The 57,671-nt window shown below is 72.9% G+C and carries 45 protein-coding genes and 1 tRNA gene (1 of these 46 running past the window's edge); 31 read left to right on the top strand and 15 right to left on the bottom strand.

Going from position 1 to position 57,671, the window contains the following annotated elements:
* From AC3A5R_RS21785 to AC3A5R_RS21720, 14 genes are all read left to right on the top strand, one after another.
* On the top strand, positions 1–78 hold the final stretch of the coding sequence (locus tag AC3A5R_RS21785) for a glycosyltransferase (protein WP_487622871.1). 1,131 nt of this gene lie to the left of the window's left edge; the window shows 78 of its 1,209 coding nt (coding positions 1,132–1,209); the start codon falls outside the window, past its left edge; the stop codon is at positions 76–78.
* A 235-nt stretch (positions 79–313) separates the two neighbouring features.
* A complete protein-coding gene (locus AC3A5R_RS21780) occupies positions 314–1,636 on the top strand; it encodes a nucleotide sugar dehydrogenase (protein WP_487622870.1) in 1,323 nt (440 codons plus the stop codon).
* Complete coding sequence (locus AC3A5R_RS21775; protein WP_487622869.1) at positions 1,633–2,922, top strand: glycosyltransferase family 4 protein; 1,290 nt, start codon at positions 1,633–1,635, stop codon at positions 2,920–2,922. The genes AC3A5R_RS21780 and AC3A5R_RS21775 overlap by 4 nt, the downstream gene beginning before the upstream one ends.
* A gap of 1 nt (position 2,923) precedes the next feature.
* On the top strand, positions 2,924–4,837 hold the full coding sequence (gene asnB / locus AC3A5R_RS21770; protein ID WP_487622868.1) for an asparagine synthase (glutamine-hydrolyzing): 1,914 nt from the start codon (positions 2,924–2,926) through the stop codon (positions 4,835–4,837).
* A 33-nt stretch (positions 4,838–4,870) separates the two neighbouring features.
* The gene (locus AC3A5R_RS21765; RefSeq protein WP_487622867.1) at positions 4,871–7,078 is read left to right on the top strand and encodes a bi-domain-containing oxidoreductase; all 2,208 of its coding nucleotides are present in this window, start codon (positions 4,871–4,873) and stop codon (positions 7,076–7,078) included.
* Positions 7,075–9,213 carry an alginate lyase family protein gene (locus AC3A5R_RS21760; protein ID WP_487622866.1) on the top strand — a complete coding sequence of 713 codons (2,139 nt, stop codon included), beginning with the start codon at positions 7,075–7,077 and terminating at the stop codon, positions 9,211–9,213. The genes AC3A5R_RS21765 and AC3A5R_RS21760 overlap by 4 nt, the downstream gene beginning before the upstream one ends.
* Positions 9,210–10,832: a Wzz/FepE/Etk N-terminal domain-containing protein gene (locus AC3A5R_RS21755; RefSeq protein WP_487622865.1), complete on the top strand. Its 1,623-nt coding sequence runs from the start codon at positions 9,210–9,212 to the stop codon at positions 10,830–10,832. The genes AC3A5R_RS21760 and AC3A5R_RS21755 overlap by 4 nt, the downstream gene beginning before the upstream one ends.
* The gene (locus tag AC3A5R_RS21750) at positions 10,829–12,598 is read left to right on the top strand and encodes a hypothetical protein (RefSeq protein WP_487622864.1); all 1,770 of its coding nucleotides are present in this window, start codon (positions 10,829–10,831) and stop codon (positions 12,596–12,598) included. The genes AC3A5R_RS21755 and AC3A5R_RS21750 overlap by 4 nt, the downstream gene beginning before the upstream one ends.
* A complete protein-coding gene (locus tag AC3A5R_RS21745; protein WP_487622863.1) occupies positions 12,595–13,962 on the top strand; it encodes a hypothetical protein in 1,368 nt (455 codons plus the stop codon). Before AC3A5R_RS21750 ends, AC3A5R_RS21745 begins: the two co-directional genes overlap by 4 nt.
* Positions 13,963–14,141: 179 nt before the next feature.
* Positions 14,142–15,344 (top strand): HAD-IIIA family hydrolase, encoded by a 1,203-nt coding sequence (locus AC3A5R_RS21740; protein ID WP_487622862.1) that lies wholly within the window; start codon positions 14,142–14,144, stop codon positions 15,342–15,344.
* A gap of 4 nt (positions 15,345–15,348) precedes the next feature.
* Positions 15,349–16,494 carry a glycosyltransferase family 4 protein gene (locus tag AC3A5R_RS21735; protein WP_487622861.1) on the top strand — a complete coding sequence of 382 codons (1,146 nt, stop codon included), beginning with the start codon at positions 15,349–15,351 and terminating at the stop codon, positions 16,492–16,494.
* On the top strand, positions 16,491–17,615 hold the full coding sequence (locus AC3A5R_RS21730; protein ID WP_487622860.1) for an NAD-dependent epimerase/dehydratase family protein: 1,125 nt from the start codon (positions 16,491–16,493) through the stop codon (positions 17,613–17,615). Before AC3A5R_RS21735 ends, AC3A5R_RS21730 begins: the two co-directional genes overlap by 4 nt.
* A complete protein-coding gene (locus tag AC3A5R_RS21725; protein ID WP_487622859.1) occupies positions 17,612–18,349 on the top strand; it encodes a nucleotidyltransferase family protein in 738 nt (245 codons plus the stop codon). The genes AC3A5R_RS21730 and AC3A5R_RS21725 overlap by 4 nt, the downstream gene beginning before the upstream one ends.
* Positions 18,350–18,356: 7 nt before the next feature.
* The gene (locus AC3A5R_RS21720; protein ID WP_487622858.1) at positions 18,357–19,649 is read left to right on the top strand and encodes a glycosyltransferase; all 1,293 of its coding nucleotides are present in this window, start codon (positions 18,357–18,359) and stop codon (positions 19,647–19,649) included.
* Here the strand turns inward: AC3A5R_RS21720 and AC3A5R_RS21715 are convergent.
* Entirely contained in the window at positions 19,600–20,313 is a 714-nt protein-coding gene (locus AC3A5R_RS21715; protein ID WP_487622857.1) for a phosphatase PAP2 family protein, read from the bottom strand. The genes AC3A5R_RS21720 and AC3A5R_RS21715 overlap by 50 nt on opposite strands.
* A 131-nt stretch (positions 20,314–20,444) precedes the next feature.
* Here AC3A5R_RS21715 and mfd point away from each other — a divergent pair, with 131 nt between their 5' ends.
* From mfd to AC3A5R_RS21700, 3 genes are all read left to right on the top strand, one after another.
* Positions 20,445–24,092 (top strand): transcription-repair coupling factor, encoded by a 3,648-nt coding sequence (gene mfd, locus AC3A5R_RS21710; RefSeq protein ID WP_487622856.1) that lies wholly within the window; start codon positions 20,445–20,447, stop codon positions 24,090–24,092.
* Positions 24,093–24,126: 34 nt separating this feature from the next.
* Entirely contained in the window at positions 24,127–24,714 is a 588-nt protein-coding gene (locus tag AC3A5R_RS21705; RefSeq protein ID WP_487622855.1) for a hypothetical protein, read from the top strand.
* 92 nt (positions 24,715–24,806) lie between these two features.
* Positions 24,807–25,718 (top strand): nucleoside triphosphate pyrophosphohydrolase, encoded by a 912-nt coding sequence (locus AC3A5R_RS21700; RefSeq protein ID WP_487622854.1) that lies wholly within the window; start codon positions 24,807–24,809, stop codon positions 25,716–25,718.
* A gap of 171 nt (positions 25,719–25,889) precedes the next feature.
* Here AC3A5R_RS21700 and AC3A5R_RS21695 read toward each other — a convergent pair whose 3' ends face one another.
* Positions 25,890–27,293: a sugar transferase gene (locus AC3A5R_RS21695; protein WP_487622853.1), complete on the bottom strand. Its 1,404-nt coding sequence runs from the start codon at positions 27,291–27,293 to the stop codon at positions 25,890–25,892.
* A 413-nt stretch (positions 27,294–27,706) separates the two neighbouring features.
* Here AC3A5R_RS21695 and eno point away from each other — a divergent pair, with 413 nt between their 5' ends.
* The 4 genes from eno (at position 27,707) to AC3A5R_RS21675 (ending at position 31,358) form a co-directional block, all read left to right on the top strand.
* Positions 27,707–29,008 carry a phosphopyruvate hydratase gene (gene eno, locus AC3A5R_RS21690; RefSeq protein WP_487622852.1) on the top strand — a complete coding sequence of 434 codons (1,302 nt, stop codon included), beginning with the start codon at positions 27,707–27,709 and terminating at the stop codon, positions 29,006–29,008.
* 302 nt (positions 29,009–29,310) lie between these two features.
* Positions 29,311–29,736: an FtsB family cell division protein gene (locus AC3A5R_RS21685; protein ID WP_487622851.1), complete on the top strand. Its 426-nt coding sequence runs from the start codon at positions 29,311–29,313 to the stop codon at positions 29,734–29,736.
* Positions 29,737–29,791: 55 nt separating this feature from the next.
* The gene (locus AC3A5R_RS21680) at positions 29,792–30,391 is read left to right on the top strand and encodes a DUF501 domain-containing protein (RefSeq protein WP_487622850.1); all 600 of its coding nucleotides are present in this window, start codon (positions 29,792–29,794) and stop codon (positions 30,389–30,391) included.
* Positions 30,384–31,358 (top strand): Ppx/GppA phosphatase family protein, encoded by a 975-nt coding sequence (locus tag AC3A5R_RS21675; protein ID WP_487622849.1) that lies wholly within the window; start codon positions 30,384–30,386, stop codon positions 31,356–31,358. The genes AC3A5R_RS21680 and AC3A5R_RS21675 overlap by 8 nt, the downstream gene beginning before the upstream one ends.
* 16 nt (positions 31,359–31,374) lie before the next feature.
* Here AC3A5R_RS21675 and mptB read toward each other — a convergent pair whose 3' ends face one another.
* Together mptB and AC3A5R_RS21665 are read right to left on the bottom strand one after the other, a co-directional pair.
* Positions 31,375–32,970, bottom strand: a complete 1,596-nt coding sequence (mptB, locus tag AC3A5R_RS21670) for a polyprenol phosphomannose-dependent alpha 1,6 mannosyltransferase MptB (RefSeq protein ID WP_487622848.1) — start codon at positions 32,968–32,970, stop codon at positions 31,375–31,377.
* A 197-nt stretch (positions 32,971–33,167) separates the two neighbouring features.
* Positions 33,168–33,242, bottom strand: a tRNA-Leu gene (locus AC3A5R_RS21665).
* A 158-nt stretch (positions 33,243–33,400) separates the two neighbouring features.
* Between AC3A5R_RS21665 and AC3A5R_RS21660 the strand changes: the two genes are divergently transcribed.
* Together AC3A5R_RS21660 and AC3A5R_RS21655 are read left to right on the top strand one after the other, a co-directional pair.
* On the top strand, positions 33,401–34,294 hold the full coding sequence (locus AC3A5R_RS21660) for a Bax inhibitor-1/YccA family protein (RefSeq protein ID WP_487622847.1): 894 nt from the start codon (positions 33,401–33,403) through the stop codon (positions 34,292–34,294).
* Between the two features lie 20 nt (positions 34,295–34,314).
* On the top strand, positions 34,315–34,605 hold the full coding sequence (locus tag AC3A5R_RS21655) for a hypothetical protein (protein WP_487622846.1): 291 nt from the start codon (positions 34,315–34,317) through the stop codon (positions 34,603–34,605).
* Positions 34,606–34,715: 110 nt separating this feature from the next.
* Here AC3A5R_RS21655 and AC3A5R_RS21650 read toward each other — a convergent pair whose 3' ends face one another.
* Complete coding sequence (locus AC3A5R_RS21650) at positions 34,716–35,939, bottom strand: acetyl-CoA C-acetyltransferase (RefSeq protein WP_487622845.1); 1,224 nt, start codon at positions 35,937–35,939, stop codon at positions 34,716–34,718.
* 274 nt (positions 35,940–36,213) lie between these two features.
* On the opposite strand from AC3A5R_RS21650, the gene AC3A5R_RS21645 reads away from it, so the two are divergent.
* Positions 36,214–36,972 (top strand): hypothetical protein, encoded by a 759-nt coding sequence (locus tag AC3A5R_RS21645; RefSeq protein WP_487622844.1) that lies wholly within the window; start codon positions 36,214–36,216, stop codon positions 36,970–36,972.
* A gap of 48 nt (positions 36,973–37,020) precedes the next feature.
* On the opposite strand, the gene AC3A5R_RS21640 is transcribed toward AC3A5R_RS21645, so the two are convergent.
* Entirely contained in the window at positions 37,021–38,238 is a 1,218-nt protein-coding gene (locus AC3A5R_RS21640; protein WP_487622843.1) for an SGNH/GDSL hydrolase family protein, read from the bottom strand.
* A 238-nt stretch (positions 38,239–38,476) separates the two neighbouring features.
* Here AC3A5R_RS21640 and AC3A5R_RS21635 point away from each other — a divergent pair, with 238 nt between their 5' ends.
* Entirely contained in the window at positions 38,477–39,850 is a 1,374-nt protein-coding gene (locus tag AC3A5R_RS21635; RefSeq protein WP_487622842.1) for a cystathionine beta-synthase, read from the top strand.
* Between the two features lie 94 nt (positions 39,851–39,944).
* Here the strand turns inward: AC3A5R_RS21635 and AC3A5R_RS21630 are convergent, their stop codons facing one another.
* The gene (locus AC3A5R_RS21630; protein ID WP_487622841.1) at positions 39,945–40,535 is read right to left on the bottom strand and encodes an HhH-GPD-type base excision DNA repair protein; all 591 of its coding nucleotides are present in this window, start codon (positions 40,533–40,535) and stop codon (positions 39,945–39,947) included.
* 57 nt (positions 40,536–40,592) lie between these two features.
* Between AC3A5R_RS21630 and AC3A5R_RS21625 the strand changes: the two genes are divergently transcribed.
* Positions 40,593–41,630 (top strand): DUF695 domain-containing protein, encoded by a 1,038-nt coding sequence (locus AC3A5R_RS21625; protein WP_487622840.1) that lies wholly within the window; start codon positions 40,593–40,595, stop codon positions 41,628–41,630.
* Between the two features lie 15 nt (positions 41,631–41,645).
* Here the strand turns inward: AC3A5R_RS21625 and AC3A5R_RS21620 are convergent, their stop codons facing one another.
* Entirely contained in the window at positions 41,646–42,365 is a 720-nt protein-coding gene (locus AC3A5R_RS21620; RefSeq protein WP_487622839.1) for an IMPACT family protein, read from the bottom strand.
* A gap of 186 nt (positions 42,366–42,551) precedes the next feature.
* Between AC3A5R_RS21620 and AC3A5R_RS21615 the strand changes: the two genes are divergently transcribed.
* Positions 42,552–43,223 carry a WXG100 family type VII secretion target gene (locus tag AC3A5R_RS21615; RefSeq protein WP_487622838.1) on the top strand — a complete coding sequence of 224 codons (672 nt, stop codon included), beginning with the start codon at positions 42,552–42,554 and terminating at the stop codon, positions 43,221–43,223.
* Between the two features lie 28 nt (positions 43,224–43,251).
* On the opposite strand, the gene AC3A5R_RS21610 is transcribed toward AC3A5R_RS21615, so the two are convergent.
* A complete protein-coding gene (locus AC3A5R_RS21610; protein ID WP_487622837.1) occupies positions 43,252–43,983 on the bottom strand; it encodes a sirohydrochlorin chelatase in 732 nt (243 codons plus the stop codon).
* Positions 43,984–44,142: 159 nt separating this feature from the next.
* On the opposite strand from AC3A5R_RS21610, the gene cobA reads away from it, so the two are divergent.
* Both cobA and AC3A5R_RS21600 read left to right on the top strand, forming a co-directional pair.
* A complete protein-coding gene (cobA, locus tag AC3A5R_RS21605; protein WP_487622836.1) occupies positions 44,143–45,180 on the top strand; it encodes a uroporphyrinogen-III C-methyltransferase in 1,038 nt (345 codons plus the stop codon).
* The gene (locus tag AC3A5R_RS21600; protein WP_487622835.1) at positions 45,177–46,358 is read left to right on the top strand and encodes a uroporphyrinogen-III synthase; all 1,182 of its coding nucleotides are present in this window, start codon (positions 45,177–45,179) and stop codon (positions 46,356–46,358) included. Before cobA ends, AC3A5R_RS21600 begins: the two co-directional genes overlap by 4 nt.
* Positions 46,359–46,471: 113 nt before the next feature.
* Here AC3A5R_RS21600 and AC3A5R_RS21595 read toward each other — a convergent pair whose 3' ends face one another.
* Complete coding sequence (locus AC3A5R_RS21595; protein ID WP_487622834.1) at positions 46,472–46,861, bottom strand: winged helix-turn-helix transcriptional regulator; 390 nt, start codon at positions 46,859–46,861, stop codon at positions 46,472–46,474.
* A 117-nt stretch (positions 46,862–46,978) separates the two neighbouring features.
* On the opposite strand from AC3A5R_RS21595, the gene AC3A5R_RS21590 reads away from it, so the two are divergent.
* Positions 46,979–47,845, top strand: a complete 867-nt coding sequence (locus tag AC3A5R_RS21590; protein WP_487622833.1) for an SDR family oxidoreductase — start codon at positions 46,979–46,981, stop codon at positions 47,843–47,845.
* Between the two features lie 264 nt (positions 47,846–48,109).
* On the opposite strand, the gene nirD is transcribed toward AC3A5R_RS21590, so the two are convergent.
* From nirD to AC3A5R_RS21565, 5 genes are read right to left on the bottom strand one after another with little or no spacing between them, the layout of a single operon-like run.
* On the bottom strand, positions 48,110–48,586 hold the full coding sequence (nirD, locus tag AC3A5R_RS21585; protein WP_487622832.1) for a nitrite reductase small subunit NirD: 477 nt from the start codon (positions 48,584–48,586) through the stop codon (positions 48,110–48,112).
* 42 nt (positions 48,587–48,628) lie between these two features.
* Positions 48,629–51,178 carry a nitrite reductase large subunit NirB gene (nirB, locus tag AC3A5R_RS21580; RefSeq protein ID WP_487622831.1) on the bottom strand — a complete coding sequence of 850 codons (2,550 nt, stop codon included), beginning with the start codon at positions 51,176–51,178 and terminating at the stop codon, positions 48,629–48,631.
* Positions 51,178–52,779 carry an FAD-dependent oxidoreductase gene (locus tag AC3A5R_RS21575; protein ID WP_487622830.1) on the bottom strand — a complete coding sequence of 534 codons (1,602 nt, stop codon included), beginning with the start codon at positions 52,777–52,779 and terminating at the stop codon, positions 51,178–51,180. The genes nirB and AC3A5R_RS21575 overlap by 1 nt, the downstream gene beginning before the upstream one ends.
* A complete protein-coding gene (locus tag AC3A5R_RS21570; RefSeq protein WP_487622829.1) occupies positions 52,776–54,935 on the bottom strand; it encodes a molybdopterin oxidoreductase family protein in 2,160 nt (719 codons plus the stop codon). Before AC3A5R_RS21570 ends, AC3A5R_RS21575 begins: the two co-directional genes overlap by 4 nt.
* Entirely contained in the window at positions 54,932–56,437 is a 1,506-nt protein-coding gene (locus AC3A5R_RS21565; RefSeq protein WP_487622828.1) for an MFS transporter, read from the bottom strand. Before AC3A5R_RS21565 ends, AC3A5R_RS21570 begins: the two co-directional genes overlap by 4 nt.
* Before the next feature lie 257 nt (positions 56,438–56,694).
* Between AC3A5R_RS21565 and AC3A5R_RS21560 the strand changes: the two genes are divergently transcribed.
* On the top strand, positions 56,695–57,528 hold the full coding sequence (locus AC3A5R_RS21560; RefSeq protein WP_487622827.1) for an alpha/beta fold hydrolase: 834 nt from the start codon (positions 56,695–56,697) through the stop codon (positions 57,526–57,528).
* The last annotated feature ends 143 nt before the right edge of the window (positions 57,529–57,671 follow it).

Genomic DNA, 57,671 nt, shown 5'->3' with positions numbered 1-57,671 from the left:
GTGTGGCCGGCGAAGGCGGCAGAGGCAAGTCGCCTGTACGAGCACGTGGTGCGCACGGCCCCGCAGCTCGCCTCGTGATCCGGGCATTCTGCGCGACTCGCTCGAAATGCCGCGGAGCCGCTCCAGTCATGCATAAGGGATTCGTCTTCATATGAAATGACAATGACGACGAAGTATTCCGGTGCGTCGACGTCAGGGCGCTTTCCGCCACCAGTTACTCGGCCATTTCCGCACCTTCGGCGCCATTCCCGACTAACACTAGGACCACGACCTGGGGGGGTCGCTTTTCAAGCCGGATGGAGGGCTGGCGCCAATGCGAATCATTGTGCTCGGACTCGGCTACGTCGGGACCATCACTGCCGCTGGACTTGCCTCGAAGGGGCACGACGTCGTCGGGATCGACGTGGACGAGTCGAAGGTCGAGGGCATCCGCCACGGACTGAGTCCCGTGGTCGAGCCCGGCATCGGCGACCTCGTCGCCGACGGCGTCGCGAGCGGTCGGCTCCAGGCCGCCACCGACATCGCAGCGGTGCTGGACGGAGCCGACGTCACTCTCGTGTGCGTCGGAACCCCGTCCACCGCGCGGGGAGGTACCGACCTGGCCTTCCTGACGCGTGCCCTGGCCGACCTTCGCGACGCGATGGCGTCGGCCCGCCCACCCGCGTCGGGGCACCACAGCGTCGTGGTCCGCTCGACGGTGCCCCCCGGAACGGGACACTCGGTGGTGGCGCCCCTGTTCGAGCCGGAGCGGCTGCCCGCCGGCTGGGCCGTCGGGACGGCGATGTGCCCGGAGTTCCTCCGGGAGGGCTCGGGGGTCGCCGACTTCTACGACCCGCCCTTCGTCGTGGTGGGCACCGAGGACGACCGTACGCGAGGCGAGCTCACCGAGCTGTTCGCCTTCCTGGGCCGAGAGATCCACCACGTCGACGTGCCCACGGCGGAGGCCCTCAAGTACGCGTGCAACGCGTTCCACGCGGTGAAGATCACCTTCGCCAACGAGGTCGGTCGCCTCTTCCACGAGTTCGGGGTGGACTCGCGGCAGGTCATGCAGATCTTCTGCGAGGACGACAAGCTCAACCTGTCGGCCGCCTACCTGCGGCCCGGCTTCGCGTTCGGGGGGTCCTGCCTGCCCAAGGACCTGCGCGCCCTGCAGGACCTCGCCCGCCTTGCAGCGGTGGATATCCCGATGATCAGCGCGACCACCGTGAGCAACGAGCTCGTGATCCGGCACGTCGTCGACCGGGTGCTTGCGACGGGCCTCACCCACGTGTGTCTGCTCGGGCTCAGCTTCAAGTCGGACACCGACGACGTCCGCGAGAGCCCGAGCCTGGAGCTCGCGGAGCGTTTCGTCGGCAAGGGCCTCGAGGTGCGGATCTACGACCCGATCGTCAATCCCGACCTGCTCGTGGGAGCCAACCTGCGACACCTGCAGAGCCGGCTGACCCACGTCAACCGGTTGCTCGCGGCGTCGCCCGACGATGCGCTCAGCACGGCAGACATCGCCATCGTGACCTCGACCGACCCCGGCACGCTGACGGCTCTGCTGGAGCACGCGCCCCAGGTCGTCCTCGACATGAGCGGCCGGCTCGGCGACCGGGTCGAGCACCTGCCCGGGTACGAGGGAGTCAGCTGGTGACGACCCGTCCGCCGGAGGCGCTGCGCCGTCCTCGCGTCCTCGTCATCGTGCAGAACCTGCCCGTGCCGTTCGACCGGCGGGTGTGGCTCGAGTGCCAGACGCTGACCCGGGCCGGCTACGACGTCACGGTCGTCTGTCCCACGGGGGAGGGCACGGTGGCCGAGCAGGTGGTGGACGGCGTCCGCATCGTCGCCTACCCGGCCTACGCGCCCGGCGGGTCGTCCCTCAGCTACCTCCTCGAGTACGGCTACTCCTTCCAGGCGACGGCGCGTCTGGCGCTCCGGGAGCGGAGGACCGGCCGCTTCGACGTCGTGCAGGCCTGCAACCCGCCGGACATCTTCTGGCCCCTGACCCGGTGGCTCAGGCTGCGCGACGGCACCCGGTTCGTCTTCGACCATCACGACCTGTGCCCGGAGCTGTTCCGGTCGCGGTTCCCGGACGGGCCGGGCCTGCTCCACCGTGGTCTGCTCTTCCTCGAGCGGCAGACGTTCCGGGCCGCCGACCGTGTCACGTCGACGAACGCCTCCTACGCGGAGGTCGCGCGCACCCGCGGAGGCAAGTCCTCGGACGAGGTCACCGTCGTGCGCACCGGGCCCGACCCTGAGCGACTCAAGCGACGGGAGCCGCGCCCCGAGCTGCGTCGTGGACGTCGACACCTCGTCGCCTACCTCGGCGTCATGGGGCCGCAGGACGGCGTCGACATCGCCCTTCGTGCCGCCGACGTCGTCGTCAACGGCCTGGGTCGACGCGACGTCACCTTCTGCCTCATGGGCTCGGGCGACATGCGTCCGAGCCTGCTGGCCGAACGCGACCGGCTCGGTCTGACCGAGTACGTCGACATGCCCGGTCGCGTCTCCGACGAGGTCATGGCCGAGGTCCTGTCCACGGCCGACCTCGGCCTGTGTCCCGACCCGCTCAACCCGTTGAACGACGTCAGCACGATGAACAAGACGATGGAGTACATGGCCTTCGAGCTCCCGGTCGTGGCGTTCGACCTCCGGGAGACGAAGGTGTCGGCGGGAGGCGCCGCCCGCTACGCGACGCCGAACTCGGTGGAGGACTTCGCCCGCACGGTCGTCGAGCTGCTCGACGACCCGGGAGCGCGGGCACGGATGGGACAGATGGGCCGCCGCCGCGTCGAGGAGCACCTCGCGTGGTCGCACCAGCAGGTCGGCTATCGGGCCGTCTTCGACGCGCTGGTCGGGCGGACGCGCGTGGAGCCGGCCGTCGTGGGTGGCTCCGTGCGACCAGAGGCCGTCGCGCGTCCCTCGGCCACGGGAGGCTGACGTGTGTGGCATCGCCGGCGCCTTCCAGCAGCCCGACGGGAAGGCCGTCGTCACGACGATGATCGAGCGTCTGGGTCACCGGGGGCCGGATGCGGGTGGCGTGCTGGAGCTCGTCACCCCCGACACGGCCGTCGTGCTGGGACACCGGCGGCTCTCGATCATCGACCTCTCCGAGGCCGCGGACCAGCCGTTCACCAAGGATGGCCTGACGCTGGCCTACAACGGCGAGATCTACAACCACGAGGACCTGCGTCGCGAGCTGCAGGGCCGCGGTGTCCGTTTCGTCACGCGGTCCGACACCGAGGTGGTCCTCGAGGCGTGGCGGGCCTGGGGCCCGGCGTCCCTGCCGCGGCTTCGGGGCATGTTCGCGTTCGCGATCCACGACGAGCACCTGGGAACCCTTGCGCTGGCGCGTGATCCGCTCGGGATCAAACCGCTCTACGTCATGAGCAGGGGCGAAGGTGTGCTCTTCGCCTCGGAGCTCAAGGCGATCATGACGGCCGTCGGTGCCGAGCTGTCCGTCAACCCCGCGGCGATGGTCGCCTCCGCCCTCTACTACTGGCTGCCCCAGGAGTACGACGCGCTGCGGGAGGTGCGCAAGCTGCCTCCCGGCTCGTGGCTGAGCTACGACCGGAACGGCACGGTCGCTTCAGGTACCTACTGGAGTGCACGCGACGAGGCGGCCCGGGCGGCGAGCGGACCTCGGGCCGACCTGCGGCAGGTGCTCACCGAGTCGGTGGAGGCGCATCTGGTCTCCGACGTGCCCGTCGCGTGCTTCCTCAGCGGCGGTCTCGACTCCAGCCTGATCGCAGCCCTGGCCCACCGGCGGGACCCGTCGATCGAGGCCTACACCATCGCCGTCCGACCCGAGGACCAGCGGCTCGAGGCCATGCCGGACGACGCTCCCTACGCCCGCCTGCTGGCCCGGCGGCTCGGGATGCGGCTGCACGAGATCGAGCTGCACCCCGACGTGGCGCAGATGCTTCCGCGCATGGTCGACGTGCTCGACGAGCCGATCGGCGACCCGGCCGCGATCAACACCGTCCTCATGTGCGAGGCGGCACGCAGACAGGGGGTCAAGGTGCTCCTGTCGGGGATGGGCGCGGACGAGCTGTTCGGGGGCTACCGCAAGCACTACGCGATGCTCCTGGCGGCTCGCTACCGACGGCTGCCGGACCTGCTGCGCTCCCGTCTCGTGTCTCCCGCGGTGGAGGCGCTGCCGGTCTCCGTGGCAGGCCGCGGGCTGCGAACGGTGCGGTGGGCGCAGCGGTTCGTGACCTTCGCCGGGCTGCCCGAGCAGGAGGCGTTCCGGCGCAGCTACACCCTCTACGACGGGGACGAGCTCGCGGGCCTGCTCGACCCGGGTCTCGCGGGCGACGTGGCCGACGTCCTCGAGCAGCACCGCGCCGTCTACGACGACAACGAGCTGACCGACGTGGTGGGCCGGATGTGCCTGGCCGACTCCCGGCTCTTCATGGCCGGGCTCAACCTCACCTACACCGACCGGGCGAGCATGGCCGCCTCGACAGAGGTGCGCGTGCCCTTCGTGGATCCCGTCGTCTTCGCCGCGGCGTTCTCGCTGCCGGCCTCGGACCGGATCCGCGGGCGCGTGCAGAAGGCGGCCCTGCGAGACGTCGCCCGGGAGTGGCTTCCTCCGGAGATCGTCGACCGGCCGAAGGCCAGCTTCGGTGCGCCGCTCCGGGCCTGGGTGGCCAAGGACCTGCGTGAGCTCGTCGACGACGTTCTGGTCGGGGGAGAGCTGGTCGAGTCGGGGTTCCTCCGCCGTGACCCGCTGCGCCGGCTCGTCGAGGACCAGCGCGCGGGGCGTCGCGACGAGGCCAAGCAGGTGTGGCAGCTGCTGACGCTCGAGCTGTGGTACCGCAACGCCCGAGCTGCCGGGGTAGACGCCGAATGACCGCAGCACCAGACGACTTCGTGGGGGAATGAGATGAAGCAGGTTGCCCAGAACTACCGGTCCGGTGAGCTCGTCGTGCTCGACGCGCCGGTTCCTGCCTGCAAGCCGGGTGGGGTGCTCGTGCGCACCCTCTACTCCCTCATCTCGACGGGGACCGAGCTGATGAAGGTGACCGAGGCGCGCCTGTCGCTGGTCGGCAAGGCTCGAGCCCGTCCCGACCAGGTCAGGAAGGTGCTCGACTCCGTCGCCCAGCAGGGCCCGGTCGCCACGTACAAGAAGGTGACCTCGACCCTCGACAGCTACACGCCGCTCGGCTACTCGCTCTGCGGCGTCGTCGTCGAGGTGGGCGCCGGGGCAGAGGAGTTCGCCGTCGGCGACGTCGTCGCCGCGGCAGGCAACGAGTTCGCCCTCCACGCGGAGCTGAACTGGGTGCCGACCAACCTGTGCGTGCCGGTGCCGCAGGGCGTTCGCGGCGAGCACGCAGCCTTCGCGACGGTCGGCGCGATCGCGATGCAGGGCGTGCGTCGTGGCGAGCCGCAGCTGGGGGAGACCGCGTGCGTCATCGGCCTCGGCCTCGTCGGGCAGCTCGTGGTGCGGCTCCTGCTGGCCGCCGGCGTGCGCGTGGTGGGCATCGACACGGTGCCGGAGCGCTGTCGTCTCGCCGAGCAGGCCGGTGCCTTGGCCTGCGCGGGCCCGGACCCCGAGGGCGCGGACTACGTCGAGCAGGTGCTGCAGACCACCACGAACGGCCTCGGTGCCGACCAGGTCTATCTGGCCGCCGGAGGCGACACCAACGGACCGGTCGAGCTCGCAGTCCGTCTTGCGAGGGACCGGGGCCGCGTGGTCGACATCGGCAAGACGCGGCTCGACCTGCCCTGGAACGCCTTCTACGAGAAGGAGATCGATGTCCGCTTCTCGCGGTCCTACGGTCCCGGGCGCTACGACGACCGTTACGAGCTGGACGGCGTCGACTACCCGCCCGCCTACGTGAGGTGGACCGAACGGCGCAACCTCGGCTGCTTCCTCGACCTCGTAGCGCAGGGTGCGGTCGACGTCGGCCCGCTGGTGTCCGGCGTCCACCCGATCGGCGAGGCGACGCACGTCTACACCGGCCTGCGGGACGGCTCGCTCCGCGGCATCGGCTTCCTCTTCGAGTACCCGCGCCCCGAGGCGGGCAACGGCTCGTCGAACGGGCACTCCCACACGGCGACACCGGACCTGCCCGTCAGGGCCGTGTCCCGGGTCACGGTTCGCCCCCCGACCGACGGGACCGGCTCGCTCCCTCAGGTGCGGCTCGGCTTCATCGGTGCCGGCAGCTACGCCACCTCGATGCTGCTGCCGCACCTCGCCAAGGACCCCGGAGTCACCCTCGCGAGGGTCGCGACCACGCGCTCGCTGTCGGCCGTCAACGCCCAGCGCAAGTTCGGGTTCCGCGACGTGGCGACCGACGCCGACGCGGTCCTCGACGATCCCGCCGTCGACGCCGTGTTCGTCGTGACGCGTCACCACTCCCACGCCTCCTTCGTGTGCCGGGCCCTGGAGGCCGGGAAGGCGGTCTTCGTCGAGAAGCCCCTCGCGCTCACGGAGCCCGAGGTCGACCGCGTGCTCGACACGGTGGCCAGGACCGGCAACGACCGCGTGATGGTCGGCTTCAACCGCCGCTTCGCCCCGCTGTTCTGCGACCTGCGACGCCGGTTCGGCGCGCCCAGGGGGCCGATGAGTGTCCGCTACCTCGTCAACGCGGGTCGTCTCGACCCCTCGAGCTGGTACCTCGACGAACGGCTCGAAGGGTCGCGGTTCCTCGGCGAGGGCGGCCACTTCATCGACACCGTCAGCGCCTGGATCGGCCGTTCGCCCGTCGAGGTCGTGGCCCACCAGACCTCCAACGGCCTCAATCTCGAGGCCCTGCTGCGCTACGACGACGGGTCCCTCGCGACGATCGCCTACAACACCGACGGCGACAGCCGCTTCCCCAAGGAGACCCTGGACGTCACCGGGAGCGGACGCAACGCCCGGCTGGACAACTTCACCCGGGCCACCGTGTGGGGCCGTTCCGGCCGGAGCGTGAAGCGATCCGTGACGGGGCAGGACAAGGGGCAGCGCGCCGAGCTGGGCGCCTTCGTGGACGCCGTTCGCACCGGAGGCCCGATGCCCATCGACCTCGACTCCCTCGCCGCGACGACCCGGGTGACGATCGCCGTCGACAGGAGCCTGGCTCTGAAGGGGCCGGTCGTCCTGTGAGCCGACCTCTGGAGTGGTACGTCCACCGGCTGCGGGGCATGCCGCCGAGCGAGATCGCCTCCCGCGTGGGCGACCACGCCCGCCATCTGGTGTGGAGCCGCCGCCAGGTGGCGCCCCATGACCTCTCGGACCTGGACGGTCCGGTGCCGAAGCTCCTGCCGGAGCGCCGGTTCGTCTCCGTCCTCCCCGACAGCCTCGCCGAGGCGGTCCCCCGGGAGGCGAGGGAAGCCGTGGTCGCGGCCGCCGACCGGCTGCTCGCCGGCGACTGGACGGTCCTGGGTCGACGCCGCCCCGACATCGTCGACCCTGACTGGTTCCTCGACCCCGTCACCGGCCGCCGCGCCCCGCAGGCCCAGCTCGCCTTCGCGATCGACCACCGCGACGAGCGGTCCACCGGCAACGTCAAGGCGGTGTGGGAGCTCTCACGGCACCACCACCTCACCGTTCTCGCAACGGCCTGGTGGCTGACGGGCGACGAGCGTTACGCCGCAGTGGTGGCCGCGCAGCTGCGTTCCTGGTGGCGCGCCAACCCGTTCCTCTCGGGCGTGCACTGGACCAGCGGCATCGAGCTCGGCGTGAGGCTGGTCAGCTGGGTCTGGGTGCGTCGGCTCCTCGACGGGTGGGCAGGCGTCGCAGACCTGTTCGACGACAACGAGCTGGCCCTACGCCAGATCGCCTGGCACCAGGAGTACCTCGCAGCCTTTCGCAGCCGAGGGTCCTCCGCCAACAACCACGTCGTCGCCGAGGCCTGCGGCCGGTTCGCGGCCTCGTGCGCCTTTCCCTGGTACGCGCCGAGCGAGCGGTGGCGCGAGCAGTCCGCCCGCGAGCTGGTGACGGCGCTCAGGCGCAACACCTTCGCCAGCGGGGTCAACCGTGAGCTGGCGACCGACTACCACCGGTTCGTCACCGAGCTCGGCCTCGTCGCGCTCGCAGAGGGCGACCGCGCCGGCCACCCGTTGCCGGAGCCGACGCGTCGCCTGCTCGTCGCCTCGCTCGACGCCGCGGCGGCCCTCCTCGACGACGCCGGACGAGCCCCCCGACAGGGAGACGGTGACGAGGGACGCGGGCTGGTGCTCGAGGCGCCGGACGCCGACCCGTGGCGGACCCTGCTCGACTGCGGCGCCAGCGTATTCGGGTCGCTCGGGTGGTGGCCGGAGGTCGGCGCCGGGGTCACCGGCCACCTCGTCGCAGCGATGACCAGCCCGACCTCGCTGCCGGACCGGCCTCCGAAGGCGCCCTCCGCCTTCGCGGACGCCGGCATCCGGATCCTGCGGACGCAGCCGGTGCCGGGGGAGCCCGCGCTGTGGTGCCGGTGCGACGGCGGTCCGCACGGGTTCCTGTCGATCGCCGCCCACGCGCACGCCGACGCCCTCTCGCTGGAGGTGCGGCACGGCTCGGTCGACCTCTTCGCCGATCCCGGAACCTACTGCTACCACGGCGAACCCGAGTGGCGGAGCTACTTCCGGTCGACGCGGGCGCACAACACCATCGAGATCGACGGGACGAGCCAGTCCGTCGAGGGCGGCCCGTTCCTCTGGCGCACGCACACCGACGCCGTGGACGAGCCGGTCCACGGGCGTGCGGGCGTGTCCGGCCGGGACACGCAACGATCCGGTGGCCCGGCTCGACCGTCGTGGGCAGCGCACCACACCGGCTACGCGCGTCTGGATCCGGCATTCCGGCACACGCGACGGGTGACCCTCGACCCCGACACCGGCGAGCTGCAGGTCGTCGACACCCTCGTCGGATCGTCGCGGCACACCGCGCGGCTGTTCTGGCACCTCGGTCCGGTGGTGTCTGCGACGCTCGACGGGTGCTCGGCCCACCTGTCGTGGGCCGGGGACCACGGCCCGTGTGAGGCCACCGTCGCGCTCCCGTCCCAGCTGCGCTGGACCGCGCACCGCGGTGAGACCGACCCGGTGCGCGGCTGGTACTCGCCGCGGTTCGGAGAGCGCGAACCCAGCACGACGCTCGTCGGCGTCGCCGAGTGGACCGGCATCCTCACCCTCTGCACGACCCTGCGGCTGCAGCCGTCCTCCCTGCAGCCAGCCGCGAAACCGCAAACCGCGGTGGTGCCCGGGGTCCCGGAGATAACTTTGACGCAGGTTCTCGAGCTTCCGGGGGGAAGGCAGTGAGCGAGCAGATCGTCGACCTCCGGTCGGTGTGGGCCATCCTGCGACGGCACACCGGCCTGCTCGTCGCCGCGTCCGCCCTCGGGGGGCTGGCGGGCGGAGCAGCGTTCCAGACGCTTCCTCCGGTCTACAGCAGCACCACCCTGGTGCTGTTCCCGGCGACGTCGGCGAGCGCCGCGGCTCAGGCGACCGCCCACGCGATCGAGACCCAGGCCGAGATCGCCTCCAGCGACACGGTGCTCGCACGGGCGGGGCAGATGGTGCGCGGCCGCCCCTCCGCGTCGGACGTCGCGGACCTGGTCACGGTCGAGACGCCCACCGACGACGTCCTCACGGTCACGGCACGGGGGGCCACGGCGGCGGAGGCCGAGCAGCTCGCGACCGCGGTGGCCAAAGCCGACGTCGACTACCTCCAGGAGATCGCCACCCCTCCGGCCAAGGACGAGCGCGCCTCGATCGGCAAGCGCAGGTCCACGCTGGCCGAGAGCCTCGCCGCCGTGCAGGAGCAGCTGGCCCGGACGACGACCCGTCTGCGCGCCGAGGGTGCCTCCTCGCCCGGAGGAAAGACCGATGCCGTGGCGCTCGCCCAGCTCACCGCGCGCCAGGCCGACCTCGTGCTCCAGATCGACGCCATCGACCGGCAGCTGGCGACCCAGACCACGACCGACACCGCTCCGGCGGCGGGCCCCCGTCTGGTCGGAGCCGCGACCCCGGCCCGGACCCTGTCGCCCATCGCCCGGGGTGCCACGTTCGTCGGCGCCGGCGCCGCCGCGGCCTTCCTCGCGATGGCGGCGCTGATGATCCTGCGCGGACGCAGGGAGAAGGCGTTGCGCTCGCGGGACCAGATCGCGGACAGCATCGGGGTGCCTGTCGTCGCATCGCTCGCGAGCCGGCCGCCCCGCTCCGTGGCGGGATGGGTCAGCCTCCTGCGCGGCTACGACCCCGAGAGCACGGAGGCCTGGGCGCTTCGCCAGGTGCTGCGGCGCTTCGCCTCGGGCGCCACCGGTGTCACCGGCGCCTCGGGAGCGTCCGGACCTTCCGGGCCGCTGCCCGGTGCTGCCAAGGGCGCGCAGCGTCTCGTCGTCCTCACCCTCGCCGGCGATCAGGCCGCGCTGACGTTCGCAGCCCAGCTCGCCTCGTTCGCAGCGGCGACCGGCGTCCGCACCCAGCTGGTCGTCGGGTCGAAGACGCAGGAGTCCACGAGCTCGCTCCGGGCGGCGTGCTCGCGTGTCGGCAGCGAGGACGAGCTGAGGTCCGGCCTCTTCGTGGACAGTGGCTCTGACGCACCGGCGAGGGGGGACCTCGTGGTGCAGACCCTCACCGTGAGCCGCCAGCAGCCCGGGATCCAGCTCGGGCCGGGCGAGCACGCCGTCGCCCTGCTCGCGGTGTCCTCCGGCGGAGCGACCGGCGAGGACCTCGCCAGGGTCGCTCTGGCCGCCGATGACGCGGGTGTGCCTCTTCGGGGGATCGTCGTCGCGAACCCCGACCCGCTCGACCGCACCACCGGGCGCCTCCTGCCCACCCAGCGAGCGCTGCTGGCTCCGCTGCCCTCGCTCATGACCGGACCCGCCGACCACGACGACGACCCGCCGGGGTCGGCTCCCCGCCGGAGGCAGGGATGATCGACCTCTCCTGGACGATCGGTGAGGAGCGCGAGGTCGAGCTGACGGAGGCGCCGCGGCCCGTGCTCAGCACCTGGAACTACCTGCGCACCGCGTTGCGGCGCGGCTGGCGGATCTGGGTCGGGCTCACCGCCCTGGGTGCCGTGCTCGGCCTCGTCGCGATCGTGCTTGCGCCTCCTGGCAGCACGGCGAAGGTCACCCTCCTCATGGCGCACCCGGCGAGCATGGACGGGCCCCAGGGCATCGCGATGGACGTGAGCCTGCTGAACACCCGCGAAGTGTCGCAGCGGGCCGTCCGGGCGCTCGGTGTCGGACTGACGCCCGAGGCCTTCCGCGCTGCGGTCAGCGCCGAGGCGGTCACCAACGAGGTCCTCGCCATCGCCGTGGTGGGGCCGGACGACGCCTCCGCGTCGGCCCGGGCGGACGCGCTGGTGCGGGCGTACCTCGACTTCCGGACCACCCAGCTGAGGTCCCTGACCAGCGGCATGCGTGCGCAGTACGCCTCCCGCGTCGCGGCGGCGCAGCGTGAGGTCGCGGCGCTGACGAGGCAGTTCGAGCAGCTGACCGCCCAGGGGGCCGCCGCCCAGAACGGCGCGTTCGACGCGCTGTCCCGACGCACCGACCTCAACAAGCAGATCGCCGACTGGCAGGCGGCGAGCGACAGCGCGACGCTGGACACCGACGCGGCCATCGAGTCGACGCACGTCATCGACCCCGTGCACGCGGACGCGTCGTCGACGAAGCGTGCGCTGGTGCTGGCCGTCGGGTCCGGCATGACGGTGGGCGCGGCATTGGGGGTGGCGTTCGTCATCTTCCGGGCCCTCGTCACGGAGCGGCTCCGTAGGCGGCAGGACGTCGGGGTCGCCCTCGGGTCGCCCGTGCGCTTCAGCGTGCGATCAACGGGGCCGAGACGCCGCGGGCGCGGCCCGCTGGGTCGAGCGTTCCGGGCCCGCGGGACGTGGCGGGGCAACGACCTCGGCACCCTCGCCCACGGGCTGCAGTCGGCCCTCGGACCCGGGCTCGGTCTCCCGGCGCCGACCTCACCCGTCCCGGTCGCGGCATCGGACGCGTCCGGCCCCAACGGTCGACGGGCGGGGGCCGTGGCCGGCGAGCCCAACGGCTCGCGGCTGCTGGCCATGACGTCGACGCGGGCCGAGACGCTGGTCGGTGCCGCGCCGGCGTCAGGCCCTTGTACCGGTGTCGCCCTCGCGGCGATCGGCAACGTCCTGGCAGCCGCCGACGTCGTGGGTGCCGCTGCCGCCCGTCTGCGCGACCGGGGCAGCGCCGTCCTGGTCGTCGACCTCAGCAAGGACGGGGTGCTGTCCGGCCGACCGCGCGGACGGGCCGGCGGCAGGCGCGCGTCGGTGGAGGGAGGCGCTCCGCGGGAAGGCACGTCGGTCGTGCTGCGGCCCGACGACATCCCGGAGCTCGCGACCGGACCGCGTGAAGGCGCCTCGGCCGGCCTGGTCGACGTGCAGGGAGCCTCGTGGCAGGCCGCCTGGGACTCGGCGCACACCGTGCTCGTCCTGCTCGAGGTCGACCCGGGCATCGACGTGGACCACATCGGCACCTGGGTGGACCAGGTGGTCCCGCTCGTGTCGGCCGGAACCTCGACCGCCGAGCTGCTCAGCACAACGGGCGACCTGGTCCGCGAAGCCGGTCTCGCGCTGCCCTTCGCGATGATGGTCGGGTGTGACGCGACCGACGAGAGCCTCGGGAGGGTGCGCCCGGCCGAGGACGGCGTCGAGGCGGTGAGCCGACCGTGAGGATCGCGGCTCCGGGTCCGCACTGGCTCGCGGGTGGCACCGGTGCGCGGGGCGAGCTGCACACCAGCGCCGCTCGTCTGCCGAGGCTGGTGCTGCTGGCATGGGCGGCACTGTTCTTCAACGTCCTGACGCCCGGGGGCAGCGCCACCATCCTGCCGATTCCCTACTCCGTGGGGCAGGCGATGGCGCAGGGCTCGCTGGTCCTGGCACTCCTGTTCGCCCTGCTGGCCAATCCGCGGCTCGTGGTCCGCCCCACGCTGCTCCTGGTGCTGCTGTCGACCTTGGCGGTCGCGGCGCTCGCCGTGAGCCTGCACAGCGAGTTCTTCGTCGGCTCGACCTACCGGGCAGTCCGCCTCATCGGTTTCGTGACCTGCCTGTGGCTGCTGACGCCGTGGTGGGGACGTTCGGACCTCGTACTGCTCCGGTGCCACCGCGTGTGTCTCGGCGCCATCGTCGGTTCGGTCGTCGTGGGACTGGCGATGGCGCCCGGTACGGCGTTCAGCGCCAACGGCCGGCTCGGCGGGGCGCTCTGGCCCATGCCGCCGACACAGGTGGCGCACTACGGTGCCGTGCTGCTCGGCACGTCGGTGATCCTCTGGATGTGCCGCGTCATCACCGGCCGTCATGCCGCGGTGCTCATCCTCGTCGCAGCCGCAGTCATCCTGGGCACCCATACGCGGACAGCCTTGCTGGGACTGCTGATCGGTCTGGTCGTGGCCGCCGGCAGCCTCTTCCTCGGCCACGCCCGGGTGCGTCGGACCGCGGTGTGGACGCTCGTGGCCGGGCTCGCTGCGGGAGCCCTCTTCGCGGGCCCGGCCATCGGCTGGCTCTCCCGCGGCCAGTCCGCGGAGGACGCCGCCCAGCTGACGGGGCGCACGAAGGTGTGGGACGCGGTGAGCCAGACGGGCCGTCCCCTGGTGCGGGAGATCTTCGGCAACGGACTGTCCAACAAGTCGTTCGAGGGGCTGCCCGTCGACAGCGGCTGGGTGGCGACCTTCGTGGACCTGGGGTGGCTGGGCATTGTGATCCAGACCAGCATGCTTCTCCTGCTGCTGCTCATGGCGATCACGCGCGTCCGTGGTCCTCGTCGGGCGCTGGCACTCTTCCTCATCCTCTACTGCATCGTCGCCTCGATCACCGAGACGGGTCTCGGCGACGCCTCGCCGTACCTGCTCGACCTCGTCGTCGCGGCTTCGCTGCTCGTGAGCGAGCCCCGCCGGCCTGCGTGGCGGCCGATCACCGGGCAGGGCACGAAAACCGAAGCACACCAAAGTAGTTCATCGAACTCATCGATGCGTGGGGATGCCGTCTCCGCATCGGGCGACTTCACGGGAACACCGACGCGCAGGCCGCGCCGTATCTAGCATGTAGGTGTCGGTCCGAGGGAGACGTTCAGGTCTCCGCCACTGGGGAGTGGATGGGACCGACGATGGTGGGAGGGGACCAGAATGAGGTGTCGTCACATGGGGTGCGCAGACCTGCTCGAGCGAGCACGGCGCGCTCTCGGGCCCGGTCGGGTGTGGTCCGGGGCGGGTGGTCGGTGATGGGCCGCAGGGGGGTGCTGCTCGATCGTGACGGCACCATCAACGTCGACCACGGGTACGTCGGAGCCGTCGAGGACGTCCATTTCGTCGAGGGCGCCATCGAGGCGATCGCGCGCCTCAACGCAGCGGGGATCCCGGTCGCGGTGGTGTCGAACCAGGCGGGCGTGGCGCGCGGGATGTACGAGCTGGCCGACGTCGACCTCGTGCACAAGCACATGTCTGCGGAGATGGCCCACCTCGGGGCCCACGTGGATGCCTGGTTCTTCTGCCCGTACCACCCCGACGGGATCGTCGCGTCGTTCGCCCGGGTCAGCCAGGACCGCAAGCCCGCCCCCGGGATGGCGCTGGCCGCGGCCACGGCGCTCGACCTCGACCTGACGGCGTCGTGGGTCGTCGGCGACCGGGAGAGCGACGTCGGACTGGCGCGGGCCGTCGGGGCCAGATCCTTCCTCATCGACCCGGACGGCGACACCGCAGCATCGGGGGACGTGACCGTCGTGACCGACTTGGCGTCGGCGGTCGAGCACATCCTGGTCGACCACGCGCGCTCGGGCGCCTCGTCGGCGGCGTCCCCGGCGCGGCCGACGTTCCCGGAGAGCCGGTTCGCCGACGCCGGAGCCTTCGCGAGCGCCTACGTCGACGAGCTGTCCCACGCCATGGCGTCGGTCGACCCGGCGCAGGTGCGTGCGGCCGCGTGTCTGCTCGACGCCGCCTACGACCGGGGTGCCACGGTCTTCTCCTGCGGCAACGGGGGATCGGCGTCCATCGCCAACCACTTCCAGTGCGACCACGTCAAGGGCGTGCGCGTCGGCACCGACCTGCTGACGAGGGTCCACAGCCTCAGCGCCAACATGGAGATCCTCAGCGCCATCGCCAACGACAACGGCTACGAGAACGTCTTCGACTTCCAGCTGCAGTCGCAGGCCCGTCCCGGTGACGTGCTCGTCGCGGTGTCGTCGTCGGGTCGTTCGCCCAACATCGTGCGGGCGCTCGAGTGGTGCGCCGCCCACGGCGTGGAGACCGTCGCGTTGACGGGCTTCACGGGTGGTCCTGCGCGGGACCTGGCGACGGTCTCGATCCACGTCGACTCGCTCAACTACGGGGTCATCGAGGACTCGCACCAGGCCTGCATGCACCTGCTCGCCCAGTACGTCCGCCAGTCGAGGATGTCGGCGAACGACGTTGCGGCCACAGTGTTCTGAGCACATGCGCGTCGCCATCAACCTGCTGACCGACGACCCGGACAACCCGTCCGGGGCCCATTGGTTCTGGACCCGCGTCATCCGCGAGATGGGCGGGATGCTCGCCGAGGGCGAGGAGCTCGCTCTGGTCGTCGGGCGCCGGTCCAAGGGGCTGCACCAGGGGTACGGACGCGGCGTCCGCTACCTCACCTTCCCGTGGTCGAACGAGCGCCGGAACCTGCGCACGCTGAGCGAGCAGCTGTATGCGCCGGTGCGGTTGCCGCTCGGTGGCGTCGACGTGTTCAGCACGCTCATCGCCCCGCTGGTCCGACCGGCCCCCGGCGTCGTCGCACACATCAAGACGATGCACGCGTTCACGACGCCCGACGCCCTGAACCCCGCCGTCCGGCTCTACCGTTCGGTCGGCTACCCGCACACCGTCAAGGTGGCCGACGCGATCATCCTCAACTCTGAGAGCCTGAGGGCCGAGGTGCTGAGGTACCTGGACGTCGACCCGGGCAAGCTGCGGATGATCCCGGAGGCCGTCGACCACGAGGTGTTCCGGCCGGGCGACCCCGTCGAGGCCGCCGACCGCCTCAGGCAGCGGCACGGCATCGACCGGCCGTTCGTCCTCTTCGTCTCGTCCCTGTGGCCGTACAAGAACTGCGACGGCCTGATCCGCGCGTTCGCGGCAGCGCGTCCCCACCTCGAGGGGCGTGGCCTCGTCGTGGTCGGTCCGGGACGCGACACCACCTACGTCGCACGGCTGCGCTCGCTCGCCGCCTCGCTCGGTGTCGGCGACGACATCACCTGGGTCGGCGGCGTGACGCTCGAGGAGACGGTCGACTTCTACCGTGCGGCAGACGTCTTCGCCTACCCGTCGCACAACGAGACGTTCGGGCTGCCGCTCCTCGAGGCGATGGCGTGCGGCTGCCCAGTGGTGACGTCGAACCGCACCGCGATGCCCGAGACCGCCGGCGGGGCTGCCGTGCTCGCCGACCCCGACGACCCGGACTCCATCGCGTCGGCGATCCTGACGGCCCTGGCGGAGGGGGAGGCCCTGCGTCCTCGGGGCCTCCAGCGCGCCGGGGAGTTCACGTGGCGGCACACGGCGAAGCGGACGCTCGAGGTGTACCGCGAGGTGCACGCGAAACGGAGGGGGCAGCGATGAGGATCCTCGTCACGGGCGGAGCCGGTTTCATCGGCTCCCACACGTGCGACCGGCTGGTCGAGCTGGGGCACGAGGTGACCGTCCTCGACGCCCTGACTGCGCCGGTGCACCGCGACGGCGTGCCCAACCACGTCACGCCCGGCGTCCGCCTGTGGGTCGGCGACGTGCGCAACCGCGACCTTCTCGCCGGCCTGCTGCGCGATGCCGACGCCGTCTACCACTTCGCCGCCTACCAGGACTACCTCACCGACTTCGCCCGCTTCTCGTCGGTCAACGTCGTCTCCACCGCCCTCATCTACGAGATCGCGGTGGCCGAGGGGCTCGGCCTCCAGCGGATCGTCGTCGCCTCGTCGCAGTCGGCGATGGGCGAGGGGCTCTACCGGTGCGCCGAACACGGTGACCAGACCCCCGACATGCGCCCGGAGACGGCCCTCGAGCGGCAGGAGTGGGACCACACCTGCCCCGAGTGCGGACGACCGCTGGAGATGCAGCGCACGCCCGAGCGGGTCTCCAACCCGCAGAACGCGTACGGGATGTCGAAGTACGGCGAGGAGATGGTCGCGGTCAACCTCGGCCGTCGCTACGACATACCGACGGTGGCGCTGCGCTACAGCATCGTGCAGGGGCCCCGGCAGTCCATCTACAACGCGTACTCGGGGGCCTGTCGCATCTTCTGCCTCCACTACCTCCTCGGCAGCGCCCCGACGCTCTACGAAGACGGCCTGATGATCCGCGACTACGTGAACATCCACGACGTCGTCGCCGCCAACGTGCTCGTCCTCACCGACGAGCGGGCGGTGGGTCGGGTGTTCAACGTGGGCGGCGGCGTCGGCTACACGACGGAGCAGTTCGCCGAGGTCGTGCGGGCCTACTACGGATCCGACGAGCCGGCGCACGCCTCGGGGGAGTACCGCTTCGGCGACACCCGGCACATCCACTCGGACATCTCCGCGCTGCAAGGCCTGGGGTGGCGGCCGCGGCGCACCCCCGCCGACTCGGTGGCCGAGTACGCCGCCTGGCTCCAGGGCATGCCGGGCCTGGATGACGTCCTGGCCGACGCCGATGCGAAGATGCGCCGGCTCGGCGTCGTGCGTCGGGCCCGTGGGCGGGTGGAGGCATGAAGGCGTTCCTGCTCGCCGCCGGCCTGGGCACCCGACTGAGGCCGCTCACCGACACCGTGCCGAAGTGCCTGGTGAGCATCGACGGGACCCCGTTGCTCGACCTCTGGATGGAGGCGCTGGCCGCAGCCGGGGTCACGGAGGTGCTCGTCAACCTGCACCACCTCCCCGAGCAGGTGGACCGGCACCTGGCGCGGCGGCCCCAGCCGGTCGCCGTCCGGACCGTCTTCGAGCCCGCGCTCCTCGGCAGCGCCGGGACGTTGCTGCATAACCGGGAGTTCGTCGCCGGGGAGGACGTGTTCCTGGCCGTCAACGCGGACAACCTCACGGACTTCGACCTCCGCCTGCTCGTGGAGGCGCATCGCTCCAGGTCAGCGCTCGCGACACTGGCCCTGTTCCGCGCCCCCGACCCCACGCGGTGCGGTGTCGTCGAGGTGCGCGACGGCGTCGTCGCGTCCTTCGAGGAGAAACCGCAGCAGCCGAGGGGCGACCTCGCCAACGCCGGTCTCTACGCGTTCAGCCCTGACGTGCTCGACCTCGTGGCCGAGCCACTGCCACGCGACCTCGGGGGTGACCTCCTGCCGCTGCTCGTCGGGCGAGCGCACGCGCTGAGCATCGGGGACGCGTACTTCATCGACATCGGCACGCCCGAGGCGCTGGCCCGGGCCGAGCGGGAGTGGCCGCGGCTCCGGCACGGCTCCCTGACAGACGCCGGTGGCCGCCGGACCTCGGGGTGAGGGTCGGGTGAGCGCGGACGTCACCGACCCCACCGCCCCGGAGCAGCCCCGCCGGGCCGACCCGGAGCACGCACCGCTGCTCATCGCCACCATCGCCCGCGAGCAAGGGATCACCGGCGTCCACACCCACGTGCGCCAGCTGCGTCGCTACCTGGAACGCCGGGGTGAGCCGGCCGAGCTGCTGACGCCGCACAGCTGGGCCCAGGGGCCGGACGGCTCGCTCCTTCGCGGCGTGGCACTGGTGCCGCTCTTCGGCGCCCGCGTGGTCCTCGAGCGGGTCTGGGGCCCGGCCAACGTGTGGTGGTACCGCACGTCGCACGAGCTCGTGCTCCGTCGCGTCCTGCGCCGGCGCCTCGCCGCCGAGGGCCCCTGCACGGTGTACGCCCAGTGCCCGGTCTCGGCGCGGGCGGCGCTCGCGGCCCGGTCGGGACCGCACCAGCGCGTCGTACTGGCCGTGCACTTCCGGATCTCCCAGGCCGACGAGTGGGCCGACAAGGACCAGATCCGACGTGGCGGACGCGTCCACCGGTCGATCCGCGCCACCGAGCGCGACGTCCTCCAACGCGTCGACGGGCTGGTGTTCGTCTCCGCCTGGGGCAGGGACGCCGTCCGCGAGTGGCTTCCGGAGGTGGATCACGTGCCGACGGCCGTCCTGCACAACTTCGTCCAGGTGCCACCGGCCGACCCCGCCGGGGCGAGGGTTGGCGACCTGGTCACGGTCGGCAACCTGGAGTCGGTCAAGAACCACCGCTTCCTCCTGCACGTCCTGGCCGCGGCCCGGCAGGCCGGGCACGTCTACTCCCTCGACATCTTCGGCGAGGGGGTCGAGCGCGCCCGCCTGCACGACCTCGCTCGGGAGCTCGGGCTGGGCGACCGGGTGCGCCTGCATGGGTTCCAGAGCGACGTCCAGCTCCGGCTCTCCTGCTACGCGGTGTACGTCCACGCGTCCTACTCCGAGTCCCTCCCTCTCGCGATCATCGAGGCGATGGCCGCGGGCCTTCCCGTCGTCGCCGCCACGGCGGGTGGTGTCGCCGAGCTGTTCGACGATCCCGGGGAGGGGCGGTTCTGGCCGCTCGACGACCCGGCAGCAGCGGCCCGCATCCTCGTCGGCCTGCTTGAGGACCCGGCGGAGCGGGCTCGGGCGGGCGAGGCGGCTCGGGTGAGGTTCCTCCGGGACTACGACGCCGACGTCGTCGCTCCTCGACTGCTCGAGTTCCTTGCCGTGCCATCGGTCCCGGGTCGGCCCCGGGTCAGGGATCGTGGACGGCGCCCACGCCGCGCTGGGCGTCGCGATCCGTGACGGGCCGCTGACGGTGGGCCTTGCGGCGCAGGTCCGTTCGGCTGCCGACGGCAAGGAGGGCGACCCCGGCCAGCGCGCCACCGAGGACGTCGGTGGCCCAGTGCGCACCCGACACGAGGAGGCTGGTCGTGAGGAGTGCGCCTGCCGCCACCACGGGGGCCCACATCCACCAGCGCACGCGCGGCGAGAGGACGAGCAGGCACCCGCCCAGGCAGACGACGAGGGCCAGGGTGTGACCCGACGGAAACGCGCCACCGCTCTCGGTGACGAACCCGTGCGGGTCCGATCGGTGCACCGCTGCCTTCGCGCCCAGGGCGAGGACTCCCGACACCACGGCCAGCACGAGGGCCAGCACTGCAGGCCACCAGGACCGTCGCCACAGCGACGCCGCGAGCGCCGTGGCGCCCAGGACCAGGTACATACGCTCGGGGCGCAGGCGGCTCATCCACGGGCTCCAGCGGTCCTGGGGCTCGTTCCACGCGTCCCCCGGCCGCAGCCGGTGAAAGACCGACTCGTCGACGGCCTGCGTCGCACGGCTGAGGACCAGGACGGTCACAACGACGAACAGCAGGCAGGAGGCGATCGCCAGCCACCTCGCGAAGCCACCGCCCCGCCCCGGCCGGCCCGTGCCCGTACGCGGCCCCTCACCCGCCACCGGGCTCACGCAGCCGTCCTCCGTGTCACCGCCATCGACTCATGCTCCACCGGCACGACGCCCGGGGCGCGGCTTTCACCGAACTCCCCGGGTGACGCGTCGTCGGAGGACCGGGCCGGCGCCAATAGACTGTCGGCCTGATGCCGCACCCTCTTCTCTCCGCCTTCACGGCGCTGCCCGACGTCCGTCACGTGACCGAGCAGGTGGGCCGGGCCCGCCTCGTCGACGTGTCCGCGAGCGACGGCACCCGCCCGTTCCTCGTCTCCGCCCTCGCCGTGCGGGCCGACGCCGTGCACGGCGGTCCCGGCGCGGCCCCGGTCGTCGTCGTCACGGCGACGACGCGCGAGGCCGAGGACCTCGCGTCGGCGCTCGGCTCGTTCCTGCCGGCCGACCGCGTCGCCGTCTTCCCGTCGTGGGAGACCCTCCCGCACGAGCGGCTCTCGCCGCGTAGCGACACCGTCGGTCGGCGCCTGGCCGTGCTGCGTCGCATCTCCCACCCCGACCTCTCCGACGCGACGTACGGCCCGCTGTCGGTCGTCGTCGCCCCGGTCCGCGCGGTGCTGCAGCCGATCACGCGCGGCCTCGGCGAGCTCGAGCCGGTCGCCCTGAGGAGCGGCGACGAGCGCCCGCTCGAGGACGTCGTCGACGCCCTCGTCGCGGCGGCCTACACCCGCACCGACCTCGTGGAGCGACGGGGCGAGTTCGCTGTGCGCGGCGGCATCCTCGACGTCTTTCCGCCCACCGAGGAGCACCCGGTCCGCGTCGAGTTCTGGGGCGACATCGTCGAGGAGGTGCGCTGGTTCAAGGTCGCCGACCAGCGCTCGCTCGAGGTGGCCGAGCACGGCCTCTGGGCGCCGCCCTGCCGCGAGCTGCTCCTCACCGATGCTGTCCGCGAGCGCGCCCGGGTCCTGGCCGACCAGCTGCCCGGCGTCGCCGACATGCTCGCCAAGCTCGCCGAGGGCATCGCCGTCGAGGGCATGGAGTCCCTCGCCCCGGCGCTCGTCGACGGCATGGAGTCGGTGCTCGACGTCCTGCCGCAGGCCTCGACCGTCCTGCTCGCCGACCCCGAGCGCATCCGCCGCCGCGCCCACGACCTCGTCGCCACGAGCGAGGAGTTCCTCGAGGCGAGCTGGGCCAACGCCGCCGCCGGCAACGACGTGCCCGTCGACCTCCAGTCGCTGCTCGGCAGCGCGTCCTACTGGACCCTCGCCCAGGTGCGGGCGCACGCCACCGCCCACGAGCGTCCGTGGTGGACCCTCACCCCGTTCGCCGCCGACGACGAGCTCGTCATCGAGGACGACGACGTCGACGAGCGCCTCGCGGTGCGCACCACCGACGCCGAGGCCTTCCGCGGCGACACCGAGCGGGCCGTCGCGCACCTGCGCGAGCGGACCCGCGAGGGCTGGGTCGTCGCGGTCGTCACCGAGGGCCCCGGCCTGGCCAAGCGCGTCGGGGAGGTGCTGCGCGAGCACGAGGTGCCGGTGCGCTCGCTCGACCGCTCCCTCGACGCCGGCTCGGCCGACCCGCTCGAGGCCGGCCTCGTCACCGTCACGTGCATGCCGCTCGGGCGCGGCTTCGTCCACGAGGGCGCCCGCCTCGAGGTCGTCACCGAGACCGACCTCACCGGGCAGGCCGGCTCGACCTCGACCAAGGACATGCGCCGGATGCCCTCGCGCCGGCGCAACCAGGTCGACCCGCTCCAGCTGCGCCCCGGCGACCACGTCGTGCACGAGCAGCACGGCGTCGGCCGCTTCGTCGAGATGATGCAGCGCACCGTCGCCGGTGCCACCCGCGAGTACCTCGTCATCGAGTACGCCGCGAGCAAGCGCGGCCAGCCCGGCGACCGCCTCTACGTGCCCACCGACCAGCTCGACCAGGTGACGAAGTACGTCGGCGGCGAGCAGCCCACCCTCAACAAGATGGGCGGCTCGGACTGGACCAAGACCAAGTCGCGGGCCAAGCGGTACGTCAAGCAGATCGCCGCCGACCTCATCCGGCTCTACAGCGCGCGGCAGGCCACGAGGGGCCACGCGTTCGGGCCCGACACCCCGTGGCAGCGCGAGCTCGAGGAGGCCTTCGCCTACGTCGAGACCCCCGACCAGCTCAGCAGCATCGACGAGGTCAAGGCCGACATGGAGAAGCAGGTCCCGATGGACCGGCTCATCTGCGGCGACGTCGGCTACGGCAAGACCGAGATCGCGGTCCGCGCGGCGTTCAAGGCGATCCAGGACGGCAAGCAGGCGGCCGTCCTCGTGCCGACGACCCTCCTCGTCAGCCAGCACCTCCAGACCTTCTCCGACCGGTACGCGCAGTTCCCGGTCGTCGTCAAGGCGCTGTCGCGGTTCCAGACCGACAAGGAGGCGCGCGAGGTCGTCGACGGCCTCGCCGACGGCAGCATCGACCTCGTCATCGGTACGCACCGTCTGCTGTCCAAGGAGATCCGGTTCAAGGACCTCGGGCTCGTCATCGTCGACGAGGAGCAGCGCTTCGGCGTCGAGCACAAGGAGCTGCTCAAGACGATGCGCACCGCCGTCGACGTGCTGTCGATGTCGGCCACCCCGATCCCGCGCACCCTCGAGATGGCGGTCACCGGCATCCGCGAGATGTCCACTCTCGCAACGCCGCCCGAGGAGCGCCATCCGGTGCTGACCTTCGTCGGCGCCTACGACGAGAAGCAGATCACCGCGGCCCTGCGCCGCGAGCTGCTCCGCGAGGGCCAGGTCTTCTTCGTCCACAACAAGGTCAGCACTATCGAGAGGGCCGCGAGCCGGCTGCGCGAGCTCGTGCCCGAGGCGCGCATCGCCACGGCGCACGGCCAGATGGGCGAGCACCGCCTCGAGCAGGTCGTCGAGGACTTCTGGCAGAAGCGTTTCGACGTCCTCGTCTGCACGACGATCGTCGAGACCGGCCTCGACATCAGCAACGCCAACACCCTCATCGTCGAGCGGGCCGATGCCTTCGGCCTGAGCCAGCTGCACCAGCTGCGCGGACGCGTCGGGCGAGGCCGGGAGCGGGCGTACGCCTACTTCCTCTACCCGCCCGAGAAGCCGCTCACCGAGACCGCCCACGACCGGCTGCGCACCATCGCCAGCCACACCGACCTCGGCGCCGGCATGCAGGTCGCGATGAAGGACCTCGAGATCCGCGGTGCCGGCAACCTCCTGGGCGGCGAGCAGTCCGGCCACATCGAGGGCGTCGGTTTCGACCTCTACGTGCGGCTCATCGGCGAGGCCGTCGCCGACTTCAAGGGCGAGACCACCGACGTGCCCGCCGAGATCAAGATCGAGCTGCCGGTCGACGCCCACCTGCCGCACGACTACGTGCCGGGGGAGCGGCTGCGCCTCGAGGCCTACCGCAAGCTCGCGACCGTCGAGACCTTCGAGGCCGTCGACGAGATCGAGGCCGAGCTGCGCGACCGCTACGGCGCCCCGCCCAAGCCGGTCGAGAACCTCCTCGAGGTCGCCCGGCTGCGGGTCGTGGCACGGCAGGCCCGCATCGGCGACATCGGCGTCCAGGGCCGCACCGTGCGGTTCGGCCCGGTCACCGATCTGCGAGAGAGCCAACAGCTTCGGCTCATGCGCCTCTACCCCGGCACCATCGTCAAGGAGGCCCTCGGCACGATCCTCGTGCCGGCCCCGATGACGGCCCGCGTCGGCGGCAAGCCACTGCGCGACGTCGAGGTCCTGACGTGGGCGCGCCAGCTCGTCACCGCCGTCCTGCTCGACGACATCGCCGCCGGTCACGCCGCGGTGAGCGCCGGTGCCGGCACGCGTACGGGTGCCCCGTAAGATGACTGACGCATCCGCCCGAGGAGGAAACCCAGTGAAGTCTCTGCCAGCACGGCCCACCATCACGGGTCGGCGCGTCGCCGCGGCACTCGTCGCGGGCGCGAGCGCCGTCTCGCTCCTCGGTGGGTGCGGCTTCGCGACGCGACAGCAGGCCGCGGCCGTCGTCAACGGTCACGTCATCTCCGAGGCCGACGTGCAGGCCTCCCACGACCAGCTGCAGGCGGCCAAGCTCGACTTCAGCGAGGACGCCATCGTCATGGGCCTCATCGCCGCCCCGCTCCTCGACGAGGCGATGCAGGTCTCGGGCGGCTGGAAACCCGACCAGACCTACGCCGCGGTCCTCGCGACGATCCCCAACCCGACCCAGACGACGAAGGACTTCGTCGCCGCGGCCGCGCTCGTCAACTCCCAAACGATGACGCCCGCCGAGGTCGCCGCCTACCGCAAGGCCCTCCAGAACGCCGACATCTCGCTCAACCCGAGGTTCGGGACGGTCAAGAAGGTCGACCAGGCGCCGGTGTACTTCACGTTCGGCACGGCCGACCCCGACTGGATCAAGCCGCAGACGAACGCGCCCGCGTCGGGCAGCAACCCGGCCCCGGCCGAGACGACCGCGCCCTGACCGGCCGTCTGGTCCTGCTCGTCTCGACGCCGCGCATCGCGCCGGGGCTGCTGACGCGCGAGGCCTGGGCCACGCTCGAGGGCGCCAACACGGTGTGGGGCCTGCCCGACGAGCCGCAGGTCGCCGCGATCGTCGACGCCGGCGTCGAGGTGGGCCTGCCCACGCTCGAGGTGTCCGGCGACGGTGACGACGCGGGCGTCCTCGCCGCCCCCGACCTGGCACGCGCACTCGTCGCGGCGACCGACCGGGGTGACGTCGTGTGGGTCGGCTCCGCCGACGGCGACCCGGGCCTCAGCGACGCCGTCGCCGTCGAGGTGAGCCGCCTGCAGGAGGCTCCCGACGTCGAGCTGCTCATCGCCTCCTTCGACGTCCCGGGCTCGCGGCTGCTCGACGTCGTCGCCGTCATGGACCGGCTCCGTTCGCCCGGGGGCTGCCCGTGGGACGCCGAGCAGACCCCGCAGACGCTCGTGCCCTACCTGCTCGAGGAGGCCCACGAGGCCATCGAGGCCATCGAGTCGGGCGACCCGGGGCACGTGCGCGAGGAGCTCGGCGACCTCCTGCTCCAGGTGGCCTTCCAGGCGCGCGTCGCCGAGGAGCACCCGACCGAGCCCTTCGGCATCGACGACGTCGCCGGCGAGCTCGTCGACAAGCTGGTGCGCCGCCACCCGCACGTCTTCGCCGACGTCGAGGCCGACACCCCCGACGCCGTCGCGGCCAACTGGGACCAGATCAAGGCGGGGGAGAAGCAGCACCGCACCCACCCCGTCGAGGGTGTGCCGACCTCCCTGCCGGCGCTGGCCCGGGCCGAGAAGTACGTCGGCCGGCTCGAGAAGGCCGGCCGCGGCGACCTCGTCGACGCCGCCGCCACGGGCGAGGACGTCGGCCCGCGCCTGCTCGCGCTCGTGCGCGAGGCCCGCGCGGCGGGCGTCGACGCCGAGGGCGCGCTGCGGGAGACGCTGCGCCGCCTCGCCGAGGCGAGCGCCGACGGCCCCGACGCGTCCTGACCGACGCGTGCTGACCGACGCATCCTGACCGACGCGTCCCCGGGTGTCCCGGGGCCACGCCACCCGGATGAGCGGCGTGGCCCCGTCCCCACCCCACGGCGGTCAGGGATGCACCGCGGGAGAGCCCCGCCGGACGCGGTCAGGACGCGACCGGCGGGAGCCGGTGTGCCGTCAGTAGGCGCCCCGCGAACGGAGCACGGCGAGCACGGTCCTGGTGAGGATCGAGAGGTCCTGGACGACGGACCAGTTGTCGACGTAGTAGAGGTCGAGGCGCACCGTGTCGTCCCACGACAGGTCGCTGCGGCCGGAGACCTGCCACAGGCCGGTGACGCCGGGGCGCACGTGGAGGCGACGCTGCACGTCGGGGGCGTAGCGACGCACCTCGGCCGGCAGCGCGGGCCGAGGGCCGACGAGGCTCATGTCGCCGTTGACGACGTTGATGAGCTGGGGCAGCTCGTCGATCGAGTAGCGCCGCATGAAGGCGCCGACCCGGGTGATGCGGGGGTCGTGCTGGGCCTTGAAGAGGACGCCGTCGGCGTTCTGGTTCAGGTGCGTGACGCCGGCGAGGCGGGCCTCGGCGTCGACGACCATGCTGCGGAACTTCAGGCACTCGAAGAGCTCGCCGTCGCGGCCGACGCGGGTCTGGCGGAACAGGACCGGACCGCCGTCCTGCAGCTTGGTGGCGATGGCGAACACGAGCATGACCGGCGCGGCGAGCACCAGCAGCAGCGTGCCGCCGACGAAGTCGAAGGCCCGCTTGGACCACCGGGCGGCGCCGAGGCTCTGCGGCGGCTCGACGTGCACGAGAGGGAGTCCACCGACCGGGCGCATGGACATCCGTCCGGAGGAGATGTCGCTGAGGCTGGGCACGACGGCGAGCTGCACGTCGTGACCCTCCAGCTCCCAGGCAATGCGACGGAAGTCGATCGGGGCGGGAAAGGCACCCTCGGTGAAGACGATGAGGTCGGCCTTGGCATCGAGGGCGGACCGTGCGACGCGGGTGGTGGTCCCGACCACGGACACGCCACCCGGGGTCTCGCGGACCGGGTTCGACGAGGGGACCAGCGCGCCGACGATCTCGTAGCCGAGCCAGCTCTCGCGGCGGAGGACGGACGCGACGTCGTCGACGTGCGAGGGCGAGCCCGCGAGGACCACGCGGGTGAGCAGGTGTCCGCGGCTGTGCGCCTGACGGGCGAGGCGCCGCGCGCTCCAGCGCCAGGTCAGCTGCACCGGGACGCCGATGACGAACAGCATCACGAAGAAGCCGCGGGACAGGTTCAGCTGGGTCAGGTAGCTGACGATGCCGATGCCGCCGGCCACGAAGCCGGCCGCCACGAGGACCTTCGCGTACTCGGTGGTGCCCACCCCGAGGTTGCTGCGTGCGTAGCTGCCCACGAAGGCCAGGCAGAGCATCCAGCCGACGACGATCCACGGGCCGGCCGCCTGGGCGATGGCCTGGACGTCGTTCGTGACGACGAAGATCGGCAGCCGGTCGCGGCTCATCGCCGCCAGCGCCGTCGCCGCGACGATGACCACGAGGTCACCGCTGGCCATGACGAGCTGGAGCAGTCGCACTCCGCGTGATCGGTTCGACAGCGGTTGTGCTGTCGGACGAGCGCTCACGTCGACGGCATAGGCCCCGACTTCGCGCATGGGTACAGCCATAGAACACCCCACCCCCTGGACGCCCCCTCGGCGTCACGCACCTCGGTACTCCCACCCCCCCGGATGGATGTCCTGAGTATGTCGAAGATTGGTCAAGCGCTGGTAAGGAATTGGTAAAACCAGCGGCGTTCCTGCGGTGATCTTGCGATTGCCTGGGACAGAACCGTCCAAACCGGACACCGGCTCGAGCGACCCCCTCCCGATCCGACCGTGACCGCATGCCGGGTCGGTCCGACGGCCCTCGGTCCGCACGGGCTACGCTCGGTGGCGACAGTGGCCGGGCACCGGCCGCACCCGTCCCGAGCACCACCACAGGAGAGTCAGTGGCCACCATTGAGGAGATCGGAGCCCGGGAGATCCTGGACTCGCGCGGCAACCCCACCGTGGAGGTCGAGATCCGTCTCGACGACGGCACGTTCGCCCGCGCAGCCGTCCCTTCGGGCGCCTCCACCGGCGCCTTCGAGGCGTCCGAGCGCCGTGACGGCGACAAGGGCCGCTACCTCGGCAAGGGCGTCGAGCAGGCTGTCGATGCCGTCATCGAGGAGATCAACCCGCGCCTCGTCGGCTTCGACGCGAGCGAGCAGCGGCTCATCGACGCCGAGATGCTCGCGCTGGACGGCTCGGCCAACAAGGAGACCCTCGGCGCCAACGCCATCCTCGGCGTCTCGCTCGCCGTCGCCCATGCCGCCGCCGAGTCGGCCGGCCTGCCGCTGTTCCGCTACGTCGGCGGCCCCAACGCGCACGTCCTGCCCGTGCCGATGATGAACATCCTCAACGGTGGGTCGCACGCCGACTCCAACGTCGACATCCAGGAGTTCATGATCGCCCCGATCGGCGCGCCGAGCTTCCGCGAGGCCCTGCGCTGGGGAGCCGAGGTCTACCACGCCCTGAAGAAGGTCCTGCACGACCGCGGCCTCGCCACCGGCCTGGGCGACGAGGGCGGGTTCGCCCCGAACCTCGAGTCCAACCGCGCCGCCCTCGACCTCATCCTCGACGCCATCCGGGCGGCGGGCTACGAGCCGGGCCGCGACATCGCCCTCGCGCTCGACGTGGCGGCGTCCGAGTTCTTCGAGGACGGCTCCTACGCGTTCGAGGGTGCGAGCAAGTCGGCCGACGAGATGGTCGCCTACTACGCCGAGCTCGTCGAGGCCTACCCGCTCGTGTCCATCGAGGACCCGCTCAACGAGGACGACTGGGACGGCTGGAAGTCCATGACCGACCTGCTCGGCTCCAAGGTGCAGATCGTCGGGGACGACCTCTTCGTCACCAACCCCGAGCGCCTGGCCCGTGGCATCGGGTCGGGCACGGCCAACGCGCTGCTCGTCAAGGTCAACCAGATCGGCACGCTGACCGAGACCCTCGACGCCGTGACGCTCGCGCAGACCAACGGCTACCGCTGCATGATGAGCCACCGCTCCGGCGAGACCGAGGACGTCACGATCGCCGACCTCGCCGTCGCGACGAACTGCGGCCAGATCAAGACCGGCGCCCCGGCCCGCTCCGAGCGCGTCGCGAAGTACAACCAGCTGCTGCGCATCGAGGAGGAGCTCGACGACGCCGCGGTCTACGCCGGCACCAGTGCGTTCCCGCGCTTCGACGCCGCCCGCTTCGGCAGCGAGGGCTGAGTCCCGTGGCCGACCGCACGCCGCCCCGCCCGGGCCGCTCGTCGTCGTCCTCGGCGTCGGGCCGCCCCGGTGGTGGCGGTGCGCGGTCTTCCTCCTCGCGCGCCTCCAGCCCGCGACCGTCCGGGTCGGGCACCCGGTCGACGGGCACCCGGTCGACGGGCACCGGAGCGCGCTCGACGGGCTCACGAGCCGCGTCGGCGGGCACCCGTCCCGGCACCTCGCGAGGCTCGGCCCGCCCCAGCCGGCCCGGCCAGGGCAAGGAGCGTCCGGCGCGCGCCGCGCGGGCCCGGACCGCCGCGCCCGTGGCGCCGTCCGCGTCGACGGCCTGGGTCCGGGGCGCCATCCTGCTCGGCATCCTCGTCATGCTCGCCGTGACGATCGTGCCCACGCTGCGCTCGCTCATCCAGCAGCGCGGCGACACCGCCGCGAAGCAGGCACAGGTGCAGCAGCAGCGTCAGGACGTCCAGGACCTCCAGCGCGAAGCCGCGCTGTGGAAGGACCCCGCCTACATCGAGCTGCAGGCCCGCGAGCGGCTCAAGTTCGTCCGTGTCGGCGACCGGGCCTACACCGTCATCGACCCGAGTGGCGCCGACACGAGCGCCGCGGCCGCCGCCAAGCCGGTCGTCGCCGCGCCGATGGCCAACGACGCATCACCCTGGTACGGCAAGGTCTGGCAGTCGGTCCAGATCGCCGACCGGCCCACCGCCGGGCTCGCTCGCGGCCGGTGAGGCCCGTGTGGGATCCTCGTGCGGCCACCCGCCCTCGACCGGAGCACCCGCACCCGTGAGCCAGACCCCGCGCCAGCCCGACGCCTCCCAGCGCGCCGCCGACCCCGCCGACCTCGACGCCGTCGAGCGCCAGCTCGGCCGCCGCCCGCGCGGCGTCGCCGAGGTGGCACACCGCTGCCCGTGCGGCGAGCCCGACGTGCTGCGCACCGAGCCGCGGCTGCCGGACGGCACGCCGTTCCCGACGACGTACTACGCCACGTGCCCGCGCCTCACCGGCGCGGTCAGCACGCTCGAGACCGGCGGCCTCATGAGGGAGATGACGGCCCGCCTCGGTGCGGACGCCGAGCTCGCGGCCGCGTACGCCGCGGCCCACGAGCACTACCTCGCCCGGCGCGGCGAGCTCGGCGATGTGCCCGAGATCGACGGCATCTCCGCCGGCGGCATGCCGACGCGCGTCAAGTGCCTCCACGTCCTCGTCGCGCACTCGCTCGCGGCGGGTCCCGGGGTCAACCCGCTCGGCGACGAGGCCCTCGAGGCGCTCGGCGACTGGTGGTCACCGACCTCGTGCGCGGCGGTGCACGCCGCCGAGGACGCCGCGCGCGCGTCGGGCGACCCGGAGCAGGAGACCGTGGCGAGGGAGGGCTCCGATGGCTGAGGGCCGGGTCCGGGTCGGCGCCGTCGACTGCGGCACCAACTCGATCCGCCTCCTCGTCGCCGACGTCGACCCGGCCGGCGGTGCCCTCGAGGACGTCCTGCGCCGGATGGAGATCGTGCGCCTCGGCCACGGCGTCGACCGCACCGGCGTCATCGCCCCCGAGTCGATGGAGCGCACCCTGCGGGTCACCCGCGAGTACGCCGCCCAGTGCCACGAGCTCGGCGCCGAGCGCCTCCGGTTCGTGGCCACGTCCGCCTCGCGCGACGCCCGCAACGCCGGCGAGTTCATCGAGGGCGTCCACGAGGCCTTCCGCGAGCACGTCGGCGTGGCCGTGTCACCGGAGGTCGTCTCGGGCGACGAGGAGGCCGCGCTGTCGTTCTCCGGCGCCACGGGCGGCCTCACGGCGCGCGGCATCGCCGGCCCCTACCTCGTCGTCGACCTCGGCGGCGGCTCCACCGAGCTCGTCCGCGGCACCGACCACGTCGAGGCCGCCCGGTCGGTCGACATCGGCTGCGTGCGGATGACCGAGCGCCACCTCGCGAGCGACCCGCCGACCGACGAGGAGGTCGCCGCGGCGACCCGCGACATCGACGCCGCCCTCGACCTCGCCGAGTCGACCGTGCCGCTCGAGGGCATCCGGGCCCTCGTCGGCCTGGCCGGCAGCGTCACGACGATCACGGCCCACGTGCTGCGCCTGCCCGCCTACGACGCGACCCGGATCCATCTGTCCCGCCACCCGGTCGAGGCGGTGCTCGCAGCCTGCGACGACCTCCTCGGCATGACCCGCGCCGAGCGGGCAGCCCTGCCGTACCTGCACCCCGGCCGCGTCGACGTCATCGGCGCCGGGGCCCTCGTGTGGCGACGCGTCGTCGAGCGCCTCGTCGACAGGTCGGGCATCCCCGACGTCGTGACCTCCGAGCACGACATCCTCGACGGCATCGCCCTCAGCGCCGCGCGTCGCGGCTGACGCGGCCAGCGACGCGTCAGGGCGCGACCGCCACCGGGACCGGTTCCTGCTCCAGCGCCCGCCGGCGGTGCGTGCGCAGACGCGCGATCATCCACAGCGCGGCGGAGACCCCGAGGGCCCACGTGCCGTTGGACACGGTGGCGTCGACGACGCCGTAGGTGACGAAGAAGAGCGTCACGACGACGATGCCGCGCACCCACCGCTCGGACAGGCGGGTGGCCGCCAGCACGACGCCGCCCCAGAGCAGGTACCACGGGTGGATGACGGGACCGGACGCGCAGAGGATCAGCAGCACCCCGGCGGTCGCGAGCACGGGGTTGCGCACGGCGAGGCGCCAGCCGACCCACGTCATCGCGACGAGCCCGACACCGAGCCCGATCGTCTGGGCCACCGGCACCGGCACCTCGACCCAGTCGGCCGGCATCCCGCCCACGCGCATCAGCCACTCGACCGTGCTGCCGACGAACGTCGACGGGGCGAGCAGCGAGCGCAGCGACGCCGGCACCGACAGGTTGGGCACCCAGCCGAAGCCGAGACCCGAGAAGGCCGTGATCGCCCAGAACGTCGCGGCGAACACCGCCCCGAGCGCGAGCCCGTGCCGCAGCAGCGCGAGCAGCTTGTGCCGGACCCCGGGGGCGAGGTCGCCGGCCTGGACGGCCATCCCGACGACACCGACGAGCGCGAGCACCGCGGTCTGCTTGTAGGCGGCCGCGGCGGCCACGGTGGCGGCCGCGACGACGAGCTGGCCCCGGCTGGCCAGCAGCAGGGCGAGCACGACGAGGGCCACCATGACGGCGTCGCCGTGGGCACCCCCGATGAAGTGCATGATGACGAGCGGGTTGAGCACGCCGAGCCACAGCGCGTGCCGGCCGCTCGAGCCGTAGCGCTCCGCCAGCCGGGGGAGGGCGTAGGCGAGCAGTGCCACGGCGGCGAGCGTCGGCACCCGCATGAGCACGGCGGACGCGTAGGCGTTGTCGGGTGCCGCGGCGACGACGAGGTGCTGCACCTGGAGCGCGAGCGGGCCGTAGGGGGCCGGCGTCTGCGCCCACATCGGGTCGACCTGGTCGGAGAAGGGCCCGGGGATCGAGAACGGCGTCAGGACGTAGGGGTCCAGGCCGCGGGAGACGATCTCGCCCTGCGCGGCGTAGCTGTAGGCGTCGCGGCTGAACAGCGGCGGGGCGAGCAGGATCGGCAGGCTCCAGAGCAGCCAGGCCAGCGACGGGGGCCGCCGCCCGTGCACCGGGCGCATCCGCAGCCAGGCGTCGACGAGCATCGCCATGCCGACGGCCATGAGCACCGTGGTGATGACGCGTCCGAGCCCGCTGTCGAGCCACTGCAGGTGCAACGTCCTGATGACCGGGGACTGGCCGGGCGTGAAGACACCGCTCGGCAGGAACGCCGGCGACACCGATCCGGCGGCCACGAGCGCCATGCCGAGCATGCCGCGTCGGACCATCGGGTCGAGCCAGCTGCGCAGCAGGGCGTCGCGCAGGCGGTCGGCGAACTCGAGCAGCTGGGTGGCGCCGGGGCGGGCCACGGTGGCCCGGGCACCGGTCAGCCGCTGGGCAGGGGAGGACGGGGCCCCCGAGCTCGCGACCCGCTCGTCCAGCACTCGTCCTCCTGTGAAGGTACGCCGCAGCCCCCGTGGCGCGGTGCATGGGTCGCACGGGGACACGGCGAACCGTCCCCTGGGACCCGATGCCCCCAGTGTAGGAGGACACCGCCCCCGGCGTCGGGAGGCACCGCGTCGGTGGACACAAGCGTGACCGAACCGTGGCCCCGCCGTCGACAGTGTCGGCGTCGGAGCAGTACCCCCGGAGGGACTCGAACCCTCACCGTTGGCGATTTTAAGTCGCCTGCCTCTGCCGATTGGGCCACGGGGGCGCGCCGGCCGGGCCGGCGGCCCCAGTATGCCGTCGCGTCACGAACGGGTTGCGGGGCACGCCGCCGCCCGTCCGGGAACCCGTGGGGTGGTCCCGGACGCTTAGTCTGGTGACAGTCGCCACCGACCGGTGGCACCAGTGCCCAAGGAGCACACTCACATGGCAGGTGGAAACCCGGTCTTCGACCGGCTCAACAAGCAGATCGAGAAGGAGCGATACGCCGGCTTCGGCACGCCGCAGCAGGGGCAGCAGGGCCAGTTCGGTCAGGGCCAGCAGGCCACGCAGGCTGCGACCACCGGCTACGCCGCGCAGGACGCCATGACGGCCCAGCAGCTCGACGAGCTGTACGCACGCCAGAGCGCCGGTCCCGCCGACACCGGTCGCGTCACGGTCGACGACGTCATCGTCAAGAGCCTCACCCTGTTCGTCGTCACGGTCGGCGTCGCCCTCGTGTCGTGGTTCTGGACCGAGGCCAACACCGACATGACGCTGCCGTTCTGGCTCGGCGGCATGTTCGGCACGCTGATCCTCGGCTTCGCCATCGCCTTCATGAAGAAGGTGTCGGTGCCGCTGCTCATGGTCTACGCCGTGCTGCAGGGCGCCTTCCTCGGCGCCTTCAGCCAGTACATCGCCTCGATCCCGAAGTACGACGGCGTCGTGCAGATGGCCGTGCTCGCCACCCTCTGCGTCTTCGTCGCGATGTACATCGGCTACGCGACCGGCTTCGTCAAGGTCAACGCCAAGACGCGGCGGATGTTCTTCTTCGCGATCGTCGGCTACGGCATCTTCTCGCTGCTGCAGGTCGTCCTGCTCATGACGGGCGTCATCAGCGGCTGGGGCTTCGGCGGCAGCGGTGGCCTCGGCCTGGTGCTGTCGGTCGTGGGTGTCGGCCTCGCGTCCTACTCGCTGGCCATCGACTTCGACTCGATCGACCACGCCGTCCAGGTGGGCGCCCCGAAGAAGTACTCGTGGCTGCTGGCCCACGGCCTCATCGTGACGCTCGTCTGGCTCTACATCGAGTTCGTCCGCCTCTTCGCGCGCCTGCGCGACTGACGCGGGTGGCACCTTCGCGCGTGGGTTCGCCGACCCCGCAGGAGGTGTCGGACGAGCTCCGGCGCGTGGCCGAGCGGTGGCAGCAGCTGCCGCTCGGCCACGCTCTTTCGCGTGCGGGGCTGGTCCGCGACCTCGTCCAGGACCTCGCCGACCGCGCTGCTGCGTCGCGGGGACGGGCGTCCGTGCCGGTGCCCGACCTCGGCCCGGCCGTCGTCATGGACCAGCTGGCCGTCATGGTGTGGGACGCGTCCGCTGCCGGCGTCGGAGCCGACCTGTCCGAGCGTCTTGCCACCCTCCGCCGCGCCCTCTGACGTCGGGCGCCCTCCCCCGACAATCGAAAGAGCGCTCCGTCACGTGCCCGGGCCATCGAAAGAGCACTCCGTACCCGTACGGAGTGCTCTTTCGATCAGAGTGAGTGGCGTCAGCTGAGGCGCTCGAAGATGACGGCCATGCCCTGGCCGCCACCGACGCACATCGTCTCGAGACCGAACTGCTCGTCGCGCTCCCGCAGGGCGTTGATGAGCGTGCCGGTGATGCGGGCGCCGGTCGCACCGAACGGGTGACCGATCGCGATGGCGCCGCCGTTGACGTTGAGCTTGTCGTAGTCCATGCCGATCTGGTCGGCCGAGCCGATCACCTGGGCGGCGAAGGCCTCGTTGATCTCGTAGAGGTCGATGTCGCCGATAGACAGGCCCGCCCGCTTGAGGGCGAGGTTGGTGGCCTCGACCGGGCCGAGGCCCATGATCTCCGGCGACAGCCCGGTGGCGGCCGTCGAGACGACGCGGGCCAGCGGCGTCAGGCCGAGCTCCCTGGCCTTGGTGTCGCTCATGACGACGAGCGCGGCGGCGCCGTCGTTGAGCGGGCAGCAGTTGCCGGCCGTGACGGTGCCCTGCTCGCGGAACACGGGGTTCAGGCCCTGCACGGCCTCGAGGGTGACACCGGCCCGAGGGCCGTCGTCCTTGGTGACGACCGTGCCGTCGGGGGTCGTGACGGGCGTGATCTCCCAGTCGAAGAAGCCACGGCCGATGGCGGCCTCGGCGCGGTTCTGGCTCGTGACGCCCCACTCGTCCTGGCGCTCGCGGGAGATGCCGTAGGCCGTCGCGACGTTCTCGGCGGTCTGGCCCATCGAGATGTAGATGTCGGGCAGGTTGCCGTCGGCGCGGGGGTCGGTCCACGTCTCGTTCGTCCCGGCGATCCGCTTCGTGCGCTCCTGCGCCTCGGCGAAGAGCGGGTTCTGCGCGTCGGCCTTCGCGCCGCCCGCGCCGGCCCAGTCGGTGTACTGCGACACGCACTCGACGCCCGCCGAGACGAAGATGTCGCCCTCGCCGGCCTTGATGGCGTGGAAGGCCATCCGCGTCGTCTGCGCGGAGGAGGCGCAGAAGCGGTTGATCGTGGCCGCGGGCGTGCCGTCGAGGCCGAGGAGGGTGGCGACGACCTTGGCCATGTTGGAGCCGTGCTTGCCCGACGGCTCGGCGCAGCCGAGGTAGATGTCCTCGACGAGCGTCTTGTCGAGGGCGGGCACCTTGTCGAGCGCCGCCTGGATGACGCTCGCGGCGAGGTCGTCCGGACGCACCTCCTTGAGCGAGCCCTTGAAGGCCCGGCCGAACGGCGAACGGGCGGTCGAGACGATGACGGCTTCGGGCACGGGGGAACTCCTGGACTTCGTCGGCGGCCCCGGCGACGGCGCACGGGTCGACTAAGCGCTTGCTCAGTCCCTCGATGGTAGGACGTCCGCGCGGGCACGGACACCCTCGGCGTCATGACCTGCGTCTCCTCGCCGCCGTCCGTCCCGGACCTCGTCCGGGTACGTCGAAGCAGGCGGTTCGGGCTAGGGTGTGCGGGTTTGCGGCCACCGCCGGCCGCCGGTCGCCCGGCCGCTGCCGGGCGACGACCCGACCAGGCCAGGGGGCCTCCCACCCATGAAGACCATGACGACCCGCGCCGTCGCCCTCGCCGGCGCCCTCGCGATCAGCCTCGGTGCCGCCGCGTGCTCGAAGTCGGACACGCCGACCACCGGGTCCACGGGCTCCTCGACCGCCGGCTCGTCTGCGACGTCCGCCCCGGCGACGTCCGACTCGGCCGCGCCCAAGCCTGCCGACGTGCTCGAGAAGGCCAAGGCCAACGCACTCGCCGCGACCTCGGCCGCCTTCGTCGGTGACGTCGAGCAGACCGGCAAGAAGATCTCCATCGACTTCAAGGGCACGAGCGACGGCAAGACGTCCGACATCACCATCGCGATGCAGGACAGCGGCAAGGCGCGCCTCATCACGCTGCCGGACGGCGTCTACATCCAGGCCGACGCGACGTTCTGGAAGAAGCAGGGCGCTCCGGCGTCGGTGCAGAAGGCCGGCAACAAGTTCATCAAGGCGCCGGCGTCCGCCTCGTCGATGACCGAGAGCCTCAGCCTCAAGAGCTTCCTCGAGAAGGCCTTCGGCGCCGTGACGCCGAGCCAGCTGTCCCCGACAGTGACGGAGGAGACGGTCAACGGCACCGAGTGCTGGGTCCTCACCGACAAGAAGGGCAAGTCCGAGGGCGCCCTCTACGTGTCCAAGGACAAGCAGCAGGTCGTCCGCTTCACCGGCTCGACCAAGAGCCCGGGTCAGCTCGACTTCTCCAGGTGGGGCGAGGACCTCGGCATCAAGGCCCCGCCGGCCAACCAGATCATGAGCATCGGCTGACACGGCTGACACGGCTGACGCAGCCCGCCGGCGCCACCGGCGCCGGCGTCAGGACCGAGGGGTCACCTGCACCGCGGGTGGCCCCTCGTCGTGCTCTCCGTGGTGGTGGCCGCGGTCGGACGCGCCGACGACCGACGCCTCCGGCGTCATCCTGACCGACGCGTCGAGGCCACGGGACACGTCACCGCCGGGCGACGCGTCGTGGCTGACGGACGCGTCCGCCCGGTCGGCCGCGGACCGGGGCCCGCGGTCGACGCCGGGGAACGACCCGACGGGTGCGGCGGGGCGCATCCGGTGCAGCAGCACCGCCCAGCGGCCCTGCCTGCCGCGCGCCTGGCCGGCCACCTCGGCCGGGGCGACCTCGGTGCCGGGCTGCGCCACGGCCCGGGTGGCGGCGATCGCGACCGGACCGACGCCCTCGCCGCGGCGCAGGTTCGGCTCGGGCGGGGCGCTGCGCTCACCGAAGAGGTCGAGGGCCGCGCTGACCGTGGGCAGCAGGGCAGCGGCGACCCGGGCGTACCCGGCCGGGCTGGGGTGGAAGCGGTCCTCGCTGAACATGATCTTCGGGTCGGCGCTGAAGGCCTCGCTCAGCATGTCGCCGACCGACACGGCTCGACCGCCGGCCTCGACCACCGCGACGGTCTGGGCCGCGGCGAGGTCGCGCGACCAGCGTCGGGCCAGCAGGCGCAGCGGCTGGGGTACCGGCTCGATGGCGCCGAGGTCGGGGCACGTGCCGACGACGACCTCCGAGCCGGCCTCGCGCAGGCAGCGGACCGCCATCTCGAGGTGGCGCACCGCGACGGAGGTGTCGATGCGGTGGGTGACGTCGTTGGCGCCGATGAGCACGAGGGCGACGTCGGGGGTCGGGACCTCCTCGAGGGCCCGTTCGACCTGCGCGTCGAGGTCGGGGGACTCCGCGCCGACGACGGCGACGTTCGTCAGGCGCACCGGTCGGCCGCTGAAGGCGGCGACGCCATTGGCGATGATGGCGCCGATCGTCTGGTGCGGGTGCGCGGCGCCCATGCCGGCGCCGGTGGAGTCGCCGAGGACGACGAGCCGGATCGGCTCGCCGGGGCCGAAGCCGTAGCGTCCGTCGTCCTCAGGCGCGCCCTCGAAGGGCTGGCCGACGAGGCGCCGGGCCATGGCGGCCTCGGCCTTGATGACGCCGTAGCCGAGGAGGCTGAGCAGCCCGAGGCCGGCGACCCCGACGCCGCCGCCGTACGCGGCCTGCTGGGCGATCCGTCGCGCGCGTCGTGCACGTCCCATCGGCCACCCCCTCCGTCGGTCCTGCGTCTCGCCGGTGCTCGTTCGTCCCCTGACGTGCTCGCCGGGTTCTTCACGGTAACGCTCGGCACCGACGCGTCGTGCCCGGTTCGCGCGAGGCAGCCTGGGCGTCATCGCGGCTCTCGACGCGGTCATACCCACCGCGCCCCCGCCGCGTCGACGGCGTCCGCCGCCCGGGCGTCCGTCTCGCGGGCTGGGACGACGCACCTAGGATGGGCGCGTGAAGTACGCAGAGAACGTGGCCGACCTCGTCGGCAACACCCCCCTGGTCAAGCTGGGCTCCGTCACCGCCGACGCGGGGGTGAGGTGCACGGTCCTGGCGAAGGTCGAGTACTTCAACCCGGGTGGGTCGGTCAAGGACCGCATCGCGCTGCGCATGGTCGAGGCCGCCGAGCGCGACGGCCTCCTGAAGCCGGGTGGCACCATCGTCGAGCCGACCAGCGGCAACACGGGCGTCGGGCTCGCGCTCGTGGCGCAGCGCCGCGGCTACAAGTGCGTCTTCGTCTGCCCCGACAAGGTGAGCCAGGACAAGCGTGACGTGCTCAAGGCCTACGGCGCCGAGGTCGTCGTGTGCCCGACCGCCGTCGAGCCGGACCACCCCGACTCCTACTACTCGGTGAGCGACCGTCTCGTCCGCGAGATCGACGGTGCGTGGAAGCCGAACCAGTACTACAACCCGGAAGGCCCGAACAGCCACTACCTGACCACCGGTCCGGAGATCTGGCGCGACACCGACGGCCGGGTCACGCACTTCGTCGCCGGGGCCGGCACGGGCGGAACGATCAGCGGCACCGGCAAGTACCTCAAGGAGGTCAGCGACGGTGCGGTCCGCATCATCGCGGCCGACCCCGAGGGCTCGGTCTACTCCGGTGGCACCGGCCGCCCGTACCTCGTCGAGGGTGTCGGCGAGGACTTCTGGCCGGGTGCCTACGACCCGTCGGTCGTCGACGAGGTCATCGCCGTCACCGACGCCGAGTCGTTCGAGATGACGCGTCGCCTGGCCCGCGAGGAGGGCCTGCTCGTCGGTGGCTCGTGCGGCATGGCGGTCGTCGCCGCCCTGCGCGCCGCCCGTGACCTGCCCGAGGAGGCCGTCGTCGTCGTGCTGCTGCCCGACTCCGGCCGCGGCTACATGAGCAAGATCTTCAACGACGAGTGGATGCACTCCTACGGCTTCCTCACCGACGAGCACACCGAGCAGACCGTCGGCGACGTGCTGCACACGAAGTCCGGCGACATGCCGGCCCTCGTGCACACGCACCCGAACGAGACGATCCGCGACGCCGTCGCGATCCTGCAGGAGTACGGCGTCTCCCAGATGCCCGTCGTCAAGGCCGAGCCGCCGGTCATGTCGGGCGAGGTCGCCGGTTCGGTGAGCGAGCGGGCCCTGCTCGACGCGCTCTTCACCGGTCGCGCGCACCTGGCCGACGCCGTCGAGAAGCACATCGAGCCCGGCCTGCCGCTCATCGGCGCCGGCTCTCCGGTGTCCGCGGCCCGCAAGGAGCTCGAGACGGCCGACGCGGTGCTCGTCGTCGACGACGGCAAGCCGGTCGGCGTCCTGACGCGTGCGGACCTGCTCGCCTTCCTCGTCGACTGACCCGCCTTGCCCTGAGCCGGACTCAGCACCGACGCGTCGGGCCCCCTTCCGCTGGAAGGGGGCCCGACGCGTCTGGCGTGGATGTTCTTGCGGCTCAGGCCTGCTGCTTGGCCTCGGCCTTCTTTGCCTTCTTGAACTCACGGACCTTGACGCGCGACGCGTCGTCGACGACGTCGGCGATGGACCGGTGGCCGGGCTGGCCGTAGTCGCCGGTGGCCTCCTGCCAGCCCTCGGGCTGCACGCCGAACTGCTTGGCGAGCAGCGCCGCGAAGATGCGCGCCTTCTGGTCGCCGAAGCCGGGCAGGCTGCCGATGCGGCGCACCAGCTCGCGGCCCGAGTCGACGCCGGCCCAGACGTTCGCCGCGTCACCGTCCCAGTCGTCGACGAGTGCCTGGCACAGCTGCTGGGTGCGCGTGGCCATCGAGCCGGGGAAACGGTGCAGCGCCGGTGGCGTCCGGAAGTACTCGAGGAGCGTCTCGGGCGGGAGCGCCGCGATGGCGGCGGCGTCGAGGTGGCCGCCGGCCGGCACGCCCATCCGCTCGGCGAGCACGCTCGGGGAGGTGAACGCCTTCTCCATCGGGATCTGCTGGTCCAGCTGCATGCCGAGCAGCAGTGCGAGGGGGTCGTGGGCGAGCAGCGCGTTGGCCGCGTCGGTGGAGCCGAGGTGCAGTGCCTGGGATGCCATGGCCCCATCGTGCCGCACGGCGCACGCTCCCAGCCTGATGGTGCAGGATGAGCGGCCATGAGGCTGTTCCGGCGCTCGCGCGACGAGGAGGCCCCCGCCGACCCGGTTGCGGCGTTCTGGTCCTGGTGGCAGGAGTCCGGCGCCGACCTCACCGCGGCCGCGCTCGCCGACCGGGAGCCGGTCCGCGTCGCCGACGAGCTGAGCCGGCGCGTGGCCGCGATCGCCGACGGCCTGACGTGGGAGCTGTCGGCCGGCGGCCGCAGCGCGCACCTGCTCGTCGTGTCACCGGAGGGTGACCCCGACCTCCGGGCCACGGCGCGCCGCTGGCTGCGGTCGGCGCCGACCCCGACGGCGACGTGGGGCTATGCCGACACGCGTCAGCCCGTCCAGGACGTCGACGCCGTCGAGCTCGAGACCGAGGGGTCGACGGTCGCCTTCCGCGACATCGTCGTCAGCGCCCGCCGCGAGGGTCTGCGGCTGTCGGTCGCCGTGCACCACCCGTCCTTCGCGCACCTCGACGACGCCGCCCGCGCCACCATCGCCTACCTCGCCCTCGACTCGGCCATCGGCGAGTCCGACGTCGAGTGCTGGATCGGGGAGGTCGCCCGGCCGCAGCTCGCGCCGATGGACGCCTTCCCGCTGCGGTGGGTGCGCAACCTCGTGGCCGACCTCAAGGCCGAGCACACCTCGGCGGACGGCGAGCCGCACCAGGTGGTGTTCCAGGGGCAGGGCGCCGACGGGCCGATCCTGGCCATGGCCCAGGTGCCGCTCGCGGCAGCCATCGCGCCCGAGCTCGACACGCACGTCGGCGTCTTCCTCGAGTACCTCGCCACCGAGGACGGGCTGCCGACGCCCGGCGCGCTCGAGGAGCTGCGTCACTTCGAGGACGCGCTCACCCTCGACCTCGCCGGCCGGGGCCGGGTCGTCGCGCACCAGTCGAGCGCCGGCACCCGGGTGCTGCACGTCTTCGTCGACGGGAGCAGCGACGCCGCGGACCGGGTGCGTGCGGCCTCGCGACGCTGGACGCAGGGCAGCGTCGGCGTCACCGAGACGCACGACCCGTCCTGGTCGATGGTGGCCCACCTGCGCGGCTGACGCGGCCGGGCGGGCTCAGTCGCCCGGGCCGACCGGCACCCACAGGTCCGCCCCGGGCGTGACGCGTCCGGCGCCCGACGTCAGCGCCGCGACGGTGCCGCGGAAGGCGTCGAGCGCCGCGGGGTCGACGGCCACGTGCAGCCGGACGCCCTCGGCGAGGTAGTCGACGCCGGTGACCGTGACGTCCGGGATGGCCCGGAGGGCGTTCTCGACGCGCGGCCCGTCGGCGTGGCCGACCTCGACCGTCGTCGCCGTGCGACGGGACATCGTCACGAGGCGCGCCTCCGCGAGGGCGGCGCCCACCGCGTCGCCGTAGGCGCGGATGAGCCCGCCGGTGCCGAGGAGCGTGCCACCGAACCAGCGCGTCACGACCGCCACGACGTCGGTGAGCCCGGCTCCACGCAGCACCTCGAGCATCGGGGCGCCCGCGGTGCCCGAGGGCTCGCCGTCGTCGTTGGTGCGCACGGTGGACGCGTCGGGTCCGAGGACGAACGCCGTGCAGTGGTGACCGGCGTCCCGGCTCGCGGCACGGACCCGCTCGACGACGGCGCGCGCGTCCTGCTCGCCGGTGACCGGCTCGACGTCGCAGAGGAACCGTGACCGTCGCACGTCGATCTCGGCGCGGGCGGCACCGGCGAGGGTGCGGTAGGAGCGGGGCTGCATGGCCTTCGGGAGGTCGGGAGCGGGGGTGAGGCGGGTCGTCGAGCTCGTGCCGTCGGCACCATCGTCGCGCACCCGACCACTGCGCTCGACCGACGGCTCCGGCGGTGCGCCTCGCGTCGGACCGTGCCGACTGGTCCGCACGGCCGCACGTCAAGCGCACGGACATGCCATCGAGCGGCGGGGAGTGCTCCCCGTTGCCTCGTGGACTGCCGTCCTGTGAGGATGGCCTCGCGTTCGTCAGGGGTGAAGGGGAGAACTGTGTACAGCAAGGGTGCGGACGTCGATGCCCTCCGCGACTCGGCAGACCGGATGGCCGCCTTCGGGCGAGACGTCGACCAGGTGCTGGCTCGTAGCCGGCACGCCGTCTCGGTGGTGCGTCGCGCCTGGGCTGGGCCCGACCTCGGGCACGTCCTCGAGCGGTGGCGCCGGGTCGAGGACGACCTGACGCGGATCAGCAGCTACTTCGGCGACCTCTCCCGGCGCCTCGAGCACAACGCCGACGCCCAGCAGCGCTCGAGCGCCGGCCACGGCGGGTCGGGCTCGGGTGGCCACGGGCCGCACGGCTCGCACGGGTCGGGCGGGGGCCATGGATCGGGTGCCCATGGGCACGGCCTGGGTCACGCCGCTGGACACGCGATCGGACACGGGTCGTTCGCGGCCGAGGCCGGCTGGCACAGCGTGCTCGCGCCCTGGCTGCCGCCCGTCTGGGGCCCGGACGGCGGTCGACCGCTCGTCGGCGGGGCGCAGTGGCAGGCTCCTCACCCGGGCGCCGGGATGGGTTGGGGCCACGTCGTGGGTGCCGGGTGGCACGAGGCCGGCCCGGTGCACGGCGCCGCCGGGGAGTCGTTCGCGCCCGCCGGATGGGGGCCGTTGACGCCCGCGTTCGTGCCGGCCCTCGCCGCGCACCAGCTCGGCCTGCCGATCCGCTGACCCGAGGCGTCCTGCCGGACCGCCCGGGTCAGTCGAGTGGGTCGCTGCCGCCGGTGTCGCGCGCTGCTGCCTCGAAGCGCTCGAGGACGATGTCGACGAGGTCGGTGGCCGGTGGCTCGTCGGCCAGCAGCAGGGGCGGCGTGACGACCTCGGCGCCCGAGCGTCCGGCGAGGTCGGCGAAGAAGCCCGGCGCGAGCAGGTAGGTGGCCACCACGACGCGTCGGTCCGGGACCTGCTGTGCCGCAACGGCATCCGCGAGACGCGGCTCGGCCGCAGACAGGTAGCCCACCGTTACCTCGCGACCGATGATCTCGGCGAGCTGCGCCGCGACCGCCTCGCAGTCCCGGACCGCCGAGGCCTCCGACGAGCCGGCGGCGCCCAGCACGACGACGTCGTCGTCGCGGAGTCCGGCCGCGTCGAGGCGACGGGCGAGGAGGGCTGCGAGGCGCACGTCGGGGCCGAGGGCCGGTGCGACGTCGGCGCCAGGCGCGGCCGCGGCGGCCTCGGTCAGGTCGACGAAGACGTGGTAGCCGGCCGACAGGAGCAGCGGCACGAGGCGCGCGCGGCGTCCCGTCGGCAGCGTCGCCAGCACAGCCGGCGGGTCGGGCTGCTGGACGTCGACGAAGGCAGCGCGGACGATGAGGTCGGGTCGCCGCGAGGCCACGGCGTCGACGAGGGCGGCCACGGCCGCCTGCCCCGCGGCTGAGGCCGTGCCGTGGGACGCGGCGACGAGGACCGGCGGCTCGGCAGGCGTCGTCATGGCGCCACCCTGCCACGACCGCGCGGCGCCCGGCCGCGCACGACGGCGGGCGAGACGGGTGAGCCGTGTCTTACCGCGACGTCGCACGGGTGAAACGCGGGTGAAACACGCCGTTCCTACCGTGGTGCCCGGCAGACCGACGGCGACGGAGGAGACCGCGTGCTCATCGACACCGACCTCACCGGGGTGCGGGTGGTGGTCGCCGGACCCGACGGCCTGACCGCCGCGGCCGTCCGGCGGCTCACACGGGCCGGGGCCGACGTCGTCGTGCTCGACGACGCCGCTGCAGTGACCCCCGCCGCCTGTGTGGGGGCGCGCCTCGGCGTGCTCGTCGGGCCGGCGACGGCGTGGGAGCAGGCGCGCGCTGTGCTGCGCCGCACCTGCCTCGTCGTCGACGAGCCGGTGCCGGCTCGGGAGCGGGGCCGCGCCGTGCTCGTCGGCGCAGGACCGGGCGGTGTCGAGCTGCTCACCCTGGGTGCTGTGCGGGCGCTCGCGGACGCCGACGTCGTCCTGGCCGACCGGCTCGTCGAGATCGGCGACCTCGCCGCCCTCGCACCCGGTGCCGAGGTCGTCGACGTCGGCAAGCGCCCCGGCCACCACGCCGTGCCCCAGGCCGAGATCGAGCGCCTCCTCGTCGAACGTGCCAGCGCAGGTCTCACCGTGGTGCGTCTCAAGGGTGGCGACCCCTACGTCTTCGGTCGCGGCGGCGAGGAGGTCGCGGCGTGCGTCGCCGCGGGGGTGCCGGTCTCGGTGCTGCCGGGGGTCACCTCGGCCATCGGGGTGCCCGGGGCCGCAGGCATCCCGGTGACCCACCGCGGCGTCAGCCACGTCGTCACCGTGCTCTCGGGCCACGTGCCGCTCGACGACGCCCGGGCGCGAGGGCTCGTCGCCGTCGGTGGGTCGCTCGTGGTGCTCATGGGCGTGCACAACCTCGTGCCGATCACGGATGCCCTGACCCGCGCCGGGCTCGACCCCGACACTCCAGCTGCCGTCGTCGAACGTGGCCTCAGCCCGAGCCAGCGCAGCTTCGGCGGCACGCTCGCGACCCTGCCCGAACGTGCTGCTCGGGCCGGGATCACCTCTCCCGCAGTGGTCGTCATCGGCGCGGTCGTCGCGCAGGCGGAGGTCTGGGCCCGACGCGTGGGGGAGAGCGTGAACGACGGTGCCGCGCGCCCGCTCGCGGGGGTGCCCGCATGACCGGGTCCCGACGCGTCCATCCGGCGACGCCGTGGTCGGACCAGCTGTCCGGTCCGGACCCGGACGCCGCGCGCCACGAGGCCACCGGGCCGGTGCTCGAGGGGTTCCGGATCGCGGTGACGTCCGACCGCCGGTCCGAGGACCTCGTCGACGCCTTCCGCAGGCGTGGAGCCGAGGTGCTCCACGCACCCGCCGTGCGCATCGCCCCCATCGACGAGGACGACATCCTCGTGGCCGACACCCGCGCAGTCATCGACGGTCGACCCGACGTCGTCATCGTCACGACGGCGTATGGCTTCCGGCGCTGGATCGAGGGAGCGGACGCCGCCGGGCTGGGCGAGCAGCTGGGTGCCGTGCTCGACGCCGCGCGGATCATCGTGCGCGGACCCAAGGCGCGCGGCGCGGTTCGGGCCGCGGGGCACGATGACGAGGGCATCGCCGAGGACGAGCGCACTGCCTCGACGGTGACGCTAGCGCTCGAGGCCGGGGTCGAGGGCCGACGCGTGGCGGTGCAGCTGCACGGGCACGAGGACGTCGAGCAGCTCGAGCGCCTGAGGGCGGCCGGCGCCACCGTGCTCACGGTCGCTCCGTACCGCTGGGTGCGGCCCACCGACGAGAGCCGTCTCGGTCGGCTCATCCAGGCCGTCGCGGCCCGGGAGGTCGATGTCGTGACGTTCACATCGGCACCGGCGGTCGATGGGCTCGTCTCTGCCGCAGCGCAGCTCGGCATGGACGGGGTTCTCGTCGACGCCATGCGCGCCGGCGTCACGGCCGCGGCGGTGGGTCCGGTGACGGCTGCGCCCCTGCACGACCTCGGCATCACGCCGATCGTGCCGGAGCGGTTCCGGATGGGCGCGCTGATCCGCACCGTCGTCGAGCACCTGACGCTCACCGGTGTCGAGCAGGTGCAGACCGCGCTCGGCCTCCTCGTCGTGCACGGTCGCACCGTGTCGTTCAACGGCGAGACGGTGACCCTGCCGCGAGGTCCGCGGGCCATGCTCGCCGCCCTCATGGCCGACCCCGGCGCCGTGTGCACGCGCGAGCGACTCCTCGACGAGCTGCCCGACGCCGAGAACGAGCATGCGCTCGACATGGCGGTCAGCCGTTTGCGGGCCGCGCTGCCCGACCGGAACCTCGTGCAGACCGTCGTCCGCCGCGGCTACCGCCTCAACGTCTGAGGCGTCGCCGCACGACGCGCCCGCTCCAGGTGCCCACTCGACGGTCGAGTGGGCAGGTGGACCCAGGGCTCGGCGTCGGCGCGCTGGGGGCGTCGGTCAGGCGGAGGCGTCGGTCAGGCGGAGGCCTCGGCGGGGGTGGTGCGGGCCACGATGTCGCCGGCGTGGTCGGCGATCCAGTCCATGAGGGGCACGAGCCGGGCGGCGAGGTCGACGCCCTCGACGGTGAGGGAGTACTCGACGTGCGGCGGCACGACCGGGCGCGCGTCGCGGTGGACGAGACCGTCGGCCTCGAGCATCCGGAGGGTCTGGGCGAGCATCTTCTCGCTGACGCCCTCGGCCCGGCGGCGCAGCTCGCTCCACCGCAGCGGCTCGCCCTCGGCCAGGGCGAGGAGCACGAGGGTGCCCCACTTGCTCGTCACGTGGTCGAGCACGATGCGGGAGGGGCAGTCCGAGGCGAACACGCCGTCGGGGAAGTGGTGGTGGAGCGTCTGACTCACTCTCATGTCAGTACCTTACTTCAAAGTGGGTACTAACTATTGGGAAGTATGGCTGGGGAGGGCTCGTTGAAGGGGGAGTCCGGCGCCGCGTCGCGCCGCCCCGAATCCTCGAAAGGACCTCCCATGACCATCCTCGTCACCGCTGCCAGCGGACATCTCGGCCGCCTCGTCGTCGACGCCCTCCTGAGCCGCGGCGTCGCTCCCTCCGACGTCGTCGCCACCGCCCGCAAGCCCGAGGCCGTCGCCGAGCTCGCCGACCGTGGTGTCGAGGTGCGCCGCGCCGACTACGACGACCCGGCGTCGCTCGACGCGGCGTTCGCCGGGGTCGACCGGCTCCTGTTCGTCTCGGGCAGTGAGGTCGGCTCGCGAATCCCGCAGCACCGCAATGTCGTCGACGCTGCTGTCCGGGCCGGTGTCGGGCTCGTGGCCTACACGAGCATCACCCGTGCCGACACCTCCGAGCTCGCCCTCGCCGCGGAGCACCGCGCGACCGAGGAGATGATCGAGGCGTCGGGCCTGCCGCACGTGTTCCTCCGGAACTCCTGGTACCTCGAGAACTACACCGCCCAGCTGCTCACCTACCTCGAGCACGGCGCCGTACTCGGGTCCGCCGGGGACGGCCGGGTCAGCGCCGCCACCCGCGCCGACTACGCCGAGGCGGCTGCAGCGGTGCTCGCCGAGGACGGGCACGCGGGTCGCGCCTACGAGCTCGGCGGCACGGCCTTCACGCTCACGCAGCTGGCCGCGACCGTGGCCAGGGTCAGCGGCACCGAGGTCGTGTACCGCGACCTGCCGGTCGAGGACTACGCCGCCGCGCTCGTCGCGGCAGGTCTGCCCCAGGGATACGCGCACGCGCTCGCTGACAGCGACCGCGGCATCTCGGCCGGGGCGCTCTTCACCGACACGGGCGACCTCGAGCGGCTCATCGGCCGCCCGACGACGTCCCTCGAGGACGCCGTCCGCGCCGCCCTCCCTGCCGGGACCCGCTGACCGACACCACGCGACACGGCATCACCCCCGTCGTCCGCCCCGCCCCGTCCCGCCCCATTGCGTCCCGTCCCTCCCATCGAGTGAGCACTGCGTCCCACGGGCCCCAGGCGTCACGTGACCGGGTGTGACGCCTGGGGCTGAGTGCTCACTCGATCAAGGGGGACCCGCCGCTGGACGTGCCGTCCCGTCCCTCCCGTCGAGTGAGCACTGCGTCACTCCAGCCTCAGGTGTCACGTGGCGGGTGCGACGCCTGGGGCTGGGTGCTCACTCGATGAAGGGGGTGGGGACGCCGAGGAGGGCGACGCCGTGGGCGACGCGGACGGCGTAGGTCGCCAGCCGCGTCGCCGGGTCGTCGAGGGCCTCGCCGGTGCGCAGCGAGAAGACCTGCTTGAGCAGCGGCGAGGCCACGGTCGGCTCGCCGGCGCGGTCGCCGGTCAGTCCGCGTGACATGACGGCCGCTCCCGCGTACGGGTCGACGTTGCCCACCGCGTAGACCATGCCGGTCGCTAGGAGGAACAGTGCCGCCTGCTCGCCGCCGGGCAGCAGGACGGCCACGCCGCGCCCCGGCACGAGGGTTTCGACGCGACAGGCGCGGACCCAGACGCGCACACCCGGCCTGGGCAGGACGCCGGGGCGGACGACGAGACGCGGTGGGCGCGGCGGCGCGTCGGTGGTGCTCAGGGCGCCCGGAAGCTCGATCGTCTGGGATGTCTGGAGGACTGTGGTGGCGAGGGTGCTCATCGTGGGTTCCTCTCCGGGAGAGCGAAGGTCGGTGGGGGAGTGTCAGGCGCGTCGCACGGCTGGGAGGCCGAGCGGGACCGGGACCTTGCGGGCCCCGCTGTCGTCGAAAGCGATCGTCGCGTCGGCCGCCTCCGGGGCGTTGACGAAGGAGACGAACCGCGACAGCTTGTCGGGGTCCTCGAGCACAGCCGCCCACTCGTCGCGGTAGCCCTCGACGTGCCGGGCCATCGCCGCCTCCAGGTCGGCCGCGACGCCGAGCGAGTCGTCGCAGACGACGGCGCGCAGGTGGTCGAGGCCCCCCTCGAGCGCCTCGAGCCACGGCGCGGTCCGCTGCAGCCGGTCGGCGGTGCGGACGTAGAACATGAGGAAGCGGTCGATGTACCGCACGAGTGTCTCGGTGTCGAGGTCGCTCGCGAGCAGCCGGGCGTGCTTCGGGGTCTGGCCGCCGTTGCCGCAGACGTAGAGGTTCCAGCCCTTGTCGGTGGCGATGACCCCGACGTCCTTGCCCCGCGCCTCCGCGCACTCGCGCGCGCATCCCGAGACGCCGAGCTTGAGCTTGTGCGGCGAGCGGAGCCCGCGGTAGCGCAGCTCGAGGTCGACGGCCATACCGACGGAGTCCTGGACGCCGTACCGACACCACGTCGAGCCGACGCACGACTTCACGGTGCGCAGCGACTTGCCGTAGGCGTGCCCCGACTCCATGCCGGCGTCGACGAGCCGGCGCCAGATGAGCGGCAGCTGCTCGACGCGGGCACCGAAGAGGTCGATGCGCTGGCCGCCGGTCATCTTGACGTAGAGGTCGAAGTCCCTGGCGATGGAGCCGATCTCGATGAGCTGCTCGGCGGTGACCTCGCCGCCCGGCATGCGCGGTACGACCGAGTACGTGCCGTTCTTCTGGATGTTGGCGAGGAAGTGGTCGTTGCTGTCCTGCAGGGCCGCCTGCTCGCCGTCGAGCACGTGGTCGCTGCTCGTCGAGGCGAGGATCGAGGCGACGGTCGGCTTGCAGATCTCGCAACCCGTGCCGCGGCCGCAGCGGGCGATGAGCGCCGAGAAGGTGCGGATGCCCGTGGCGGAGACGATCTCGAACAGCTCGGCGCGGCTCTGGTCGAAGTGCTCGCACAGGGCCGTCGACAGCTCGACGCCGGAGTCGACGAGCAGCTTCTTGACCGTGGGCAGGCAGCCGCCGCAGGTGGTTCCGGCGTTCGTGCAGCCCTTGATCGTCGCGAGGTCGCACGCACCGTCGGCGATGGCGCCGCAGATCGATCCCTTCGTGACGTTGTTGCACGAGCAGATGACCGCGTCGTCGGGGAGCGCGTCGGCGCCCAGCTCGGCACCGGCCGGCGAGATGAGCGCCGCCGGGTCGCCCGGCACCTCGCGGCCGACGTAGGCCTTGAGCGTCGTGTAGGCGGTGGCGTCGCCGACGAGGATGCCGCCGAGCAGCGTCCGGGCGTCGTCGGACACGACGACCTTGGCGTAGGTGCCCTTCGTCGCGTCGGTGTGCACGATCTCGAGAGCACCGGGGGTGGCGCCCATGGCGTCGCCGAACGAGGCGACGTCGACGCCGAGCAGCTTGAGCTTCGTGGACAGGTCGGCGCCGGGGAACGTGGCCTCCCCACCGAGGAGGCGGTCGGCGACGACCTCGGCCATGGTGTAGCCCGGCGCGACGAGGCCGTAGCAGCGGCCCTCGACGGCGGCCACCTCGCCCACGGCCCAGACGTTCTCGTCGCTCGTGCGGCACGACGTGTCGGTGACGACGCCGCCGCGCTCGCCGATCTCGAGGCCTGCCGCGCGGCCGAGCGCGTCTGCCGGGCGGACGCCGGCCGAGAAGACGACGAGGTCGGTGAGCAGCGCCGTGCCGTCGGACAGCTCGACCGCGAGGCGCCCGTCGTCCTGGGCCTCGATCGCGTTCGTGCCGACCCCCGTGTGCACGTGCACGCCGAGCCGGCCGACGAGCCCCGCGAGCACGGCGCCGCCGCCGTCGTCGACCTGTAGCGGCATGAGCCGTGGCGCGAACTCCACGACGTGCGGGGTCAGCCCGAGCAGGCGCAGGGCGTTGGCGGCCTCGAGGCCGAGCAGGCCACCGCCGACGACGAGGCCGCCGGCTTCGCGGCCCTCGGCGCGGGCCCGCTCGATCGCGGCCTCGGCCCGGGCCCGGACGGCGTCGAGGTCGTCGAGGGTGCGGTAGACGAAGCATCCCTCGGCGTCGTGGCCGGGGACCAGCGGCACGAAGGGGTAGGAGCCGGTGGCGACGACGAGCGCGTCGTAGGCGATCATGTCGCCGGCGCTCGTCGTGACGGTCCGGGCCGCGCGGTCGACGTGCTCGGCGCGGATGCCGAGGCGCAGGTCGACGAGGTCGTCGCCGTCGTAGGTGTTTCCCGCGAGGGCCAGGGCGCTGCGGTCCCAGGCGCCGACGTAGGCCGACAGGCCGACACGGTCGTAGGCGGCCTCCGCCTCCTCGGACAGGACGACGATGCGCCAGGTGCCGTCGGCGTCGCGCGAACGGAGCGCCTCGACGAACCGGTGGCCGACCATGCCGTGGCCGACGACGACGGCGGTGCGCGAGGCGCGGGGGGCGGTGGTGTTCTCGGACATCAGGCGGCTCCTTCTTCGAGGGGCTCGGGCAGGGTCTCGGGTCGGGCGTCGGGTTGGGTGCCGGGCTCGGGTCCGGCTGCGGGGGACGCGGGCTCGGCCGAGCGCAGCCAGGTGCACAGGCCGTCGACGGCGCTCGCGCACGACCCGCAGCCGGTGGTCGCGCGGGTGGCCTCCGCGACGGCGGGGACCGTGTCGGCCCCGGCCCGGAACGCCTCGACGATGGCGCCCTTCGTGACGGTGTTGCACCGGCAGATGACGGCGGCCCCGGGCATCTCGGCGAGGCTGACGTTCTCGGCGCCGCCGGCCCGTGTCACGGCCCGACCGAGCATGAGGGCGAGGCGGTCGCGGGGCGCGGCCGCACCGGTGTCGTAGAGCTGGGTCAGCGGCCCGGCGGCGTCGCCGACGCCGAGGAGGATGGCCCCGACGAGCCGGTCGGCGCGCAGCACGAGCTTGGCGTAGCGGCCGCGGACCGGGTCGGTGAAGGCGAGCACCTCGTGGCCGGCGTCGTGGACGCCGACGTCGATGCGACCCATGCTCGTGAGGTCGACGTCGGGAGCCTTGAGCCGGGTCACGACGCTCGTGCCGGTGTAGGTGGCGTCGGGGTCGGTGCCGCTCAGGACCTCGGCGAGCACGCGCGCCTGGTCCCAGCCGGGCTGGACGAGCCCGGGCACCTCGCCGCGGTGCTCGGCGCACTCGCCGATGGCGTGGACGTGGGGGTGCGACGCGTGGAGCCGGTCGTCGACGACGACGCCGCGACCGACGTCGAGGCCCGCCGCGCGGGCGAGGTCGACGCGGGGACGCACCCCGGCCGCGACGACGACGAGGTCGGCGGCCAGCTCGGTGCCGTCGTCGAGGACCACGGCGCCGGGGGCCTCGCCCGAGGCGGCCCGACGCTCGGCCACCTGGCGCCCTAGGGCGAGCCGCGCCCCGAGCCCCTGCACGACGCGGGCGAGAACGGACCCGCCGTCGGCGTCGAGCTGCCGGTCCATCGGGTGCCCGGCGGGGTGGACGACGGTGACGTGCACGCCCCGGCCGAGCAGCCCACGCGCGGCCTCCAACCCGAGCAGGCCGCCACCGACGACGACCGCGTGCTGCGCGGACTCCGCTGCTGCAACGAGCCGCTCGGCGTCGTCGAGGGTGCGGAAGGCGACGACCGACGGATCGTCGGCGGCACCCGTGATCGGTGGGACGAACGCGTCGCTGCCGGTGGCGAGGACCAGCTCGTCCCACGGGACGATCTCGGGCTCGGCGTCGGCCGCCTCTGTCAGGGTGGCCGCCAGGGTGGCCGTGCGAGCCGTGACGTCGAGGGCGGTGACGCGCACGCCCGTGCGGATGGTGACGTCGTGCGTCGCCCACCACCCGGTGGGCTTGAGCCGCGTCTCGCGCGAGGCGATCGCGCCCGCGACGACGGTCGACAGGAGCACGCGGTTGTACGCCTCGTGCGGCTCCTCGCCGACCACCGTGATCGCGACACCGGCGTCGCGGCGGCGCAGCTCCTCGGCGAACCGGGCGCCGGCCATGCCGTTGCCGACGACGAGGACGTGGGGACGCCGCGGGGCGAAGGAGCGGGGGCTGGGGTTCGGGCTTGCGGTCGCGCTCATCGTGCGGCCTCCAGTCGGACGGCGCACGCCTTGAACTCGGGCATGCGGCTCGTGGGGTCGAGGGCGGGGTTGGTCAGGACGTTCGCGCGTGCGTCGCCGCCGCGGGTTGTCCCACCCCAGTGGAACGGCAGGAACACGACGTCTGGACGCATGTCCTCGTCGACACGGACGACGGCGCGGGTGCGACCCCGTCGGCTCACGACGTCGGCAGTGTCTCCATCCGAGAGTCCTTGTGCCGCAGCGGTGTCGGGGTGCACCTGGACGAACATCTCACCGGCGGCCCCAGCCAGCTCGGGCACGACGCGGGTCTGGGCGCCTGACTGGTAGTGCTGCAGCAGGCGGCCCGTCGTCGCCACGAGCGGGTACTCCGCGTCGTCCGTCTCGCTCGGGGCGCCCGCCTCGACGGGCACGAGCCGGGCCAGTCCGTCCGGGGTCGCGAACCGGTCGAGGAAGAGTCGCGGTGTGCCTTGCGGGCGGTCGGTGGGGCACGGCCAGTGCAAGGACTCGCCGGCGTCGAGCCGCTCCCACGTCACGGCCGAGTAGTCGGCGACGCCGCCTGCAGACGCGCGCCGCAGCTCCTCGAACACCTCGCGCGGGTCGGTCGAGAACGGCACCGGTGCATCGAGACGGCGGGCCAGCTCGGACCACACCCACAGCTCGCTGCGGGACCCGGCCGGCGGCTCGATCGCCTTGCGGCGCCGCAGGACCCGCCCCTCGAGGTTGGTCAGCGTGCCCTCCTCCTCGGCCCACTGGAGCACGGGGAGCACGACGTCGGCGACGGCGGCGGTCTCGGACAGGACGAAGTCGCAGACGACGAGCAGGTCGAGCGAGCGCAGCCGCTCGGTGACCCGCGTCGCGTCGGGCGCCGACACGACGGGGTTGGAGCCGTGCACGAGGAGGGCGCGGGGGCCGCCGTCGGCGCCGAGCGCGTCGAGCAGCTCGAAGGCGCTGCGGCCCGGCCCGGGCAGGCTGTCCGGGTCGACGCCCCAGACCGTCGCGACGTGGGCCCGTGCTGCGGGGTCGTCGATCTTGCGGTAGCCCGGCAGCTGGTCGGCCTTCTGCCCGTGCTCGCGGCCGCCCTGGCCGTTGCCCTGGCCGGTGATCGTGCCGAACCCGGTACCGGGGTTGCCGGGCAGGCCGAGCACGAGTGAGAGCGCGATGAACGTGGTGACCGTGTCGGTGCCGGTCGCGTGCTGCTCGCCGCCGCGGGCGCTGAGGACGTATGCGCCGCGCTCGGTGTCGCGGGCCCGGGCGAGCGCCCGGACGGCGGCCTGCATCGACGACGCGGCGACGCCCGTGACCCGCTCGGCCCGCTCGGGCAGCCACTGCGCCGCCACGGTCCAGAGGTCGTCGAAACCCGTTGTCCTGGAGGCGATGTAGTCGCGGTCGGCGTACCCCTCCGTGACGGCCAGGTGGACCATCCCGAGAGCCAGCGCCGCGTCCGTGCCGGGGCGCAGCTGCAGGTGCAGGCCCCCGCCCTCGAGCGCTTTGGCGGCCGTCGGCGTGAGGCGCGGGTCGGCCACCATGAGGCCGCCGTGGTCGGCGGCGCGCACGAGGTGGGTGAGGAACGGCGGCATCGTCTCGGCCGGGTTGGCGCCGAGCAGGAGCACGGCGTGGGCCGAGCCGATGTCGGTGACCGGGAAGGGCAGCCCCCGGTCGAGGCCGAAGCAGCGGATGCCGGCCGCCGCCGCGGAACTCATGCACCAGCGTCCGTTGTAGTCGACCTGTGAGGTGCCGAGCCCGACGCGGGCGAACCGCCCCAGCTGGTAGGCCTTCTCGTTCGTGAGGCCACCGCCCCCGAAGAGGGCGACGGCATCGGGGCCGTACGCGTCCTGGGCGGCGGCGATGCCGAGCGCCACGGTGTCGAGCGCGTCGTCCCACGTGGTCTCGACGAGCTCCCCACCCCGCCGCACGAGCGGGACCGTGAGCCGCGACGGTGTCCGCAGCAGCTCGGCACTGGTCCAGCCCTTCTGGCACAGGCCTCCCCGGTTCGTCGGGAAGCGCCGCGGCGCCACCGTCAGGTCATCCGCCGAGGTCCCCGAGAGGGTCATCGCGCACTGGAGCCCGCAGTAGGCGCAGTGCGTGTCGGTCCGACACGTCGTGGAGGCGGAGAGGCCGGAGGACGCTCGGGCGGTGGGGGTCGCGAGGTCGGTCATCGGCGGTAGCGGACCTTCGTCACGACGGCGGCCACGACGTAGAACACCGTGAAGACGACGAACGCCGAGGTGGCCGAGTGCGCCGGGCCGACGTACGAGGCCCGGAGCCCGAGGTTGATGAGCACGCCACCCAGAGCACCGATCGCACCGGCGATGCCGATGAGGGCCCCTGACATCGACCGCGACCACGCGGCCCGCTCGACCGCGCTACCCACGAGCGCCAGCGACTTCCGCTCGAAGATCGACGGGATCATCTTGTACACCGAGCCGTTGCCGACGCCCGACAGGACGAACAGGGCGATGAACCCGCCGATGATCCCGGTCAGCTGGAGGGCGGTCGCCGCTCCCGGTGTCACGTCGTCGGCGCGGGCCGCGAGCGTCACGACGAGGCCCGCTCCTGCCATGAGCACGAACGCCACGAAGGTGACCGGGCCGCCGCCGCGCCGGTCGGCGAGGCGTCCGCCCCACACCCGGCTCACCGAGCCGAGGAGCGGCCCGACGAACGCGATCTGGGCCGCGTGCAGGCTCGCGGTCGCGGTCTGCGCCGCCGTCGGGGTGGCGCCGCCGGTCAGGCCGGCGAGGAACGTCGCGTTGAGCACCTGCCCGAAGGCGAACCCGAAGCCGATGAACGAGCCGAACGTGCCGATGTAGAGCAGCGAGATGACCCACGAGTCGGCGTGGCCCACGAGGTCGCGCATGGCCCGGCCGTTCGCGGTCTGGTGGTCGAGGTTGTCCATGAACAGCGCGGCGCCGGTGCCGGCCACGGCGAGCAGCACGAGGTAGACGGCGCACACGACCTCGGGCCGACGGTTGCCGAGCGTCGCGATGACGAGCAGCCCGACGAGCTGCACGGCCGGCACGCCGATGTTGCCGCCGCCGGCGTTGAGCCCCAGGGCCCAGCCCTTCATCCGCTGCGGGTAGAAGGCGTTGATGTTCGTCATCGACGACGCGAAGTTGCCGCCGCCGAGGCCGGCGAGGCCCGCGACGAGCAGGAACGTCGTCAGCGAGTGGCCGGGGTTGACCATCAGCCACCAGGTCAGGCCGGTCGGCACGAGCAGGGCGATGCCGCTGAAGACGGCCCAGTTGCGGCCCCCGAAGAGGGCCGTGGCCATCGTGTACGGCACCCGCAGCACCGCCCCGACGAGGGTCGGCACGGCGACGAGGTAGAACTTGTCGGCCGCAGTGAAGCCGTAGACGGCCTGGGGCATGAACAGGACCATGACCGACCAGATCGACCAGATCGAGAAGCCGATGTGCTCGGTGAGGACCGACCACACGAGGTTGCGCCGCGCGACGCCCTTGTTGCCGGCCTCCCAGGCGACGGTGTCCTCGGGGTCCCAGCCGGTGATGACCCGCCGCTTCGGGGTGGTGAGCGCCCGCAGGCGACTCGGGGACACGGGGGACGCGGGGGAGGCAAGGGCCGCGGCGGCCGCGGTGGGCGCGGACGGTGCGGGGGCGGCGACGGTGCCGGTCGACTCGGTGGTGCCGGTGGTCGAGCTCACGGATTCCTCCTCGTGAGGCGGGTGGGGGTCGCTGCGAGAGCGTGACGCCCACGCTAGGAAGGCCGTGTTGCGCCGGGTCCGGACGCGTGTGACGCGGCCGTAACGGCTTCCTCACCCCGCCGCCACGACGGCGTGAGGTCGAGCGCGACGAATCCCGGAGCGGGTCTCACGGCCCGACGCGTCGGCGGTGAGGCGGGCGTCGGGGGACACGGGCGGGTGCGCGCGGACCCCCGCAGGCCGCGCGTAGGCTCGGCCCCATGACCTCGACGGCCCCGGCGCACGCGCCGCTCAACACGCTGTCGGTCGGCACGGCCGGGCCGCGGATCGCCTTCCTGCACGGCCTCTTCGGCCAGGGCCGCAACTGGAACCAGATCGCCAAGGCCGTGAGCGGCGCCCACGGGGCCGACGCCCGCTGCCTGCTCGTCGACCTGCCCGACCACGGGCGCTCACCGTGGTCGGACGCGTTCTCCCTCGAGGGGTACGCGGACGCCGTCGCCGCGACCCTGCGCACCGCCGCACCGGGCGAGACGTGGGCCGTCGTCGGGCACTCGCTCGGCGGCAAGACGGCGATGGTCCTCGCGCTGCGCCACCCCGAGCTCGTCGAGCGCCTCGTCGTGGTCGACATCGCGCCGAAGGGCTACGGCTCGCTCGAGCGGTTCGCCGGCTACATCCGCGAGATGCAGCACCTGCCCCTCGACGCGCTCGCCAACCGCGCCGACGCGGAGGCGCGGTTCGAGGAGCCGGACCCCGGCGTCAAGGCGTTCCTCCTGCAGAACCTGCGACGCCACGGCGACGCGTGGCGCTGGCAGGTCAACCTCGACCTCGTCGCGGCCGACGCCGACCTCGGCGCGGGGTCGCAGATCGCCGGCTGGCCCGCCGACGTCGACGCGTTGCCGGCCTACGAGGGGCCGGTGCTGTGGGTCGCGGGCGGGGAGTCGCGCTACGTCAAGCGCGAGGACGGCGAGCACATGCGTCGCCTGTTCCCGCGGACGCGGCTGTTCACGATCAAGGGCGCCGGGCACTGGGTGCACACCGACGCCCCGGACGTCATCGTCGCCGCGCTGCGCCGGTTCCTCCACGCCGCGGCCTAGACGGTCGAAAGAGCACTTCGTCCCCGGGCGGATTCAAGTGGTCGTCGCAACGCCCGTGTGAAGGGTGTTGTCAATGGTGGATTCGGTGGTGCGGCAGGGTCGGCCCCCGGCCGGTCGTGAGGTGTGGCGGCAGTTCTGGGTGT

Source organism: Intrasporangium sp. Soil_C_50, assembly GCF_057656595.1.
The sequence above is the reverse complement of the archived record's forward strand: the minus strand, read 5'-3'. Positions and strand labels throughout refer to the sequence as shown.

Excerpts from the sequence above, each read along its gene's own strand:
- AC3A5R_RS21735 (WP_487622861.1), top strand. The coding sequence starts at position 15,349 with ATGCGCGTCGCCATCAACCTGCTGACCGACGACCCGGACAACCCGTCC.
- AC3A5R_RS21640 (WP_487622843.1), bottom strand. The coding sequence starts at position 38,238 with ATGGGACGTGCACGACGCGCGCGACGGATCGCCCAGCAGGCCGCGTAC.
- AC3A5R_RS21610 (WP_487622837.1), bottom strand. The coding sequence starts at position 43,983 with ATGACGACGCCTGCCGAGCCGCCGGTCCTCGTCGCCGCGTCCCACGGC.
- AC3A5R_RS21660 (WP_487622847.1), top strand. The coding sequence starts at position 33,401 with ATGGCAGGTGGAAACCCGGTCTTCGACCGGCTCAACAAGCAGATCGAG.
- mfd (WP_487622856.1), top strand. The coding sequence starts at position 20,445 with ATGCCGCACCCTCTTCTCTCCGCCTTCACGGCGCTGCCCGACGTCCGT.
- AC3A5R_RS21750 (WP_487622864.1), top strand. The coding sequence starts at position 10,829 with ATGATCGACCTCTCCTGGACGATCGGTGAGGAGCGCGAGGTCGAGCTG.
- AC3A5R_RS21575 (WP_487622830.1), bottom strand. The coding sequence starts at position 52,779 with ATGAGCGCGACCGCAAGCCCGAACCCCAGCCCCCGCTCCTTCGCCCCG.
- AC3A5R_RS21595 (WP_487622834.1), bottom strand. The coding sequence starts at position 46,861 with ATGAGAGTGAGTCAGACGCTCCACCACCACTTCCCCGACGGCGTGTTC.
- AC3A5R_RS21560 (WP_487622827.1), top strand. The coding sequence starts at position 56,695 with ATGACCTCGACGGCCCCGGCGCACGCGCCGCTCAACACGCTGTCGGTC.
- AC3A5R_RS21630 (WP_487622841.1), bottom strand. The coding sequence starts at position 40,535 with ATGGCATCCCAGGCACTGCACCTCGGCTCCACCGACGCGGCCAACGCG.
- AC3A5R_RS21675 (WP_487622849.1), top strand. The coding sequence starts at position 30,384 with ATGGCTGAGGGCCGGGTCCGGGTCGGCGCCGTCGACTGCGGCACCAAC.
- nirD (WP_487622832.1), bottom strand. The coding sequence starts at position 48,586 with ATGAGCACCCTCGCCACCACAGTCCTCCAGACATCCCAGACGATCGAG.
- AC3A5R_RS21600 (WP_487622835.1), top strand. The coding sequence starts at position 45,177 with ATGACCGGGTCCCGACGCGTCCATCCGGCGACGCCGTGGTCGGACCAG.
- AC3A5R_RS21570 (WP_487622829.1), bottom strand. The coding sequence starts at position 54,935 with ATGACCGACCTCGCGACCCCCACCGCCCGAGCGTCCTCCGGCCTCTCC.
- AC3A5R_RS21740 (WP_487622862.1), top strand. The coding sequence starts at position 14,142 with ATGGGCCGCAGGGGGGTGCTGCTCGATCGTGACGGCACCATCAACGTC.
- AC3A5R_RS21730 (WP_487622860.1), top strand. The coding sequence starts at position 16,491 with ATGAGGATCCTCGTCACGGGCGGAGCCGGTTTCATCGGCTCCCACACG.
- AC3A5R_RS21780 (WP_487622870.1), top strand. The coding sequence starts at position 314 with ATGCGAATCATTGTGCTCGGACTCGGCTACGTCGGGACCATCACTGCC.
- AC3A5R_RS21625 (WP_487622840.1), top strand. The coding sequence starts at position 40,593 with ATGAGGCTGTTCCGGCGCTCGCGCGACGAGGAGGCCCCCGCCGACCCG.
- AC3A5R_RS21725 (WP_487622859.1), top strand. The coding sequence starts at position 17,612 with ATGAAGGCGTTCCTGCTCGCCGCCGGCCTGGGCACCCGACTGAGGCCG.
- AC3A5R_RS21590 (WP_487622833.1), top strand. The coding sequence starts at position 46,979 with ATGACCATCCTCGTCACCGCTGCCAGCGGACATCTCGGCCGCCTCGTC.
- AC3A5R_RS21765 (WP_487622867.1), top strand. The coding sequence starts at position 4,871 with ATGAAGCAGGTTGCCCAGAACTACCGGTCCGGTGAGCTCGTCGTGCTC.
- AC3A5R_RS21645 (WP_487622844.1), top strand. The coding sequence starts at position 36,214 with ATGAAGACCATGACGACCCGCGCCGTCGCCCTCGCCGGCGCCCTCGCG.
- nirB (WP_487622831.1), bottom strand. The coding sequence starts at position 51,178 with ATGTCCGAGAACACCACCGCCCCCCGCGCCTCGCGCACCGCCGTCGTC.